This is a genomic window from Bradyrhizobium sp. WSM1253 (genome assembly GCF_000244935.1).
Classification (GTDB): domain Bacteria; phylum Pseudomonadota; class Alphaproteobacteria; order Rhizobiales; family Xanthobacteraceae; genus Bradyrhizobium; species Bradyrhizobium canariense.
The window spans coordinates 5910388-5967668 of sequence record NZ_JH600073.1 but is presented as its reverse complement, the minus strand read 5'-3'; the positions used below and the strand labels follow the sequence as shown (position 1 = coordinate 5967668).

Here is a 57281-nt window from a genome sequence, read left to right as displayed (position 1 = left end):
TCGGCGCCCCGGCAACATTCATTACCCGAGCCGGATCAGTCTTTTAGATTCGGTCCGCAGATACGCCCTTGTGCAATCGCTGCGGTCCGCTATCTACCTCTCCACCTGTTCTGCGGATCACGCAGCTCCGCGCAGGTGCGTCGTCCTCTTGCGTCAGCTGTGCGCGTTCTGTTGCGGATCAGCTACGACTATGCGCCACGCGCCATAGCCTCTGCTAGGGATGCTGAGCGCAACAGCTGCTGTCGTGTCCGATTAGCCAGCTACTCGCCCCTTCCGAAACTCGTTGCGCAGCCTCTCAGAGTCGGCTCCGCAAGCAGGTACAGATCGGAATTCGTCAACTTCTTCTTCTTCGGGAAAGATTGCGCCCGGCGCGATCACACGAACCTCCCCTGCCGGCGTAGACACCGGTATCCGTCGTAGATGTGGATGCTTGGATACATCCTCGATCTGGTTGAGCCGTCCATATGCGACTCCGGCCGCCCCCAGCCCCCTCATGGCCTGCTCACTCGAGATTTGCGAGAAGTGATTGTTGACGATTTCATCCAAGGCGGCCCTGTTGCCGATTCGCTCCATGTTATCGGCTAAACCTGGCTGTCGGATTAGTTCAGGTCGCTTAAGGAATTGGGTGCAGAAGTTGATCCATTCACGGTCGTTTTGAACGGAAAGGATGACATCTTTGCCGTCTGCGCAGCGGTACGCTCCATAGGGGGCTAGAGATGGGTGATTAACACCTGCTCGTGCTGTCTGGTATGCGCTGTAATCGAACTGAAGGACGGGAACGTTCATCCAGTCCGCGATGGCATCGAAGAGCGATATCTGAATACTAGTTCCTTTCCCCGTGCACTGCCGGAGGAGCAGCGCCTGCAGAATGGCGTTGAGAGCTGTCATACCGGCTGCGATGTCGCACACAGAGACGCCGACGCGCGCGGGGCCATGTGAAGTGCCGGTGATGGCGCAAAGCCCGGTCTCAGCTTGCACAATCAGGTCGTACGCCTTCAGATTCGAAAGCGTACCGCCATCGCCAAAACCAGAGATGTCACAGGTTATTAGGTCAGGAAAGCGCTTTCGAAGTTCGGCAGAACCAAAGCCAAGCTTTGTTATGCTACCAGGCTTTAAGTTTTGAATGAAGACATCTGCTTCGGCAATCATCGCGTCGAGAACGGCTCGGTCTTCCTCGATGGTCAGGTCGAGACAAATCGATTCTTTTCCACGATTCAACCAAACAAAATACGCGCTCAGACCATTGACGAGTTTATCGTAACTTCGTGCAAAGTCGCCATCAGGTCGTTCGACTTTGATGACACGGGCACCAGCATCCGCAAGTCGGCAGGAAGCATAAGGCGCCGCTACCGCCTGCTCGACGGCAATGACCGTAATACCCTCGAGTGCGTTTCTCATGCGGACACTGCTTTGGCATTAGGCCATGACCCTTGGCGGCGTCTGTAGTTGAGAATGCAAAGAAGTCTATTCTGCTCATTGCCCACAATCGACAGACCTTCATCCACACCCATGCCCGGTCTGGCGAGGATCATGTCAGCCTGAGTAGCGACTGCAATGTTGACCGCTGCCCGCGCCGACAAGTCCGTTTCGGTGCAGCTCCCACCGACGTACGCACCAACGCCACTTTCCTTGCACGCCAACACGGCTCTCGCAGAATCGGCTATGGAACCGACGTCAGGCATCTTGATCTGAACTAGATGCGCCGCTTTCGCGTTCGCAAAGAGGCGGACGTCATCGAGCGTATTGCATTGCTCGTCGACTACAACTCGCGCTTCTGTGCCGCGCCTGTCAAGAATCGCGACGATCTTGGCGTATCCCTCTAGTTGAGCTGCGGTTGAGCCAAAGTCTGCCGGGCATTCAATATGCAGCCGATAGCCCGGAACGTCATCCGCAACTCGCGCGATGAAATCAGCAATTTTTTCTGCGTCCATTCCAATCTCTTGTCCGATCCAACCGTAGACATCGAAATGCAGAATTGGGTGATAACCCGGCTCGCCGATCTCTTTTGTACGTTTTGCGACCCATTTGACGAACTCACGAAACCTTTCGCCGGAGGGGCCGAATTTTTCACGCGAGTTGATTAGTCCGTGCGGAAGCACACCCACAGACTTGAGGATCATCTTGTCGACGTTGATTTCTCTTGAATCCCCACTCTGAGCGTAGATCGGAACTGGTTCATCCGGCAGTGGCAAGTGGTATTCGGAGCAGATCACCTCGACCATCGTGGTCCGGGCAATGTGCGCAGCGGCGCGTAGCAACGCCTGGCTCACTCCATATTCGACGGCGAGCGGTAGCCGTTTATCCTCATGGTACGCAAGCACGCGCTCGCAAGCACCAAGGAACTGAGAAACGTCAGCCGCAAGAAGTCGCGGGATCACGACGGATTTCGTGAGGGCTTGTATTGCCTCGAGTTGAAAAACTGGGTCACGACCGCCTGCGCCCGAGTATTGTACGTTCATCATGTCGCCCCACACGATCACATCGTCCCACAAGACGAGGCCGATGCTGAGCGAACGCGCCGGCATGCGGATGCTCGTGAAGCCGGGCGTCAGCGGAGTCCCTAAGTAGCGAAAGCCATCCTGAGCCGCGCCTTCCCGTATTGCAGATTGATCGTCGTAGAAGAAGCTTCCGTTACCGGGGGCCAGAATAACATCTCTCACAGTAGGAAGGATTTTCATTGCGCTCTCAATCCAGCTTGTTACATCTCGACTGCCGTTGTCCTGCGGCGGGCATTCAATCCGTTAAGCTCTGCGGTCTGCGAGCGACTTCTACCAGGAGCGGCTGATCAACTAATCCGGAACCTCGACAGTCCTTGATTGGCTGCTGTCCCCTTAGGCGAGAGGCACTGCCTTAGCCCCGTTGACGAGCTTCAGGATTTGGAAGGCCCTCACGCCTTCCACGCCGCCTTCGTAGCCATAACCACTTTGTTTGATCCCGGCGTTTGGTGCATCCGCAGATACTCCCTTAAGATGATTCAAGCTAATTGCCCCCGCCGAGAGGCTGCGGATCATGCGCTTCTGAATTTCAGGGGACTCGGTGAAGAAGTAGGATGCTAGGCCATATTCCGTCGCGTTCGCCTCCTCGATCGCCTCTTCGATTGCACTGAATGGGGCGACAGTGAGAATTGGCCCGAACGGCTCTTCACGTAAGACCTGTGACCCAGGGGGAACGTTGCTTAGAATTGTGGGTGACCAATAGTACCCCGGCCGATCAATGCGTTTACCACCGGTTTCAACTCGCGCTCCGCGATCGACAGCATCCTTGGTCAGGCGCTCCATCGCTTCGACGCGTCTCGAATTCGCCATCGGTCCCATGTCTACGTTAGGATCATCGGGTGCGCCGACTCTGATTTTTTCTGCCGCCTGAACAAGCCTCGCCAGGAATTCCTTATAGATCGATTTTTCGACTAGAATGCGACTAGGAGCATTGCAGCTTTGACCAGCGCACTCGAACTTGTATTCGGATATCGCCGAAATGGCCTTTGTCAGGTCTGCGTCTCCAAAGACAACAACGGGGGAGTGACCGCCGAGCTCAAGAACGCAGCGCTGAAGATTGTTTGCTGCGAATTTGGCGAGTTGTCTGCCGACCGGCGTAGAGCCCGTGAAGGACAAAGCTCGGACTAAAGAGGAACCAAGAAGGTATTCAGAGATCATCGGGGGATTTCCGAAGACCAGGCTCACAACGCCCGGCGGGATTCCCGCTTCCTGCAGGGCCTCGATCATGTGGACTCCCGCACTCGGCGTTTCCTCTGCTGCCTTCAGGATTACAGGGCAGCCCGCGACGATAGATGCGGCAAGTTTTCGAGCGTTGAGAACAGCGGGGTAATTCCATGGCGTGAATGCGGCAACGACTCCGATCGCTTCCGGTATTAGTAGCCTTTCTGGGTCTATCGGCCATGGCGCAGATAATTTCGCTGCCTGAGCACCATTCCATTCGATCATTTCGACCGCACGAGCGTACTCGCCCTTCGCTTCTGTCAGGGTCTTGCCTTGCTCCCTCGAAAGTGCTGCCGCCGCTACGTCCATTTTTCCTTTGAGAATCCGCGCCGCTCGAATAAGAAGCTCGCCACGTTCCTCGGCCGGGGTGTTTGCCCAAAAGTGCAGGCTAGCTTGCGCGGACCTCAGACAATCATCCAGATCCGAAGCCGACGCGACGGCCACTCGGCCGAATTCCATCTCGGTGGCAGGATTGATAACGGGTAGATCCGCGCCCGTTCCGCCCGAGCGCCACGTTCCATTGATAAAAAGCTTGTAGTTTATGCAATCGGACATTCGTGTATCGCCGCTCTGCCGTTCGCTGATGCTAGATTTCGGTTCGCTGGCCAAGCCGGGCCCGGACGGAGCTAAGTGATTGTCCCGATACTGGCTCGCCATCACATTCAGTCAGGGCGCTTGCGATTGAGCAGCGCCATCGCTTCAAATATCTATGTACGCGCAAAGGCGCGCCACCACCCTCCTTGAAGCGCTGGCCGCGGGGCGGCCGGACTATCTCCGGCCGCCGTCTTTTAGATTTTTTCGCCGTCGCGGACGAGTTCGTCCATGACGGAGCGGATCGCAGCCTCGGCAATTGATACGATCTCATCGACTTCGGCCTTGGTGGTCACGAGCGGCGGGGCGAAGCCCAGGATGTCACCATGCGGCATGGGGCGGGCGATCAGACCCCGATCTCGCGCTGCCTTGGAAACGCGAGCGCCAACCCGGAGAGACGGATCGAAGCGCTTCTTGTTGTCGCGGTCGGCGACGAACTCGATTGCACCCATCAGGCCAACACCGCGCACTTCACCAACGATCGGCAATTGCGCGAACTTCTCCTTGAGTTGGGCTTGGAAGTAACCGCCGACTTGGCGGGCATTACCAGGAAGGTCCTCCTGCTCCACAATGTCGAGAACGGCATTCGCCGTGGCGGCGCCGATCGGATGGCCCGAATAGGTGTAGCCGTGCGAAAATGCGCCAACTTTGTCAGCACCGTCTTCGAAGACCTTGTAGACCTTCTCCCCCACGATCGCGGCCGACAACGGGAAGTAACCCGAAGTCAAACCTTTGGCGACCGTGATCAGATCGGGCTCGATTCCGTAGTGCTGCGAACCGAACATGGACCCCGTGCGGCCGAAGCCGGTGATTACCTCGTCGGCAATCAGCAGGACGTCATACTTCTTGAGCACCGCCTGGATCGCCTGCCAGTAGCCCTCCGGAGGCGGCGTGATTCCGCCGGTGCCTAGCACCGGCTCGGCAATAAAGGCACCCACATTATCCGGCCCGATGCGCGATATGAGCTGGTCGAGCTCAGCTGCGCGACGAGCGGAGAATTCGCGTTCAGTTTCCTCTGGATTGGCTCCCCAGTAGTGGTGTGGAGCGCCTGTTCGCGCAATCTGAGGCAGCGGAAGGTCCATATAGTCGTGGTAGAAGCTCATACCGGTCATGGAGCCGGAGAGAACGCTGCAGCCGTGATAGCCGCGTTCACGAGCGATGATCTTCTTCTTGTTCGGCTTGCCTCGAAGATTGTTATAGTACCAGACGAGCTTTGCTTGCGTCTCATTGGCATCAGAGCCCGACATGCCGTAGAAGACCTTGCTCATTTTTCCGGGCGCCATCTTGACTAGACGATCGGAAAGAATCGCAAGCTCGTCCGTGGTGTGCGCGGCGTAGCAGTGGTAGTACGCGAGACGATAGGCTTGACGCGAGATCGCTTCTGCCACCTCGCTTCGCCCATAACCAACATTGACGCAGTACATGCCAGCGAACCCGTCGATAAGCTGGTTGCCGCTCGCGTCCTGAATGCGAATGCCCTTGCCAGTCTCGATGATTACCGGCTCACCAAGCTTGCCCGTCGCAAAATCCTTGAGCTGCGTAAAAGGATGCAGAACGCTGTTTTTGTCCTTTTCACTGATTTCTTTGATATTAATGGCCATTTTTCACCACTTTCTTCGAGGCTGCGAGGTCCGCAACGCGGATCTGTTCGGATTCAGGATTATCGGCGCGGCCGTACTTGAGACCTTCAGAATCAAGCGACGCGAGCAGCATCAACTCGCCTAAGTCTCCAACACGGACGCAGGCCAACCAACGATCGCAATCATCAAAGCTCACAAAGCTTTCCTCCTCATCTCGAAAGCAAAGACGGTCGCTAACTTGCCGAACGTCTCCGGTTTAACGATCGGCACCAGCTGCGGAATACTTTGAAAGATCATCTTGAGGTCCGGCGTCGCCTTTTGTTGAAATGCCTATCTATTCAGGATACTGATGTTAGATACATATTTGCGTCGTATCTCCTGTCGTTCGGAGTATTTCCTGCATCGCACAGGTATTTGACGCCGCGATTCATCCCTAGGCTGGAGCCGTTATGCAGTATGATCGGACAGACGCCCGCATCCTCGAGATCGTGCAAAAGAACAACCGCCTAACTTCCGAAGTGATCGGCGAGATGGCGGGGCTTTCTGCTACGGCGTGTCAACGACGTCTGAAGCGTCTCCGCTCAGATGGCATCATCGAAGCCGACGTCTCTATCGTTTCGCCGAAAGCGGTTGGAAGACCTCTTCAGATGCTCGTGCTCGTGAGCCTCGAGCGGGAGCGCGCAGACATAATTGACCGGTTCAAGAAGGCGATCAAATCATCAGCTGAAGTCGTTAATGGATTTTATGTCACAGGCGACGCTGACTTTGTCCTGTACATTACCGCGCGCACCATGGACGATTATGAGCAATTCACGCGTCGGTTCTTCTACGAGAATCCGAACATCAAGGGCTTTAAGACCATGGTTATAGTGGATCGCGTAAAGGTGGGGTTTGCAATTCCAATCGAGTCTCCCGAGGACTGAGCGCATCCTGCGTGGGCTCGCTCCGCCGATGCGTGCGTTCACGCGTTTTTTCTCGCTCGCGGCACCCATGGCTGGCGATCGCGGACCCCGAACTATGGACGTAAGGCTAACAGTCCCCGGCATGGCTAGACGTGCGACAGCGCAACCGCCCGACAGAGTCGCAGCGCGCGCGGGCAGAGGCTTTCCAGCTTGTTCCCGCCCCCGTGCGCATCCGCGGACCCGTTTGGCTCGATGCGCTGGAAGGAAGGTGCGCCCGAATTTCGCTAGGAGCGAAATTTTACCTAGCGATTCCAAACGCGCTACCAAATAGCTTTGGTCACCCGCTGCAGGCGGTTTTCTAGACGAACTGCGGGTGGGTGCATTCTCGGCAGCGAGAGGACCCGCTGGTTATGGGGGGCCACTCGGATATCGGCCAGCGGCCAATCTTCAGCAGCATGCTCGTATTGCTGAAAGATTCTCAGTACATGATCGCAATTGGCAAACGTAACGTGCGCCGCTCGCGGCATCCTTTTTGACTGGAAATGGTGTGAGAATTTGTCGCCTGTACCAGCTGCGCATAGCCGCATAGGGCCTAAACGTGCATATTTTGCAACCGTGGCGCGCTGGCCCCGTTTTTCGAACAGCGACTTACATCCATTGGGCTGCCGCAAAAATGCGGGCCAGTCCAAAAAGGAGTGGCCCGCCAGTCAGGGAGGAAACGCCCGCTAGGGAGCCTCTTGGGATCAGGCCGCAGCCTGTTCGATCGGTGAGAATGGCAGGCCGAGACTTTCCGCGACGGCCTTATAAGTTAGCCGGCCCCGATACACATTGAGACCTGCGCGCAAATGCGGATTTTCGAGAACGGCTGCAAATCCCTTATTGGCGAGAGCCAAACCAAATGGCAGCGTGGCGTTATTCAGTGCATGGCTTGAGGTGAGCGGGACAGCTCCGGGCATATTGGCGACGCAGTAATGAATGACGCCGTCTATCTCGTAAGTTGGATCAGCGTGCGTCGTCGGACGCGAAGTCTCGAAGCATCCGCCCTGATCAATAGCTACGTCCACGATCACGGAGCCTTTGCGCATCGAGCGCAACATGCCGCGGCTAACAAGTTTCGGCGCGCTCGCGCCGGGAACGAGTACCGCGCCAATGACAACGTCCGCGGCAAATACCTCCTCCTCAACCGCATCTATTGTTGAGAACCTGGTACGAACGCGCCCTTCGAAGAGCTCATCCAGTTCGCGCAGGCGGGGTAGCGAACGGTCGAGGATTGTGACCTCGGCACCCAAGCCCGCCGCCATTCGTGCAGCATGCATACCGACGACCCCGCCTCCGATCACCACGATACGGGCCGGCTGGACACCCGGGACGCCCCCGATCAACAGCCCCCGCCCGCCGGTATACCGCTTCAGAGCGCTACCTGCCGCCTCAATCGCAAGCCTGCCAGCGACCTCGCTCATCGGCGCAAGCAGCGGAAGCCCACCGTGCTCATCAGTGACGGTTTCGTACGCGATTGCCGTGCACCCAGATTTCATGAGGCCCTTGGCCTGCTCCGGATCTGGCGCCAGATGCAGATACGTGAAGAGGACCTGGCTCTCTCGCAGCTGGGTCCACTCGGACGGCTGGGGCTCCTTGACTTTTACGATCATCTCGCTCGATGCAAATATCTCGCGAGCGGAGTCCAAAATCTTTGCGCCGGCTTTGCGATAATTTTCATCTGTCTCGCCGATGCCAGCGCCGGCACTGGTCTCGACCAGCACGCTGTGGCCGGCGGCCACATATTCGCGGACGGCTCCGGGTGTTAGGCCAACGCGGTATTCGTGCGTCTTGATTTCCTTGGGAACACCGACCTTCATTTGCGACTCTCCTAACTGGACGACCTTTTCTAATCGGAAGAGCGGTGCAAACCTGCGACGCACTTGGCCAAATGTCGCATAAATCCTGCGGATATTTGCATCAAAACGCAGGATTCAAAACAGACGGCCAGCAACAGATCGATCTGACAATCCTCATGGAGGCTCAGTATCAGCGCGTGGATCAGTCGGGCCGCACTCTCGATTCGAATGGCCAGCACCGCGGTCACGCGCCGGCAGCGTGCGCTGGATTGACGAAGGACACCACAGAGTAGCCTGCGACGCACTTGGCCAAATGGCGCATAAATCCTGCGGATCTTTGCATCAAAACGCAGGATTCAAAACAGACGGCCGGCAACAGATCGATCTGACAATTCTCATGGAGGCTCAGTATCAACGCGTGGATCAGTCAGGCCGCACTCTCGATGCGAATGGCCAGCACCGCGGTCACGCGCCGGCAGCGCGCGCTGGAAGGACGAAGGACACCGCAGAGTAGCAGGAAGTACGTAACCTGAGCCGTTTTGGCCTCAAACACTCACCGTCCTGACTATCGCCCATCAAGATGGATCTGCGATGGCATAGATCGGACCTTTAGAAGATGTCTTCCTGCTTTTCGCCGCATTCGCGGCGAAGCCTCCCGCAGCAGGTCCAGGAACCGGGCCTGCGTACGCTGATCGAACCCTCGACGGACCGGCATTGATCGCCAACCCTGCATGGCGGCGCAGGACTGTAAGATTCTGTCAGTCAGCTCGGTAGATCCAGGCGTGGCACGTGCCGATTACTACGGAAGACGTTTGTTTATCCACGATGTATCGCGCTTTCCAAAAATTCGTCGATCAGCTGACCGAGGGCACTGACCGAGATGCTGCTCAGCAGAGCATGGCGGACATGGCCGCCGCGCTGAACCTGTCGTGCTTTGCATATCTTGCTCTGCCTCACCAACCCGGCGGTGCCCCCAATCTAATCTCGACATATCCCCGATCCTGGACGGCACACTATCTGCAGCACCAATATGAATCCTTCGATCCCGTAGTTCGCCGGGCGATGCGGCATACTGAACCGTTCCGATGGGGTCTTGGATTCGGACCGAGAGTTCGGTCGGAATCCGAGCATGCACTATTTGAAGAAGCCGCCAAGTTCGGCATTCGGTGTGGATTCACGATTCCCATCCACGACAACAAAGGTGCGATCGCTGCCGTGACCTTTGCGTCCGACGAGCGGCGAATTGCTTTCGAGCGCTCGATAAGCGAGAACGCCCAAGTTCTGCGGCTAATCGCGATGTTCTTCCATGCGCACGCTGGGCGCATGTTAGGGTCCGATCACGTGGTCGATGGCGTGTTGTTGTCTCCCCGTGAGCTTGAATGTCTCGAATGGTCTTCTCGCGGTAAGTCCGCTTGGGAGATTGGGAATATTCTCGGCATCTCGCGACGCACCGCTGCCTTTCATCTGGATAACGCCCGAGCGAAGCTCGGCGTCCGTACGCTTCGTCAAGCCGTCGTGCGGCTCGCTGAATCAAAATTTCGAGGATAAGCGACCGCTCGTAAATAAGCATGCTGTGCATCTGCACAGGATGCATTTGCGTCAGCTTCTGCTTTGATTGCCGATACAAAGCAGGGAGGACAGCAATGATGCTGCTCATCACGCCAGACTACTATGGCGAGTTCGTCAACGAACTCGCTGAGATGCATCGATTGCGCTACCGCGTTTTCAAACAGCGTCTGCAATGGGATGTCCAGGTCGGCGGCGACATGGAGGTGGACGAGTTTGACGTACTTCGGCCAGTCCACTTGCTGCATCGCTCAGCGGATGGACGGATTCAGGGCTGCGTTCGACTTCTCCCATCGACCGGTCCAACTATGCTCAGGGACACATTCTCAATTCTTCTGGACGAGCAGCCAGCGCCACGAATCGACCGCATCTGGGAGAGCAGTCGCTTTGCTCTCGATGTTCCTCCGGGTGCGCCGAAGGCGAGCGGTGGACTTGCTGCCGCCACCTACGAGCTCTTTGCGGGCATGGTTGAGTTCGGCCTTTCGATTCGTTTGACCGAAATCGTCACCGTCACTGACGCGCGCATGGAGCGCATTCTTCGGCGCGCCGGGTGGCCACTCCGTCCGATCGGCAAAGCGCGACCTCTCGGAAACACTCTGGCCATGGCGGGCTATCTGGAGGTGTCGACTGATGCCTTGGAGCGGATCCGCAATGCGGGTCGCATCTCAGGTCCGGTGCTCTGGGCTCCGGTCATGCGAGCAGCCGCCTAGGCCTTTGGAATCAAGCACACGGCGGCCCCAGCGGTCCACATCGGGCGGCAAGCTTCTCGGTTAAGTCTCAAGATGAGCAATTTCCAACCAACAAGTCCATCCTTTCAAGGCATCAAAGCTCTCGAACTGAAGCACCTGCGATCTGCCGTCATCGCGGCCGATTGTGGCAGTATTCGTCAAGCCGCGGAGTTGCTGAGATTGCAACAGTCGAGCCTCAGCCGGTCAATTCGCCAGACTGAGCATTACCTGGGGTTTACGATCTTCGAGCGCTACAGCGGAGGTGTACGCCCGACGCGGGCTGGCCGCAGCGTTCTTCGCCTGGCAAGAACGATTCTGGAAGATTTCGATGCACTGGTAGCAACGGCAAACTCTGTTCGGACCAGCGAAACCGGTCGGCTGGCAGTCGGCTTCTGCACATCTCTTTCGGCAGGCAATCTGCAAGCCTCGTTGCTCGAGTTCAAGCAGAGATTCCCGCAGATTGAACTTGCAACCGTCGAACGATCTCGGACCCGCTTGGCAACGGCACTCCGCAACGGCGTGCTTGACATCCTGATCGTCACAGGGAGCTTGCCTCTATTGGAGAGCGAGACCATGTCGTTGTGGGGCGAGCGTGTTCTGGTTGTCCTACCCGAGGACCATCCGCTCACGGCGCGCGAGACTGTCTACTGGACCGACCTGCGCGGCGAGACGGTGCTGCTCAGCCACTACGATCCCGGGCGGGAGTTTGAAGACCTTTTAGTTTCGAAGCTCGTCTCACCTGAGGATCGTCCTAAAGTCGAGCGTCACGATGTCAGCCGCGGCATCATCAAGAGCCTGATCAGCATGAATTCGGGAATCAGCCTGGTGCTCGAATCCGATCTTGGAGCCAATTTTGCCGGCTTGGTCTACCGGGAGCTGCGCGATGGCACCGGCCCGAGCCGGTTCGACTTTTCGGCCTATTGGCGTGCCGACAATGAAAACCCTGTCCTGGCTGCCTTCCTCAAGTTGCTCTCAGAGCGCTATCCCTCATCTCCGCTCGGACGCTGACGCGCCCGTCGAGCCTTCCGAAAACTTCTGTCCGCTGCCATGAATCGTGCCAACATGGGAGCGATTAGCTTGGCCGGCTCCCCGATCGGCTGTCCGCACTCTTGTGCGAGGATTTCGGCGTATGCCACGAGATCCCTGTGCACACTCGCCGGCAGTTCATGCGTAATCTTGATCGGCTTATCGTCTTCGATTGCACCCAGTTTAAGTTTAACCATTCTCATCCCCTATATGGTTCGAGCACCAGGTCGCGATTGACGATCACCCGCACCGGAAATCCCGGACGAATCGTCAAGGTCGGCTGGATGTTGAGACTGCGGCGGACCACCTGCTGGCCCGTCTGGTTCATCGAGTCCCCCGCCCCGCGGCGGAGCGCAGCGATGAGGTCGCTGTTGGTGCTACCCGTATCCGATCCGGAATTCACCTCGGTGCCGACGGCGAGCAGCGTCGAAAGGGCAGCGGCCCCCAACAGCTCCTTCCAATGGTTGTCGACCTCATCCTCAAGCCCAGAGTAGCCCGCGGCATCTGCGCCCGGCTGCCGCTCCAGCACGATCGACCGCCCATTTGGCATGATGAGGCGCGTCCACACCAGGAGGACGCGCGATTGGCCAAATGCGACTTGGCTATCATACGTCCCGATCAACCGGGCTCCTTGCGGGATAAGGCGAGCTCGCCCGGTAGGGGAATCGTATACCGCTTCTGTGACTTGGGCCGTGATCTGCCCAGGCAGGTCGGACCGAATCCCCGTGATGAGAGCAGCCGGAATGACCGTTCCCGCCTGGACCACATAGGGAGAGACCGGTCTTGCCAGGCGATCGGGACTGGTGGTTCGACGGTCAACGGAAGCACTGACGAACGCAAGTTTTCGATCCTGACCATTCTGGGAAAATGCTTCGTCGGATGATGGCGCTGCATTTGATGGGGCTTCACTTGGCGATGTGACAGGGGCCTGTGCGCGGACGTTCGTGCTGGCAAACACCTTGCTGGTGCGTGCCGCATCGCTCTCCTGATTGACGCGCTGCTGTTCAGCGTCAATACCGAGCGGGCTGGGCGTCGAAGAGCCCTGTGCTGCAACGATCGGCCGGCCAAGATCGCCGGGTAAAGGTGGTCCAAGGCGCGGCACCTCCTTCGGGATCTCAGCATAATCCTTCGGTAAGGTTGCAAGCTGATCGGCGACATTGTGATGGTCGGTCGCGTAAAGCTCCTCGGCGGCCGGCGCGCGTGATCGCTTCTCCTGCAGAGCCCAGAAGACCGCACCAGAGATGAGCACCAGCAAAAGGGCGCTGCCACCCGCAAGCACCTTGCGCGATAAGCGCGTAACTTGCGGCCGATCTGGTCGGAGCCGAAGGGTTTCGGCGAAATCTTCCGGCGGCTTGACCCGCGGAGGGTCCTTGGGTGTGTCATTCGGCTGGCCAGTCTCTGTCACAGCGACCTCCCGTCGGTTCGGACGATCCTGACCTTCTGCTGGTGTTCCTCGCCCAGCCTTAGTTCCGCGGCCGCGAACAGCCGATCGACGATCAGTACATTGCCGTAAGCGCGATAGTTGACGAGCTCGGTCTTGCCATCAGGCCCGATCACGAACAGCGGCGGCATCTCGCCCTGGCCGATGCCGGGCGAAAACTCGATGTAGACCTTGCGCCCATCGTCATAGGCATTGACAGGACGCCAGGGCGGGCTGTCTCCCTCGACGGCGTAGCGGTAACGGCGCTGCGCCTGGTCCGGGATGACGGGCGTGGGCGGCAGAGCTCGACCACGCGCGGTGCGATCCTCCGGATAGAACCACGCGACCTGTGGCATGTAGGGCCTTTCCCGCGAGCGGAGCTCAACCAGGTAAGTACGCCGGTCCGTGTTGACGACGAGATTGGTCTCGATCGCCGGACGTGTCGGCTTCACCATGATGTGGACACGACGCGTGTCGCCGCTGCCGCTTTCGGTGTCACCGACCACCCAGCGCACGGTGTCACCCGCGGCAACTGGTCCCGAGCCGATCAGCTGCTCGCCGGGCTCCAAGGCGATGTCGGTGATCTGCCCCGGCGCGGCATAGATCTGATAGAGAGCGCCCGGACTATACGAAAACACCTGCACCGCATTGAAGTAGCCGGCTTTCCGAGGCTGCACGCGTGCCGCGTCATTCGCAGTCTCAATCCGCTCGACGGGCTCCTTGGCTTCCGCGTTCTTGCCGCCGCGCGCCGCCTTCCAGGCCGGTGGCACATGCAGCGGCCGCGGCCGATCGTCGGCAAGCGCCGGCAGATCTGGAGCAGGCGGGACATCGCTATCGTAACTGATTTGCGGCGGCTTGAACGTGGTGCACCCGCCAAGGGTGGACACACCAATGACGAGAGCCAGAGCCAGGCTCGGGCGGACCCTCTGTGACGCAACAACGAGACCTGACGGCATTGCTAACCCAGCTCCTTCGACCAGTTGATGGCGTTGACGTAGATGCCAAGCGGATTCTTGCGGAGGCGATCGAGATCGCGCGGCATCTCCATGATGATGCTGACAATCGCGCTCCACCGCTCGGTTGCGGCAAGCTGACCGTTGTCGTAACGGCGCTCGACCCAGGCGAGGCGAAAACTCTCAGGGGACGCCCGGATGACGCTCGAGACCTCGATCGCGATTTGTGTCTTGCCGAGCTTGGCGAATGGATCGTTGTTGCGGGCGTAGTCATTCAGCGCGACGGCACCGCGATCGGTTGTAAAGTCGTAGGCGCGGAGCCAATTTTCGCGAAGGACGATGGCGTCCATAGGCAGGCCACGCACATGCTCGATGAAGCGCGCCAGATGAAAGGCTATTTGCGGATCGGTCGGTTGATAGCTGGCATTTGCCGGAGCAACGGCTTTCGCTTCCCCCAATTGATCGACCTCGACCACCCAGGGCGTGATTGTCCCTTGAGCGGATTGCCAGACCAGGGCGCCGGCAAAGCCGGCAGATAAGAAGAGGCAGCCAAAGGCCATCAGGCGCCAGTTCTTGGCCTGCACGCGCGCAGACCCAATGCGATCATCCCAGACCTGGGCTGCGCGTTGATAGGGAGTGACGGCTTCTGGCGTGCGGCCATAGTGAACAGCCGATCGTTTGAACATTGTTTGACCTCAAGTGACGGGTGAGAAAACGGAATTGGCCGATCAGAAGTCTCAGCGATCCTCTTGCGAGAGGTCGACAGATCCGCCGCCGCCGCCGTGATCACCTGAGCGGATCGCGTGGGTTGCCGCTGATGCGCCATGGCTGATCGTCTGCGTTCTCTTCATGCGCCGAACCCAGGCGGGCGCACTGTCGGAAGCTCTCAAGGCTTCCCCTTCGCCCTTACCGGCATCGCTCGCCGCTCCACCAAGACCAGTCGCGACCGAGCGCAAGGGACTTGCGGCGCGGGACGCGCTCGCCTCGGAGCCGGACTGACTCCCCGCCCGAAACACGCTCATGGTGCCGCTTGCAATCGCGCTTCCACCTCGTAGCGAGCCTGCAATCGCGCCGCCGGCGAGACCGGCAGCACCGGCCGCAACGCCAGCGCCAGCCGCAACGACTCCACCGGCGGCAAGTCCCGTCCCGACGGCGCTGCCTGCACCGAGCTGCGGACCTCCGGAGACGATGCCGTTGGCAATACCAGGTCCGAAAATGCCGAGGCCCAACAAGGCGAGCGCGCCGAGCACCAGCGCCATCGCGTTCTCGATGGTCGGCTGATTGCCGCCGAAACCTGCCGTGAACTGCGAGAATAGTGTCGATCCGATGCCGACGATGACGGCGAGGACCAAAACCTTGACCCCGGACGAGATGACGTTGCCCAGCACCCGTTCGGCCGCAAAGGCGGTCTTGCCGAACAGACCGAAGGGGATCAGAACGAAACCTGCAAGCGTTGTCAGCTTGAACTCAATCAGCGTGACGAAGAGCTGGATGGCGAGAATAAAGAAGGCGAGTAGCACCACGATCCAGGCGAACATCAGGACCGCGATCTGGACGAAATTTTCGAAAAAGCTGACATACCCCATCAGGCCCGAGATGGAGTTCAGGATCGGACGGCCGGCATCGAGCCCCACTTGCGCGATCCGGCCTGGCCGCAAGAAATCTGCCGATGACAGGCTCGTGCCCGAGGCCTTGAGGCCAAGACCAGCAAAACTCTCGAAGACGATGCGGGCGAGGCTGTTCCAATTACCAATCAGGTAGGCAAAGATACCGACGAACAAGGTTTTCTTGACGAGCCGGGCAAGAATTTCCTCATCACTTCCGAGGGACCAGAACAGGCCCGCAAGCGTAAGGTCGATTGCAGCTAGCGTCGTGGCGAGATAGCCGACTTCGCCACCGACCAGGCCGAATCCGGAATCGATATAGCGGGTGAAGGTTTCCAGGAACTGGTCGATGACGGAGGTGCCGCCCATTGCTCACTCGCTTTGGCTTGGAATGGAGGGTGAGAGGGACGGCAGGCGGCTTTCGTCCTTGTGCGGCCGTGCGGAGGAAAATGGCGCGGCGCCTACCCCGCTATCACCGTCTACCGATCCGCTTTTCCCCAAGAACTGGCTGCGCCGTTCCGCCCAGATCCTCTGGCATTCGAGCAGAGCCTCTCTCTGCTCGTAGGTGACGGTGCGGCATTGCTCGAGCTTTGCCGCCGCCGGATCAGGCTTCGCAGCGAGCGAGGCGGAAGATTGGGTCGCGCTGTCGTCGCCGCGTAGGCGAATGGCGCAGGCGCCGACGACCAGGACTGTGAGGCTAACTGCCACCGCCATCGGCAGCCGTTCAAATCTGTTCTTCATCATCAGTGGAACATCTGCACGGTTGTCGGTTGATAGCCCTGACCCTGGGTCAGAAAGCGCCGCAGCTGCTCCCTGCCCTGATCCTGAGCGACGGCCCGCTGCGCGGATTCGAGCGATTGCGCACGCCCTTGCGCGGCAACGGTCGCCGTGAGGTCCGCAAGCTGCTGGGCATGCAGTGCAAGGAGCTGGTTGCCGGCCTGACTTGCCTGCAGAGCACCTGACGCGCCCTGGCTCGCCGTGACCAGGGCCGACATCTGGGTCCGGTTGGTATCGAGATTGCCGACGACGGTTGCCTGCACCCGCATGGCGTCCTGCAGGCCGGCAACCGCATTCTGCCAGCGTGTCTGGGCGTTGGCGACGAGGAGCCCATTGGACATGCTCGCGGATGCCGGCGCATAAGTTGTCGAGAACGCGCGATCGATCTGCTGGACATCGTAGGCAATGCGCTGCGCTTGACTGAGCAGCTGCTGCGTGCGCTGGATCGATTGCTCGAGCTGCTGCAACGACGAATACGGCAGGCTCGCCAGGTTCTTCGCCTGATTGATCAACATCTGCGCTTCGTTTTGCAGCGAAGTGATCTGGTTGTTGATCTGCTGCAGCTCGCGCGCGGCCGTCAGCACATTTTGCACGTAGTTGTTGGGATCGAACACGATCCACTGTGCCTTTCCTTCCCAGGGCCCTTGGGTCACGCTAATTGCAATGATACTTGCTGCCAGCAGTGGGCGGAGACGTTTCATGACAAGCCACCTTCCTTGGCAAGCTGCGGAATGAGATTGCAGGCCCAGCCGAGGTCGCGCGCCCGAAGCCAGCCGGTGACGAACTCGTCTCGTCCGTGCTCGGCTAGCACCCGCTCGATGAGGGCCTGATCGGACTTGGACGACGCGGCCGCAAAAGCAAGCGCGATCTCGCCAAGGCCAAGGTCAAACAGTCGGTTGCCCCGGCGCGACTGGCAGTAGTAGTCGCGCTTGGGGGTCGCGCGGGCGAGGATCTCGATCTGCCGATCGTTCAATCCAAAGCGCCGGTAGATCGCCATGATTTGCGGCTCGATCGCGCGATCATTGGGAAGAAGGATCCGGGTCGGACAGCTCTCGATAATGGCGGGCGCAATTGCGGAGCCATCGATATCGGCCAGCGACTGGGTCGCAAACACGACGGAAGCGTTCTTCTTGCGCAGCGTCTTCAGCCATTCGCGGAGCTTGCCGGCAAAATCGGCATCGTCCAGCGCAAGCCAGCCCTCATCGATGATGAGAAGGGTCGGACGACCGTCGAAGCGATCCTCAATCCGGTGGAACAAATAGGAGAGAACCGCCGGCGCGACACCGGTCCCGATCAACCCGTCAGTCTCAAACACCTGGACGGAGGTCTCGCCCAGCCGCTCACCCTCGGCATCCAGCAGCCGCTCAAATGGACCGCCGAGGCAATAGGGTTGCAGCGCGCGCTTCAAGGCATTGGATTGCAGAAGAACGGACAGGCCAGTGAGCGTTCGCTCCCGAACTGGCGCCGAGGCGAGCGAGCTCAAGGCCGACCAGATATGATCCTTGGTCTCGGGCGTGACCTCGATGCGCTCGCGCGCAAGGATCGATGCAATCCAATCGGCTGCCCAACCGCGCTCCCCGACATCGTCGATGCGCGCAAGCGGCTGGAGCGCCACGAATTCTGCCGAATCTCCACCAACCGCGCCGCCAAGATCATGCCAGTCGCCTCCCATGGCGATCGCCGCCGCGCGGATCGACCCACCGAAATCGAAGGCAAAGACCTGAGCGGCCGGATATCGTCGGAACTGCAGTGCCATCAGTGCGAGCAGCACCGATTTGCCGGCGCCGGTCGGTCCAACGATCAGAGTGTGTCCGACATCGCCGACATGGAGCGCAAAGCGGAAAGGGGTTGATCCTTCCGTCTTGCCGAAGAACAGCGGAGGCGCCTTGAAATGATGGTCCCTCACCTCTCCCGCCCAGACCGCAGAGAGCGGGATCATGTGGGCGAGATTTAGCGTGGACACCGGCGGCTGGCGCACGTTTGCATAGACCTGTCCCGGCAGGCTGCCGAGCCAGGCCTCAACGGCATTCACTGTCTCGGTCATAGAGGTAAAGTCCCGGCCCTGGATCACCTTTTCAACGAGGCGTAGCTTTTCGTCCGCCGCGTGCGGATCCCTGTCCCAGACCGTGACGGTTGCCGTCACAAAGGCCTCTCCGATCTGATCCGAGCCGAGCTCCTGGAGCGCGTGATCTGCATCCATCGCCTTGTTGTGGGCGTCGGTATCCAGAAGCGTGGACGCCTCGTTGGTCATCACCTCCTTCAGGATCGCGGCAATCGACTTGCGCTTGGCAAACCATTGCCGCCTAATCCTGATCAGGAGCTTGAGAGCATCGGTCTTGTCCAGCATGATCGCCCGCGTGGACCAGCGGTACGGGAATGCGAGGCGGTTGAGATCATCGAGAATTCCGGGCGTGGTCGCGCTCGGAAATCCCACGACAGTCAGAACGCGCAGATGCGCGTCACCGAGCATCGGCTCAAGCCCGCCTGTCAGCGGCTGATCGGCAAGGAGCGCATCCAGATACATCGGGATTTCCGGGACCCGAACGCGATGCCGCTTGGTCGAGACCGTCGAGTGCAGGTAGGTGAGCGTCGCCTCGTCATCTAGCCAGCCGCATTCCGGCATAAAGCCCTCAACGAGCTGCAGCACGCGGTTGGTCCGGTCGACGAAGCCACTCAGCACCTCGCGCGCATCCTCTCCCGCGCTGCGATGGCTGCCCTCGTACAGGAGACGCTCGGCCACAGCTGCACTCTCTGCAGGCGGCAGATAAAGGAAGGTCAGGTAGTAGCTCGATTCATAATGGCTGCCGGCCTCCTCGAATTGCGCTTTGCGCTCCGCATCCACCAAGGCGGATGCGACATCCGGGAATGTGTCGGGCGGATAGCGCCCTGCCGAATGCCGTTGCGCCTCGACGAAAACCGCCCAGCCCGATCCGAGACGCCGGAGCGCATTGTTCAGGCGGCTTGCGACCGCAACAAGCTCAGCCGGCACGGAACTGTCGAGATCCGGCCCCCTGAACCGCGCCGTCCGCTGAAGCGAGCCGTCCTTGTTCAATACAATTCTCTCGTCGACCAGAGCAGCCCAGGGCAGGAAATCAGCAAGGCGCGTGTTTGAATGGCGGTATTCGGCAAGATTCATCATGGGACTATTCTCAAGCGCTGAGGTGACCGGGAACACGAACGTGCCGGCGCACGACTTCGACGAATTCCGGATCGCGTTTTGCGGCCCAGACCGCGGCCATGTGGCCGATGAACGCCAGCAGAAGGCCGGCCAGCCACAAGCGCAGACCAAGGCCGAGTGCTGCAGCCAATGTGCCGTTGAGAATGGCAACCGATCTTGGTGCCCCGCCCATCAGGATCGGCTCGGTCAGCGCACGGTGGACAGGGGCGACAAAGCCCGGGACTGGCTCATCCATCAGATCACCACCCCGCCGCCGAACGAGAAGAACGACAGGAAGAAGCTCGAGGCGGCAAATGCGATCGACAGACCAAACACGATCTGGATCAGCCGCCGGAAGCCGCCCGAGGTGTCGCCGAATGCGAGCGAAAGACCAGTCACGATGATGATGATGACCGCGATGATCTTGGCGACGGGTCCTTCGACCGATTGCAGGATCTGGTTGAGCGGCTGCTCCCAAGGCATGTTCGAGCCGGCGGCCCAGGCCGGGCTACTCACCAGGTACAGACCAGCGAATGCCGCAACTGACGTGAAACCTCGCCCGAGAGATGATCGTACGTTCATGACTGATCTCCGATTCTCGAAAGGGTGTAGTCGCCTGATGACCCAAGCCCGGTGACAGAAGCGAGTTCGCTCAAGCGCCGTTCGGCACCACGGCCAGAGAGCACGGCGATGACGTTGATGGTCTCGGCGATCAGCGCGCGCGGGACCGTGACGACGGCCTCCTGGATGAGCTGCTCGAGCCTGCGGAGCGCGCCAAGCGCGGTGCCGGCGTGGATCGTGCCGATTCCGCCGGGATGTCCAGTCCCCCAGGCCTTGAGCAGATCGAGCGCCTCGGCTCCGCGCACCTCGCCAATCGGGATACGATCAGGGCGCAGGCGAAGCGACGAGCGCACCAGATCAGACAGCGAGACAACGCCATCCTTGGTCCGCAGCGCCACGAGGTTCGGCGCCGTGCATTGAAGCTCCCGCGTATCTTCAATGAGAACGACGCGATCCGAACCTTTGGCCACCTCCGCCAGAAGCGCATTCGTCAGCGTCGTCTTGCCGGTTGAGGTGCCGCCGGCGACCAGGATGTTCTTGCGTGTAGCGACCGCATCGCGGAGCGCGTTCGCCTGCTCCAAGTTCAGGATGCCGGCAGCGACATAGTCGTCCAGCCCAAACACGGCGACCGCAGGTTTGCGGATCGCGAAGGCCGGCGCGGCGACGACCGGCGGCAGCAGGCCTTCGAAGCGTTCCCCGGTCTCCGGCAGCTCAGCCGAGATCCGGGGCGAGCCGGCGTGAACCTCGGCGCCCACATAGTGCGCGACGAGCCGGACAATTCGCTCGCCGTCGGCAGCCGTCAGATTCTCGCCGGTATCGATAAGGCCGCTCGACAGCCGATCGATCCACAGCCGGCCATCGGGGTTCAGCATCACCTCAACGATCGACGGATCTTCCAGAAAGCCCGCGATGGCAGGCCCCAGCGCTGTGCGGAGCATGCGCGCTCCCCGCAACTCGGCTTCCGAATGAAATGAATGGATCGCCACGACTGCTCCCCAGCTGAGTGAGGCAGCTAGCGTCTAGCCGCCTCACATGAGGACAACTAGAAAAAGCAGAACCTGCGCGACAGCAACAATGAGACCATGTCAATCGTAGTCTGGCGTAGAAGAAGAAAGATTCGGGACAATCGCTCTTGACGCACCGAAAATCATGAGCCGGACATCAGCCCGGCGACACGCTGGCTTCACCACTCCGCATGATCGTCCGCCTCCAGGATGGCGAGCTCGGCTGGTGGAATAACGACTTCAACCGAGTTCCAGCCTCCCGCCGGTTGACGTGTGACCCAAGCGCCAGCCTTCCGTTTCCGGCGCTCGAGCCACGGGACGACGGCGAACCAGACCAGCGCTGCCAGCTGCAGCAAAACGTTCACACCGAACGCGGTCTGATAGGCCGGTAAAGGATAATGCCCCGCCTCCAGAGGCCATTGCTCCAGAATCAGTCCCGTCCCGTACTGCACGACGAAAGCCCAGCCAAACTGCAGGACATTCAGACCGCCATTGGCGCGCGCAACCAGCTCGGCCGGGAAATAATCCGCTATGATGGCGTAGGTCAGAGCAGTGGCCGATCCGGCCATCGACACAACGCACCACGGCAGGAGTGATGGCCAGGGCGGATGCAGGATGAGCACCAGCTCCGCCACAATCAACAACGCCGCGAGCAAGCCAAACAGAGCCTCGCTCTTCTTGGCCCGGCGGCGCACCCAGTTGGCAAGGACGCCCAAGACCAGAGCGCCGAGACTCAGAGCGACCGCCATCACGAACAATTCGTTGACGACTCTCGTTCGATCCAGCCGCTCCACATCGGAAAGCCAGGGCGCCGCCCATAAGAATTGCAGTGCCCAAGCGGACCCGATGCAGGTCGCCGATAAGGGCGCCATTCTCCAGAACCGCGCATCCGAGTAGACGGTTTTCAGAGTGGCGGGCGTCCTGCTACTCTGTGGCCCAGTGGTTCGTTCGGGAACCACGAGATAGATCAAAATGGCAGCAAGCGCGCTTGCGGCGCCCAGCACGCCGAATAGACCCCGCCATCCGATCCAGTCCAGCAGCACCTCGGCAGGAGCCGTTGCAGTAACAGCCCCCAATGAGCCCAGCATGATCATGTAGCCATTGATGAGCGCCATACGTTCTCTTGGAAACCAGAGGACGATGATTTTCAGCCCCGACATCAGGGCTGCTGCACACCCAAGGCCGACCATCGCCCGCGCAAAAAGAAGCGACAGGAACCCCGTCGATAGTGCAAAGAGCGCGGCACCCGCTGCAGCAACAGCCAAGAGCACGCTCTGGACCCGGCGCGGCCCGAAGCGATCGAGTAACATGCCGATCGGAATCTGGGCCGCCATAACGACCAGAAAATAGATTGACGTGAGCAGCCCGATATCGGCAGCGCCAAGCCCGAGATCAGAGGCGAGGCGCCCAGCAATGAGTGTATTGATGGTCCGGAACAGGTACGAAAGGTAGTACCCGGCCGCGAAGGGAAGAAACACGCACACGATGAGCCGCCACACAGGAACTGGCTCAACTCGTGCCACCGGCAATATTTGCGACCCAAGCTCCTTCCGCACGCTTCTCGCGGCCGGCCTAACAAAAGGAGTTCGGCAGGTTTCGAAAGTTCGGATTGCTGCCGCCCTCCACGGCGGCAGCGCTCGGCTCGGAGTTGCCATCCGCCGCGACTGCGGTCAGACCTTCCTTTCTCGGCTGTTCTTCTGCCGCGCGCTGTGACGCGCCGCCAAGAGCTTCACCCGCAGGTCGACCGCGCCTGCCCAGCCGATCGATCGTCTCCCGGATCAATGGCTGACCGAGCCGTACCCGCCGTTCGACCAGCTCCGCCAATATCTTGAAACGCTGCTGCCCGAGCAAGCACGCCTCTCGCTGGCCGGATGGCAGCATGGGCGGCGTCACGGTGAGGTGATAGCGCGCATGCAGGGCTACGATCTCGGCGATGATCGCGATCTCGTGCTCGAGCCTGGCCATCTGGCCACTTATCCGGTCAAGAGCCTCATGAACGCGCCCCTCGGGCGGTGCACGATTCAGGAATCGTTCAAGCGCCGTCTCGACGACCATGCTCTTGCCGAGCCCCGGGCGTTCGGTCGCAACTTCAAGCCGCTGAAACATGCTCTCGGAGAGCTGAACGGTAACCTTCTTGGTTCGCGCTCCTTCGTTCGGGCTCGGCTGCGCGTCGCTGTCGGCTTGATTCACAATCGAGTTGGGCTGGCCTCCAAGCTCTCCATCGACTTGCACTGCTTGTTCACTCCCAATTTGCGGCCGCGACCTGCCCGCGCACCGCGGCACGCGCGGCGTCGATTTTGGAATCGAAACGGCTGAATCGCCTCCAGCGATGATGGACTTGACACAAGGGCCAATCCGAACGTCACTTCAACCGCACCGACATCTGCGTCGTAGTCTGGCGTAGCCAAAGAAAGACCAGGCGGTCTCAAGAAGAGCTGGATTTGTAAGCCTGTGTCATTCGCGCGCAGCTAACGGGCTGTTGCAGCGGGCCCGGGCGCCTTGAGTGACGCGCCCATCGCTTGTTGCTTCGTGGCGTACTGCCGACCTGCAGTCTGCTTATCTGATTCAGCGCCGCACCCATTGCCAGGAACTGCCAGGGCGCATTGGGGCGCGCGTGCTGATCACTCATGCTTGTCAGAGGCGTGCATGTCGATGCTCACCTCTTTCAGGACGGTGGATCCGCTTGCAAGCCGCCGTCCGATCGCCTCAACAAAGCGATCGTACGTTCCGCGCCCTTGGCGCGCTCGGAGGGCGCGCGCATTTGCTGCGATCTCATTGGGTTGCCAAGGCTTGTCAAGCCATAAGGTGCGTTTTCGCGCCTATAGGTGCCTTCCAAGCCAGCGCGAGACCTGAACCAATTCCTGCGTGAGCGAAGAACGGCAGTAGCACCGACCACTCCATCTATTCTTCTATGCGACGATTGTGGGCGAAGCCCCAGCCGCTTATCTGGCCCGCGCCTCAGGCGGCCTGAATAGGCGCCTCACCGTCGGTTCGCCGGCGGCGGTGACAAGCTCGAAGTCGCTGCGGGAAGGACGCGTTCCAACACGCGCCATCGGGCGCGTCACTGCAAGTTCGAACCCAGCCGGGTCGAGCCAAGCCGTTCCGTCATCCCGTCTCACCGGTATAACGGCGTAGCTGCCGCGCGCGCCTGTGGTGCCGGTGAGGGCCGCGCGCATTTGGGACGCGGCGCCGGCAGCGCCCTCGGCACGGGGTATGGATGTCTGCCAACGCAGGAAGAGCTGCGGGTCGATCCGGTCCTCGCTCTTAGGGTCATCTTGCTCATCGTCCAGCCACGCGTCGAACTCCCGACGCGTCGCACCGGCCGCCTCCCGGGTATGAGCCAAGCCTTGTGCAAGGCAGAAGGCCACGAACGGGTCGTGGGTACCCCAGCGCAGCAGCTCGCGCGCCCAGAATCCGATCCAAGGTAGGCCCGTGGTTTCTTTCCAAGCCGCCAGACTGGGCAACGCCAGCGCATCTTCTGCACCGTCGGCCCAGGCTTCCGCGACGACGGCGCCGATGGCCACACCTAGGCGGAACTCCAGGTTGTCAGCGACGAAGCGTTGCCACGACCGAAGGTCCTCGGGGGATGGGCCGGCCACATCGGGCTCGTTCATCCACCACCCGAGGACATCAGACCACCGTTCCAGGATCGCCTCGTCCGTATCCGTGCGGCGGACTCGAAAGCCGAAGCCGCGGTCCCCAGAGACCAGGTCGCCCAGCGCCTCAAATAGATCGATCCTCGTCGTCGGGTCGGCCGAGCCGTAGTTGTCCGCTGCGACCAACAGCTCCCGCATTCGTCGTGCTACGGCCTCGAAGCGCCGCCCCACTGCCGGCGGAAGACCGTAATGATAGAGGCGAAGGCGCTCGTCTGCGTCCGGATAGATGTGTTCGATGATGCCCGCGCCTCGGCGCACAAAGGCTTGTTCAAGCCATACTTCCTGCGCGGTCGCGACGGCGGTGAAGGTGGTTCGCCAAAGCGCCGCGAGCTGCGCTTCGGCGCGAGCGCGTGTCATGGCGGCCTCATCGACGCGGGCAATCTCTTCGAGTGATGTGAGAAGGATTGCATCCAGTTCGTCCATGGCGTCGGCCAACCTCGCCGCTCCGTCGCTTGCGCCCGTGCCAGCGTCCGCGCTGACGACAGTCGGCGCCGTCCTCTCGAGCCAATCAAGGAAAGCGTCTGGAGCCACGCCGAGGAGTCGGTTAGCGCGCTCCCAGATGTGGTTGAGGAGCAGCGCGAGCGGGCTGGGCACGTCGTCGGCATCCCGTTCCTCGATCACCAGTGACGCACGCAGCCGGTCATAGTCCGTCGCCAATTCCGCGCGCTGTCGGCGCTGGGTCGCCCTCCCCGCTGCCGCTGTGGTGGAAATCTGGGTCGGGAGCGCGACAAGCGTCATGCCTTCGATGCCGCGGGCCGCGCCCGGCCGCCCAGCGCGCCCGGCGAGGTTCCGAAACTCGGCCGTGGTAAGCGGCGCAATCACTTGCTGCTCCTCAACCGGGTCCCATGAACGGCGCTTGAGTGACGTCAGGAAGATGAGATCGAACGGTAGATTGACGCCTTCGGTGAGCGTCGCCGTCGCGACCGTGATCGGGCAGATCTTGCGATCGATGAGATCGACCATGAGACGGCGCAGGCGCTGCGGCATCTGCCCATGGCTTGTGGCAATCCCGCGATCGAGCAGGAAGAGCTCGAAGGAGTCGGCGCCGCAATAGTCTAGACAGGCCGCTCGAGCCTCGTCGAACCGCGCCCTGAGCGGACCTTCGGGCGGCTGAAAGCCCACCGCGCCTTGCCAGTCTGTCCGTTCAAGCGCCTCCTTGAACCAGCGCATGGTTTGCTCAGGCTCTTGCGCCACCGAGATGAGGACGCGTTGATCCTCGTCGGCGAGGTGCAAGGCGGTCCAGAGGACGTTAAGGCAGTTGAATCGATTGAGGCTGTTCCGCCATTGCGCAGGCAGCTGAGGCATCACCTCTATCTGCAGCCGGAGATAGACAGGGTCCTCCTCGCCGCGCAGGTAGAGGGGCAATCCATTCATCAGATCGAGCAGGATCACCCCTTGGGTGTTGGGCGCCGTCTCGAGCACTCCGATGACCTGGCGGGTGCTGCGATAGCGTACGCCGACCGGATTGGCATCGGGTCGGCCCTCGACCCAACGCGCGACAGGGCCAGCGGCACCGCCGGCTACGGCGGTGAGCGCAATCCGGACAACGTCCGGACGCTGAGACAAAATTCGGGACACGAGCCCTTCGAGGCGAATGGATCGATTGCTGTGGTCGGAGAAGCTCAGTCGCGTAGGCTCGTTGGCCTCAGGGACGACCTGGTGGGCTTCGTCGATGATGAGAAGGCCCAGACGCGCCATCAACATTTTGCCGAGGTAGCGCATCAACGCATCCGCTTTCTCGACGGTGACAATCAGCACGACGGGCCGTTCGCTGGTCAGCCAGAAGTCGGTAATGCCCCAGTCTGCCCCGCCGTAAAGACCAGTGACGGTGATGTCGTGGCCGAGTTCTGAGGTCAGCTTTGCCTCGACTTCGCCGGCGAGGGCTCGGGACGGCACGATGTAGAGCGCCAACGGCCCCTGCAAGCCCTCATCCTCCCGCAGCAGCAGTTCCTTAATGAGGGCGAGATTCGCAACCAACGTCTTCCCCGAACCCGTGGGGGTGCAGAGCGCGAAGGAGCTTTCTTCGAGCAGGCGTTGGAGGCCGTGCTGTTGTGAGGTCCAGAGGATCCCGCGGCCGCGGCTGAATTGGTCGCGGGCATAAGCCAGCAGCCGCGAGCTCCGCTCCGGCCGCAGGGCGCCGAGCGCCCGTAGCGGCCGGTAGATAGTAGCTGCGACGAAGCTGTCGGCGACGGCCCGCATGATGGTAATAACTAGCGAGGCGTCGTCGCTGAAAGTGCGGGTTGCCATGGCGTCGAGCGCACGGAGCTTGCCCATCGCGACCGCGAGCCGTTCGTCATCACCGCGGCGCAGACAGTCGGCGAGCAGCCCGAGACTTCTGACCAGCTCCACGCTGAACGCCCATCCAACCGTCGGGCCAGCTTCGCCGTCGGGCGTCTCACTGCGCATGGCAATCAGCAGCAACGCGCTGGCGTCGGCTGTCGTGAGGTCAGGGTAGCGGTGCCAGAACAAGGCGGCGCGACGCAACACACCGTCGAAGTCCGCTCTCAGAAAGGCGCTGTAGAGCCGAACGCCTTCGTGATCCGAGCGCACTTGCGACAATAGTCCGAACGCCATCGCGGGCAGCCCTCCGAGCTGATAGGCCCCTGCGGCCAGTAGCTCGATAGGAACCACACTCCGGATGGTGTCGGCGGCGCGTGAGAGCCACTCAAGGATTTCGCCGGTCCGGCGATAGCAGTCGATAGCGCGCTGCGACGCCTCGCCTTCTATTGAGCGAAAGATGTGCGCCGCATGCAGAAGCCGGCGTGCGTCGGCGAGCTGACGCGCGGAATCGCGCTCGGTCCACAGGATCGTCGGCACCTGCCAGGTCGCCTGCAGGCAACGGACATAGGTCCTGGCCTGAGCCCGGCTCAACTGGTTTTCGATGGCGAGTTCGCGCCGTACGCGCTCGGCGGCCTCGAGCCGGTCTTGGTCGCGTTGCGGCATCAGGCGTCCTCCCACAAGGTAGCGTAGAGTTGGTCGATAAGCCCGTCGCCGCACTCGAGAATAATCTCTACAACTTGGAGGTCGTGGGGCGCCGTGTACTCCGCCGGAGCTTCTTCCCAGGGGATCAGGCAGCTCAAAGCCTCGCGTCGTCGCGCCCCGTTCCCAACAAGAAGCACCAAGTTGCTTCGACCGGGCAGCGGGCCCTGACCGAACACCGCACGGTCGATCGACAGGATTGCATTGGCATGCCCGTCTGGATCTCGCTGCTCCAATAGCTTTTGCAACTGCCGAAGGCCGTGCGGGACTGGCGTGTCCCGGTTCACCTCGAACCAGATTCCCCGTCCGTTGTGCACCATTTCACCAGTGTCCTCATCCTCCTCCTTGGGGCCGAGAAGCAAGCTCTTCACGATAGAATCCGTCAGCGACTTGCGCCACTTGGCTTCACCGGCGATTACGCGCGCAACTTCGCCCTGAGCGTTGAGGGCGATGCCGATGAAGTCAGAGCCGTGACGGCCATAGATTTCGCGCGTGCGGCTTGGATCGAACCGGAGCGCCCAGAGATATTTCTCGACGTCGTCGTGCTCACGAAAGAGGAAGATCGGTACTCGCCATTCGTGACCGCCGACGAACTCGTTCTGGTAGGCCTCGGTTACCAGGCCGGCCACCACCTCACCGAACAGGCCGCGATGGGCTTTTGAGGGCAAGCAGTTGGGATAGCTGATCGGAAGCAGCCCGCCCGCCGCGTCGGGATGAAGAGATATTCCGATCTGTTCATGGAAATATTGGCGCGCATCGAGGTGGGCGGACTCAAAGTACGGACGCAACGCGTCGATGAGGTCCTGGTCGATCTTGCCCTTCTGTTCGAGAAGCAGGTGCCCGTAGTTCCGCTCTACCGTCCCATTGGGTTCAAGCCATTGGTCCAGGGCGTTGATCGGTGGTGGGCATGTATGCATTGCTTAAACCTAATCGAAATCGGTCAGATCGCCGTCTCGGCCTTCTCACAAAACACAATGCATTAGCGAAGCCACGTCATCGGCACGAGCTTTATGCCGTCGCGCCAGCGTTGAACCCTTGAAGTTCGGAACCACGCCTGAAGAAGGTCGACGTGGTCCGCAACGATGACCTGCATGTTGGGGGCCATGGTCGTGCAATATTCGAATAGCAGCCTGTACAAGCGGGCAACCGCCGCTTGATCCTCGTCTTCAGCCCCGGAAATCTCACCGAGGTCCTTGTCCTTTGGATAGTGAGCTTGGGAGGGCTGGTCGAGCATTAGAAACGCTGGCACCGGCCGATCGAGTGTGCGAAAGAGCTTGTGGAGAGCCAAGTGCGCGGCCACGTGATATCCAACCCAGTTCTCCCCGCTGCCGATTTGGGGCAGAGACAGCGGTCCGTGCACGGTGTCAGCGACGACGGTGAGGTTCTTTCGGTCCAAGCGGAGGCTGTTCTCGCCGTGCTCCAGCTGAAGCCGGCTAGCGTATTCGGTGATGTCGCGTCCGACCAAGCTGAGGGCCGTCGTTAAGCGCTCCTCCATCGCCTCCTGGTCCAGGGCGGTTTCCAACTCGACCACTTCGGCTCTCACCCTAGCGATCTGCAGGCGAAGCCCCTCCTCGTCCGACAGCGTGCGTGCATTCTCGAGGTAGTAGCCGATGCGGCCCGCCACACGGGCCTGCTCGGTGAACAGGTCTTGCTCGATGCGAAGCCGCTCGTTGTCGGCGATCCGGGTCGTGATGTCTCGCTGGACGATCGTCAACTCCTCTTCCAGAGTCGTTCGTTTCGTTTCGAATTCCGCGATCTGGCCCTGCAGACGCGGATTGTCCCGTCGCACGGCACTAAGCTGACGGTCCAGCCGATCGAGCGAACGCCGAATCTCGTCCACCGAGGGCACGGCCACAGCCAACTGGCTGTCGCAGAGCGGACAAGTCTCATGCCCCTCCGCGCCATGTCCAACCAGGCCGATCGATGCCAGTCGCGCCTGCTGCTCGCCAGCCTCGGCTTCGAAGTCCGATGCCTCTCGCGTCAATCGTTGCAGATCCTTGATCTCGTCCCGCAACTCCTGAAGCTCAGAGCGAATGCGGCGGCGCCGATCCTCCAGATCCGTCAAGTCAGCCGCCGGATCGTCCGTCTTCGCATACTCTAGAGACCGCGGCGCGGCCGCTTGACCTAGGAGGCTACGAACCCCCTCGAGCGAGTCAGCCAAGACGTCGAGCGGCAGCAAGCCGATGCGCTTGGCCTCCTGTAGGAGGTTGCGAGCCGTCCCGGATGCTTCGTCGGCCAGCGCCCGAGCGTCAGCGTAGTCACGCTCCAAGCTCCTCAATCGGCGGCGAGCGTCTTCGTACCGTTTTTGCTTCAGATAGTGATCTTCGCCCATGGCGCCGACGAAGTACGGAAGCGTGTCCTTGATGGCCTGCGGAATCCGCTCTTCACCTTGCCGGTGGAAGAGTAGACGGCGGTTGGCAATTTCGTCCTGGTTTTGAAGGCAGAAAAAAATTGCCTGACCGGCCGATGCCTCAAGCGGACGACGCGTCGCGCCAGGCTCCGGCACGTACAGGTTTTCCGCCACACCAAGGATAGCCGAAAGCCTCTGCCGCAACCCGTCGGCGGTGGAATTTTTCACGAGCGATGCGGTTGTTTCCGGAAAATTATCAGCATTGCGCGCGAAGTAAATTTCGTCGCTGGCCTTGCCTGCTGGGCCAGGATTTCGCCTTGCGATCAAGATGCCTTCGCCGTCGTGGTCGAAGAGCACTGCAAACCAGGAGACGCCTCGCCGAATTTCGCCCTCGGCGATCGTGCATTCTGAACGGCCCCAGCAATAATCGACAATATCCAAAAGGGCCGACTTCCCCGTCTTGGACGCGCCGGTGACGATGTTCAGCGCGCCAAGATTGAAGCGAACGTCCCGGCGCTCACCGTCGTGCGAATAGATCGCGATGGCTCTGATCTGAACGGTCAAACTCGCACTCCCAAGGTTTGCAGGACGGCGGCGGAATCCGACTGGTTGCCGAACCAGCGGCCCAGCAAACCGGCGGCCCGCCGCATCGCATCAACGTCGTCCGTTGTCGCCGAAGGCTTGGTACCCAATTTGATGGGCCGCTTCCCAACCATCACTCCGTCCGGACTGACCTTGATCGCGTCGAGCTGCGCGAGAAACATGAGCGCCTCCCGCGTCACGGGCCTGAGCCGCAGTGTCCGGTCGGGAAGCGTGCTGAGCATGGTAGTGTTTTCGCCAGCCCAGGAAGCGAACGCGGTGTTGGCCGTGCCGGGGAGCGCCTTCCGCGCTCCGGGATGGAGGACCAACGGCAAGGCAACGAATGCGTAGGCGAGTGGCATCGCGCCGCCTGCCCGCTTGTGAAACTCGTTGATCATCCTAGCCAGCAATTCACCGCAGAACGCCGGGTTGAAGTGAGCCGCTTCTTCTTGCGGTCTGTCCCGCCAAGCCAGCTCGAAGCGCGTGAGCCCGGCCATCTCACTTCTCTTCCGTGCAAATTGAGACGTAGTCCCGGTGCCAGCCAACCCGAAGGTCATTGGCTAGGATGTGGTAGGACCCCACGTTCAAGAACCGGGCAGTCAAGGAGCGGAACGGGAACCGAGCGTCATTTTCGACCCATTGGTAGAGTGCCTGCCCATCCTGCTTGAGCGTTGGTTCCCCGGGGGGTGTACCGCCGTGAACGTCGCACATAGCCTCAAATCGCGGCTGCCATTCCTCAACCAACCGTTGCTCGAACTGCCCGACCTCGTCGTCGAGCACGACATGCTCTCGTGTCCATTTTGAGCGCTGCGCAAAGGCCCGATAGAAATCGCGCTTCGCAAAGCGCAGACGGTTCCCCCCGAGTCCGATGACGTGCAACTGCTGTACGAAGCGAAAGCCATCATACTCGGCGTACTCCGCTTCACCAGGCTCGGCATGTTCGAAATCGGCGACTAGGGCATCTCGCTTCAACGCGTCCCGTATGTCGTCGAGCTTCGCCTCCACTAGGCCAATCGGAATGGGCTCAGAAGGGCTCTTCACCAGTGCGGCGCAGACCCTAGGCCACCACCACCCCTCGAGTGCTTCACGCGCGGCGGCCGCTTTGCCGGCGGGGGCGACCAACCTAAGAGCGTGCTCCAGTTCGTCATCCAAGTCGGCAATCAAGGGCTGGTTGTCGAGGACCTCCACCGCACTGAGGAGCGCAGACCGCATTGGCTCGGCCAGCGCGAGGAAAGCCGCGAACGCCGGCGCTAGCGCCTCGTTTGCTGACGTCTGCGCGACTTCCGTCAGGATTTCGCTTGCAGATTTCGGATTTCGCTTTGCCCCAGTTGGATAGGCGCCCGGCGGCCGAAGCAAAGCGGCCGCCGATTCGGCGCTAGCGGCTGCGGTGGTAACAAGAGCCAATTTCGCGCGCGACGGCAGCGACGGATCATCCTTGGCCGCCTCGGCCCAGATCCGAAGGGTTTTCCAGAGATCAGGGCTCGCATTGCTGAGGCTCGCGACGCGATCAATGTGATGTTTGGTTTGAAGAAGCTCGAAGGCGGTGCCGTCCTTCTCGAAGGAAATGTCGTCGAGGCGCTCGATCGAAACCTCAACTTCCGCACCACTGTTCATATGAGGAATACACAACAGCAGCGCCAGTCGAGCTTGATAGAGATACCCGACAGCTGATGCCGCAGCCGTGAAGTGATTTCCCCCGTCGCTCAATTCGCCCCCCATATGGGGTTAGCTTTACCGGCATCACAATCAAAAACAAGGAGCGACACGACCTTGACGAGCAATTGTTTCGGGTTCGTCCGGTGTGACCGCGACACAGCTGCGCTTGTTGGAGTGCTGCACCAAGCGGACGGTCGAGACGCGTCTGGCTGCAGCCAGTCCCCGAACCATCGCATAAGCCGCTGCTTTTGCAACGTTATTTCTCATAGACGCTCAGCACGCTTTCCTCGCTAGTGTCACCGCTCCCGTCGAAGGCTTGAGCATGGTGCGGCGCGCTTAGCGCAGCTTGCCAGCTCAAGCAGGTCGAGTGGTCATGAACGATGATTTGGATGTGTGGTCCTTGTACAGAGGCGATGGTTAATTTGGGGTGACCTTCTCTTCAGCAATCACAGTACGTAGCGACGAACAATCTTGCTTCTTCCATGACTGTGTCGTCTCGAGCTCAGATTGAAGCGTTTCGTACAAAAGCTGCCATCTCTCCTTGAACTTGCGGCTCTGTTGCAAGGGGTCCCAACGAGGATCGACGCTATAAGATCCGCCGCCCTAACATTGGCACCGATTATGGCCACTGATCGCATGTGATTAGTGCAATGAGCGGCATGTTCTCGCTTAAAACCTGCGTTTAATCGCGTTCTTCGACGAACTTCACCGCCAGAGTGGTCGACTGTGATCCGTCTAAGGCCGCAGCACCCATGCTCCGCATGGATTGATGAGTAGTGGCGGCGACAGAAAGGCAGCAGCGCAACGATATCAAGCGACAGGAGACGGCGCTCGTGTTCTGGCGTAGGAATAGAAAGGATGGTCGGTCGATCAATGAGAGCCGGGATCGCCTGTGACTGGCGTCGTACTCCCAGGATCGCTTGATTCCATGCTCACTTCCTTAAGTACCGTCGATCCACTAGAAAGTCGTCGCCCCAAAGCTTCGACAAAGCGGTCGTAGCGCTCACCGCCCTTGGCACGCGCGGCTGGGCTCGACTGCTCGGGCAAGGCGGGGGTAGACGTCAGCCAGAAGCGGACGAACAATGCGATCGTCTCCAGCGTGACACCGTCATTCCGTTCGAGTCGTTCCAGCATGCGTACGATGCGGTCGAGCCGCTTGGCTATGGCAGCCTCCCGCCGGTCGGAGTCGTCCGGCGAGAGGAATGAAGAGATCGCGGCCTCGGCGACCAGAGACTTGGGCTTGCCGTGACGTTTTGCGAGAGCCTCGAGGCTGCCGAAGATGCCGGGATCGAGGTAGATGCTCAGCTGGACCTTTTTCATGACGACCGCTCAAAGCTCCATTTTGTCGTCAGGGTCGAGGCTGACAGAACGTGCAAGACCCTGCATCGAGCGCCTCATGGCCTGCGCCTGGACGACGTCGGCGTCGCCATCGTCGGGGGCGGTGTCGAACTCGTCTTCGGCAAGGGGGGAGCTGATCACCACTTCCTCATGTTGCGGCAGTTCGGGTTCGCGGCGAATACCGCCATTCGTATCCCGGGCTCTGTGCTTCACGGTCGCGAGAAGCTCGACGGAGGGCGAAATCGGCGTTTGGCCCGACCACTCATCCGGCAGAGCGATCGGTGCGGCTGGACCTGTGCCCGACGGTTTCAATATCCGGCTTTGGAATTGCGGATCCTCGTAGTACCGAACCTTGCGGGCGCGCACTGGGTGCACGCCCGAGACCATCACGACCGCCTCATCGGGCGAGAGCTGCATGACTTCCCCGGGCGTGAGCAGCGGCCGGGAGGTCTCCTGGCGGCTTACCATCAGGTGGCCGAGCCATGGCGAGAGGCGATGCCCGGCGTAGTTCTTCATCGCCCGCATCTCGGTCGCGGTTCCGAGGGCGTCCGACACGCGCTTGGCGGTGCGCTCATCGTTGGTCGAGAACGCGATCCGGATATGGCAATTGTCGAGAATAGCGTGGTTCGGCCCATAGGCGCGCTCGAGCTGGTTCAGGCTCTGGGTGATCAGAAAGCTGCGGATGCCGTAACCTGCCATAAAGGCGAGCTGGCTCTCAAAGAAGTCGAGCCGGCCGAGTGCTGCGAACTCATCGAGCATGAGGAGCAGCTGCTGCCGCCGGCGGTTGGTGTCGAGGCTTTCGGTCAAGCGCCGTCCGATCTGGTTGAGCACGAGCCGCATCAAGGGCTTGGTGCGGGCGATATCGGAGGGCGGTACCACCAGATAGAGCGAGATGGGGCGAGCTCCGTCGACGAGCTCGCGAATGCGCCAATCACATCGGCCGGTGACCTTCGCGACAACGGGATCGCGATAGAGCCCCAGGAAGCTCATCGTCGTCGATAGCACGCCGGAACGTTCGTTTTCGCTCTTGTTGAGGAGCTCCCGTGCAGCCGAGGCGACCACGGGATGAACGCGCTTTCCCAGATGCGGGGTCGCCAGCATTGCATTCAGCGTCGCCTCAATCGGGCGCGACGGGTCTGACAGGAAATTGGCAACGCCGGCGAGTGTCTTGTCGGCCTCCGCGTAGAGGACGTGCAGGATCGCGCCGACGAGCAAGGAGTGGCTGGTCTTCTCCCAATGGTTGCGGCGCTCGAGCGCGCCTTCGGGATCGACGAGAATGTCCGCGATATTTTGGGCGTCCCGCACCTCGTAGTCGCCTTTGCGGATCTCGAGCAGCGGATTGTAGGCGGCACTTGCCGGATTGGTCGGATCGAACAGGAGCACGGGGCCAAAGCGGGCGCGCCAGCCCGATGTCAGCTGGAAGTTCTCGCCCTTGATATCGTGGACGATGGTGGAACTCGGCCAGGTCAGAAGTGTCGGAATGACAAGGCCGACGCCCTTGCCCGAGCGCGTCGGAGCAAAGCACAGCACATGTTCCGGACCGTTGTGTCGCAAATAGTTGCGGCCAAAGCGGCCGAGCACGAAGCCGTCGGGGCCAAGAAGCCCAGCACGCCGAATCTCCCGCGCATCCGCCCATTGCGCCGAGCCATAGGTCGTGACGTGCTGCGCTTCCTTGGCGCGCCAGACCGAGAGGAAGATGGCAACACCAACGGCGGCTATTCCGCCTCCAGCCGCGATGCATGCGCCCTGCATGAAGATGACGGGCGCGTAGGCATCGAATTTGAACCACCAGATGAAAAACGCGGCTGGCTGATAGATTGGCCAGTGCCCGATCATGAACCAGGCGGGACCGAGCTGCGGCTGGAAGGCCAGACGCCAGGCCGTCCACTCGGTCGCTGCCCAGAGGAAGGCGAGCACGACCAGCGAGACGACGATCAGTTGGCTCCAGACAATCTTTGTTGCGGACATGGACCGAGGCAATGCGGCAACGCCAGCTGGTAGCGCAACGGCGATCCGCTCGGTGTCGTAGCCGCGCGCAGGTTGGCGCGGAGATCGGCGGGTCAGAGCGAGAGGTCGCGCTTGCGGCCGAAACTCCAATCCACCCCGGCAGGACCGGCGATGCCGCTCACCTGCCTGCCCAGTTCACGCTCCAGCGACGGTAACCAGGGCACGAGCTGGAAACCGAGGCCGTTGTCGATCATGGCGAAGCGGCCGGAGGCGAGCGATAGCCTGCGGCTGTAAACCCCCGAAACCGACTCTCCTGCCTCCGCGGGCAAATGCGCCAGCCCGGTTTCGGAGGCCAAGCGCCGCCCCACGGTCTCGAGCTCGCGATTGCGCAGGGTACCAATCAGGTTACGGCCAACCGTGATCTTGTCGCCGTCACGGCGGGCAAGCCCCTGCTCCGCCAGCACGTCGATCCGCCGGTCGAGCGCGTCGCGGACCTCGGCACCGAAACCAGCGCGCGAGAGTTCGACCGGCTCACGCGCGACGAGTCGGCGATCGAGCCAGGTCGCCCCATCCGCCGTCACCTGCTGGTCAAGGTTGAGGTCTGAGCGGACGGCCAGCGCGATCCGCTGGCGGCCCCTCGTATCCTCGAAACGCCGCAGCTCTACAATGCCGCCAACCGGCCCGTCACCAGCCGCCTCGATCTCGGGAAGCTTCAGGTGATGAACGCGCCCATCGGTCCCGTCGACGACGGCGAAGGCCGAGCCCCTGAGCTCATCGTCAAGCCCGCGGGCGATGAGGCGGCCGATCACGGGTTCGCCATGGCGTTCGCCCTCGAGTGCCCAGGACGATGGTGCGCGTGCGGTGTCATCCTTGGTGAGGCTCTTGTGCAGCCGCTTGATGATATCGCCGCGCTCCCCGAGCTCTCGCAGGCGCTGCTCCGCGTCAGCCGCCAGCACCCAGCGCGCCGGCCCGGCCGACTCGGCCAGGCCCAGCCGCTCGAGGTTGCGCATCCTTCCGATTCGGATCTCACGCAACGGGTCGCGCGCTTCCCGGTCCGGCCGGAGATCAATGACCCCGTCCGCCGCCCCTGCTTCCCGGGCCAGCACCCGATCGAGCCTGGTCCAGCGTTCAGCCGTCACTTCCCTGTCCAGGTTTTGGCGGATTTCCAGCTCTGATCGCGGGCCGAGTTCACGCGTGACGAGATCCCCGGCGCGGGCGCGCAAGCCCCTCGAGATATAGTCCCGGCTGATGACAAGGTCCTTGCCGTCATCGCCACGGCCCCTTACGAGGACGTGGATATGCGGGTGCTCCGTGTTCCAATGATCAACCGCCACCCAATCGAGCTTGGTGCCAAGGTCGCGCGAAGCCTGATCCATCAGTTCGCGGGTGAAGGTTTGTAAGCTTTCCAGCTCAGTGGCATCATCGGGCGAGACGATGAATCGGAAATGATGCCGATCGTCCTCGCAGCGCTCGGCGAAGGCGCGGCCGTCGGCCTCATCGCCGCTAGCCTCAAAGAGCTTGCCGGGCGCTCCGTCGCGGGTGACGCCGTCGCGCTGGAGATAGCCAATATGGGCACGCAGCGCGCCTGGCGAACGCATCCGGCGCACGACGCGCGCCTTGACGATGGCGCTGCGGGCACGGTTGTTGAGGAGCCGGGTCGCGGCAAGGCTCGCCGCGCGGCCGCGCCCAAACGTGCTGCCATGGCTGCGGCCACCATGTGAGAGGCCGCCGGCCTTCTGCGCAGCTTTGAGGGCCTGCGCCAGGAACGGTTTTGTCCGAGCCGGGCGCGTCGAGCGGATGCGCCCGGGACGGATGCGGAAATCATCGTTACCGGCCAACGTCCGCTCCGAAGGGTGTCCAAAGCTGAACCAAAATAGCGCGTTGCCGAAAGTCGCAGAGTTTGCCGGACATTGGCAATGTTTGCAGCGTGATTTGAATTTGCTGGTGTTCCCTGCCCCGACCGACCGGCCGCACCTTGCGGCTTTTACCCTGCCCTCCCCGGTCGCTCACTCCCGGCTCTCTGCCGACCACTCTCAAAATTGCGACTGGCTTCGACATCATGCGACGAAATGCGTTTGCGATCATGGGGACTGCACCTCGCCTGATCGCCGCACAAACAGGCCAGTCGCGCGAGGGACGAGTGCAGTTGCACCCGCCCTAGACGCTGCTTTCGACGAATTCATTGTGCGGACACCGGATGCCGAGTTGGTGTCAGCCGATAAGCTCTTGGACCGCACAACAACGAGTGGCGCTTGCTGCCACGCGGCGAAGCGTCTGGCAGCCGAACCACCGCTGTTGCGCTGCTCAATACCGATTAATGGTGCGAGTGTAGCGATGTAGATCTGTGTTTCATCCGGAAGCGCTCGACCGGTGGCCAGGTGGTCCTCGTACCGTTTTGGTCCAGCATTGTAGGCTGCGAGAAACCCTGCCGATCCGAAAAGATCGAGCATCTCGCGAAGGTACGCTGTCCCAGCCATAATGTTGTCGTGAGGATCAAGCGGATCGATACCGAGATCGTAACGAACGCTCAGCTCGACCCAGGTCGCGGGCATGATTTGCATCAACCCGAGCGCTCCCCGAGGTGACATAGAGTGCGCATCACCACCGCTTTCGGCGTGCATGACAGCACGGATCCAACGCTCCGGGATGTCGAACCTATGTGAGGCTTCGGTCACGAACGCGGCGTATGCACGGCCTGGAAGCAGGTTTGAGGAGCGCGCAGCTTGTGCGCGCGATCCAGCCTCCGCGCTGCCGGCCGATGGCGCTGCGAACGTCAGCAGAATTCCCAAAAAGCATGCAGCGGCTCGAGATAGCAACGTGCGGACAGCCGCCCAGGACAGAGCTCTTCCCGGCCGGCACTGAGCCGGCGCGAGACGGCCGCGACGCCAGCCGATTGCCGACAATTCGGCCGGGATGGAGGAATGACAGTGCGATCGGTCGAATAGAGAAACCGCAACCCAGTCGAGCAATGCCGCCATTTGTCAGTCCTCCCTGGTCCACACCGGTACCGCTTGCCCGATGACGGCCGATATCGGGAGCGGTCCGAAATATCTGCCGTCCAAGGACTCGTCCGACTGCCAGTTCATGAGAAAGACCTCGTCCTCAGCGACGACCCGGCAGCCGTGCCAGGCCGGCAAAGGCCTGCCACGGCGGTCGCGCTCGCGCGCCTGCCCCATTTCGATGCCGTCGACGACGATAGTGAATCCCGTTCTGCAGATGGTTTGTCCGGGCAACGCCAGCACATGCTTGAGCATCGGAAGACCGCTCGGCAAATAGCCGTTGAAGTCGAGGAAGCTCGCGAGCGGCTCTGGTGGCCGAACGGCCACGAGCTCAGTGATGTGTAATCGTGCGGTCCCTTGCAAACGGTAGAGGCCGATCGGCACACTTTCGGAAGCGTTCCAGATGTACGATAGTGAAGTGTCGGGGACCGGCCAAAGCGCGAGCGTTGTGGCCCCACATATCGCAAGGATGATCCTTAGCCGTCCCATCAGAACACCATCCGGCGCCGGTGGAGCCACACCTGGTGGCGCGCACGCGTATAAGGTCGTGGCGTTTCGTTGACGGAAAGACGGTTGTGGATGTGATGCCAGTATTCGGGGGCCGCATCGGCAGGATCGATGCCGAGTGACTCCACGGCGTCGATAAACTGGAGAACGCGCTCGACCTTTCGCCAACCAGCCAGTCGCAGCAGGCTTTCGCCGCCGGGGCTAACCCAAGGCACCGTCGAATACCGATGCCCCGGCGTGATCGCGCGCAGAATGTCGATTCGAGACAGGATGGTCCCGAAGTCATTGGACGTCCAGCGCACGAACGCAAAGATGCTGCCGGGAATGAACGAGAGAATGCGCCGGTGCTGGTCAATGATCTTCTCCGATACAGGCTTGCCGAACCTGATTCGGTTCTCGATCCGCTTCTCGAGCCACAAGAGTTCAACAGTTGTGAGGTCGCTCACCCGGCCACTCCATAGTTTTGAGAGGAATTTTGGACATGCCAACGGGTGCGCTGTCGCCAGCGCATCGACGTCAGAGCCTTGGTTTCGGCAGAACGGTCGTGATGAAGCGCCGATGATCGGCTTGTCCAAGCGTTGCAGCGCTCCTGCTGCTGCCAAGGATCGCGGCCGAGTGCTCCAATTCGTTAGAAGGAGTCCGAAGGATTCCGCGCTTGCCGGAGTACTGACCGGTGCCCCATCGCCGGTCGCATTGCGACGATGGTGCCTCGCGACGATTCGCGAACGGAACGCACGGTGCGTTCCGGCAGTCGGCAACGGAGGCGCATGATCGACTTCTATGCAGAGCTGGACGTGTCGCTGGAGGCGACGAACATTTGTGTGGTCGACGGCGACGGCAATGTCGTCTGAGAGGCGAAGTTGGACACCGATCCGGACGCGATCGAACTGTTGCTGGCGGAATGAGGAATTCATCTCAAGCGCGTCGGCGTGGAAGCGTTCTCGTTCAGCGCCTGGCTGTTCACGGCGGTTGCCGAAAAGGGTCTGCCCGTGATTTGCATCGAGACCCGGCGCGCCAAGGCGGCGATGAACGCGATGGTGAACAGGACCTCGCGCAACGACGCAAAAGGCTTTGCGCAGATGATGCGGACCGGCTGGTTTGCCGCGGTCGTTGTCAAGTCGGAGAGCGCACAGACGTTGCGGGCGCTGCTGGTCGGGCGCAAGGCGATGCTCGGCAAGGTGCTGGACATGGAGAACATGATCCGCGGCCTGTTGCGCCCGTTCGGCTTCAAACTCGGCGAGATCTCGGTCGGCCGTTTTGATGCGCGGGTGCGCGATCTCTTGGCCGGGAAGAAGGAATTGGAAGTGATCGTCGCGCCGCTGTTGGACGCCCGCAGCGCCATGCGGCAGCAGTTGGCAAAACTGCACCGCGTGGCGCTGACGTTTCGTGCCGCCGTCGATGATGCGGCGCGATTCAAGAAGTCGACCAATGTCGGCGCCCGTTTCGGGCTGACGCCGCGGCGCTGTCAATCCGGCCAGACCGACCGGATCGGTAGCATCTCCAAATGCGGCGACGAGCTGACGCGGGTGATGCTGTACGAGGCGGCGATCGCGATCCTCACACGCATTCCGAAGAACTTTGAGTTGCGGCTGTGGGACGTGCAGCTGGCCAGGAAGAACGGTCCGATGCGCGCGGCGACCGCAGTGGCGCGCGCGTTCGCCGTGCTGCTGCACAAGATCTGGACCAGTGGCACCACCTTCCGGTTTGGCGCCGGCGGCAAGCGCGGCCGGGTCGCTGCGGCGGCTTAAGGGCCTCCGCGACCCGGCCGCTTCCACGCGCGCCTTCTCCTTCCGCCACGGCGGAGCGGCGTATCCCGAGGGGACGGGGATGTGGGTGAGATCGCAACTTTTCTTGCCGGCGGCTTCATGACGACGTTTGAAGCCATCAAGCACGGCGCTGGTTAGCCTGACCGCCCTTTCCTCAGATTCCGGCTTGTGGTGGCCATCGTGCCAACCACGGATGTTAGCGAGTTCTCCTCGACGAGCGATTGGCCGCAAAAGGACGTGACGCGCACCAGGCGATGATGTCGACGCCAACGATCGCGAAGATTTGCGCGCGATCGCGTTCGCGCGCGCAGATTGGAGATAACAATCGTATTGCAGCGAAGCTTTGCGCGTGAGAGTGTGGGTGCATGAGGCATCCTCGTTGCACACGCGGCCGACTTGTTCACAACGTACTGATTCACAACAAGAAGTTAGTGTCAGTATGTTAGTAAAGTTACGGGAGCAGGAAGTCTTGACGCCGCAGAACCTTAGCTCTGATTCCGGTCCCCGATAGCACGAGCATCGGGTCCCCGATGGCACGAGGGTTCTGGTCCCTGATAGCACGAGCGAATTCACAGCTTATCCCCAGCAGGAAGGACGACGCCGCGCTTGCGCAGTCGCTTGCTCGACGGGCCGATGAGGACTGGTGCGAAATTTAATCGCTCTGCGCCATTCGGATGATGCGTGATGATGAGCCGATAGCCTGGCAATGTCTGACGACGGACGATCTGACGCAGGTCGTAGGCAAAGTGTTTGAACGGCGACAGGCTCCCGGACTTCGCATGCAAGTGCACAAGATCGAAGCTCCAGCCGCCATTCTGACGGCCGCCGTGCTTGCGGACGAGGCGATAGAGCCAGCGCTCCAATCCACCGGTCAGATCGAAATAGGCGCGGTCAATCGTCAGCACGAGCGCTTCATCGAGAACGCCCGTGTAGAACCAATCGGGCAGGATCAGCTCGATTCCACGGGCATGCCCGTGCAGATCGGCTGTCTCTTTCCATTCGTTGATCCAGGAGAAGCGATGCCGCCGCCGTTCGCTCGACTGGCGGATCGATGTCATCACAGTGGTCGATTGCAGCCGGTCGAGCGCAGCCTTCAGGCGGTCGTAGTCGCGCACGCTGGTGCCGCGGCCGACGAAGGTCAGGATCTCGTACGGCGTCGCTGCCATCAGGCGGGACGTTTTCAGGCCGGCATCACGTGCTTCGACAATCTGCGAGGCGGCCCAGATCAGAACGTCCGCGTCCCAGATCGTCGCCATGCCATGTTCCGGCACGGCTTCAACACGAATGGTGACGGTGCCTGCGCGGAAATCGATGGGAACAATGCGCCTCGACTTTGCCAGCGAAAAGAACGGATAGGCCATTATGTCTTGCGCGTCCCGTGGCGCCAGATCGCCCGGGAGGGCGCGAAACAGATCGAGTTGGTCGCGCTCTGATCTTCGCATCTTGCTTGCAGTGGAGTTGCTGTCCGGCATGGGTCAGCGCCGCTCCTTGCCGGCATACGGAACGGGTGTGTGCCGTTTCGCGGGCAGGACCGTGCCTGTGCCGGGATCGCTGGTGGACGTTTTGGCGCCGCGGTCAACCCACGCCTTCAGGTCCTCGAGCGCATACACAACGCGACCGCCGAGCTTGCGGTAGGTCGGGCCCGTCCCATAGGTGCGGTGCTTTTCCAAGGTTCGGGCGGAGAGTCCGAGAAAGCGCGCCGCTTCGGGCGTGCGCAGGTATCGCGGCGGCAGGCCGGCGTTCGGATCGGGCATTTGCGAGGCTCCGTGGTCGTCTGGAGCGCGGCCGGCTCGGCCCACGCGTCGACGGTCACGATGGCGCAGTCAGCGTGCTTAGGGGGATGCCGAAGATCGAGCGATGATTTTCGGCACCCCTGCTCTACTCCTTGCGAGATGAAGGACGTAGCAATGCGCGATAGCCGCCGCGCATCAGAGCCAAGCCAGCCTGCACCAGGCGGATGGTCCGGCTGCGCAATTCGTGGGTTTTCCAGGCGTGTTCAGGGATGCGTTTTCGGCCGAACAGCACCTCGGCGATGACGCGATATGAAGCACCATCCATGCGTCCATCGAGCGCTCGCAGCACCAAGACGAGTCGTTCGCGCCGCTGCGCCGAAAGCCGATGAAGGGGAGGTCCTGGCGGACGGCCGTTGATTGCGCGCCACAGCCGATGTGAGGCGTGGGCGCGGATCTCAAAGTCCGCATCGAGCGGCAGTTCGGCCGCATAAGAGACACCAAACTGCGGCGCCTCTTTCAGCCAGAGATGATGTTGTGCCCCTTGAAGGCGCAATACGGCATGCCAACCGTCAGATGCCTGTCTGATGGTGCCCGATGAAAGGTCGGCAAGCTGTAGCCCCGCGCCGACCGCTTTTGAGCCGCACGCGCTGCGAACGACCGGCACCACCGTCGGCAACGCCTCAGGTGCCCAGAAGATAGTCTGTTGGTGAAAGGACCCCTGCGGGTCATGGGCGAAAGCAGACGCCCCATCTCCTTCGGAATTCGGAAGTCATCTGCGATCGATTTTCACGATAGGAAGCCCGATAGTTGGAGCTGCGCCGCAGTGACTCCCAGGCGAAATCCGCCATCTCGCCCGACCTGATAGCGTGCTGATACGCCTCTGGTGAGCGCCAGTCGAACTCGGACATTGCTGTGATCCCCTGCTGTAAGACGATTGTGGCGCAATGTCTATGAAGCTTGGGATTGTTGGGGAAGTCGCCAATTATGCATTGCGTGATGCCTGCAGGCGATCACGCGTCAGCGGGGAAATCTGTTCTCAAGTGCGAATTCTTCATGACAGATTTTGCTATTTAGGCGCGCCGCCGCGAAGCAAGTCACGGTAACCGTGGTCTGCCATCCATTTTGCGCGGGCCAGGTGACTATCAAACGCATTGCGGGCGCGAGCAAGTTCGCGATCCGGATCGATGTGCAACACGATCCGGGTCACTTCTTTCCAATCCGCGCCATCGGCTTCGGCATCAAGAAGTCGCCAGTACGTCACGAGATGCTGCTCGTCATAGGTCGTCAACACCGGCTCATGCGGCGCGACATCCGCGACATCGGGATCTAACGGTGGCTTCGTCATGTAGGCTTATGCGCGCACTTCGCTAATCTGCACTGTAAGCGAAACTTACCAAAATAGATCGGTTATAGCCAGTGGTTTGATGGTCTGCCTAATGGCTGTTTGAGCGCATGAAAGCTCGTGCGCTCGTTGCCTGGAATGTGCGCCGGATCCGCGTGGATCGCGGTATTCCGCAAGAGCAGCTGGCCTACGACGCCGGGATCGACCGCTCATATATGAGCGGCCTCGAGCGGCAATCTGAGAATCCGACAATTGATCTTCTCGACCGGCTCGCCGAGACGCTGGGCGTTCATTTATCTGAATTCTTTGTTCAGCCACCCAAGGGAGCGGCGACACCCAAGACGTTGCCTAAAGGTCGCAAGTCACCGCGTCTAGGTTCCAAGAAGCAATAGCATTGGGCGAGTTCAAGCCACGCGGACAAGCGCCATGTAAGTGCCTGTCCTAAACTCGAAAATCAACTCGACCAGGCCGGTCCAGCTGCCGCTTTGCTCAGTCGGCTTTCCCCCAAGAGGGAGCCCCGCCCGAGGTCGTCGGGCGGGGCGATAATGAGCCTCACTCTCCATTCTTGCGGGGCCGCGACCAGAGCAAGGTGTAGCCTTCGCCGCCTTCTTCATCGAACAGGTTCGCGTAAATCGGCGCGTTGAACGAGGGGTCGTCGAGCTTGAGCGAGAGGTAGTCGCGTCCCTCTTCGGAGCGCTTCGACCACGCTGCCCCGATCTCCGCCCGGCCCACATAGATGCGGTGGCTGGGAGCGTTGTCGTTGGAGCGGTTGATCTCGGCGACGATGCGGACGCCCTTGGCCTGCAGGCTCAGGGTGATGATCTCGCCCTGGAAATCGTTGCCGACCTTCTTGAAGGAACCGATGTTAGCCATGTCTCTTCTCCTTTTGTGTTTCGAGCCCGCGACCACCGCGGCCTCGATGGCGATCTAGAGGCCGAAGACGATCGGCGACGCACCCGCTCGCGGGCCGCAGCGCAGCGGAGGACGTCGTTGTGGCGACTTTCTTGTCTCGCGAGGAATGGGCGAAGCCAGGGGAAGAAAGTCGCAGCAACGGCGTTGCGGCTCAGACGATCGAGGCGCAGCCGGTCTTCGGCCAGATCAAGCCATCAAGGAGGCCACGTGGTCCGCGTGCTGAACCGCAATCTCAAGGAGAAGACTGGCGAATCTCGGTTGTGCTGAACAAGGGGTTGGTACGGTTCGGCGCAGAAAGAGAAACAATCCGCCGCAAAGGGCGGTATCGTCCCGGAACGAACGCAGCGCGCCGCTCCACCGCAGCTATGTGGGCCAGACAGAGACCGGTACGGCTTGCTTAAAGCGCCCCGAGGAGGAACGCGGTTACTTCTCGCTCAAGCTCGACGACCCCTCGTTCAACGTGACGCCCTGTGCCGTCTTGCTCGACGGATGATGGCGACGAAGCCTCACCGCTCGTGTGCGGCGGCTGTGAGAACAGGTTCGGGCGCATTCTCCACCAGCCCGCCCGACTCCAACGGGCGGGTCTCCGCGAAAACGATCAAGCGCGTCCATGCCGTGCCGCCGATGCAAACCGCACCTCCGCAAGCGAAGGCCTCGCGCCAAGCCAGCGAAGGCACTCCGATCTGCGACAGGGCAAACACCACATGATATCCAGCGATTGCCGCAGGGAGTGCGAATGCAGTTGCGATCGCGACGCGCAAGGTCAAAGACCGACTAGCGGCGACGGCGACCTGACCAGCGCCAAGCGTCAGCGCGCCAGAAGCAATTCCGATAAGCAGTGCGCCGAAGACGCCCGCGCCATTACGAAATGCCAACATCGCGACACTGAGTCCAACGAAGAATGGCAAGGCATACACAGCGAGCGCAAAGACCGCCCAGCAGAACAATCCGATGCCAAGTGTGTTGAGAACAAGCCCAAGCGCGAGCATGGTGGTGGCTCCATATGCATGGATCTATCAGCCGCGCCTTCCACCACCACCACGGCGCAACTTTCGATATGGAGTCGAAACGAGGCGGAGTTGCGGCGTGCAACTCCGGCTTGGTTGTCTCGATGTCAAGCGCGACGGCGCTCACGCGCCGCCGAACCTCCACACGGGGATGCCGAGCCGCTTCGCCTTGTCTGCGAGGTTGTCCTGGATTCCCGTGCCCGGGAAATGCATGACGCCGATCGGCAGAAGCTCGAGCAACGCATCGTTGCGCTTGAACGGCGCCGCCTTGGCGTGTTTAGTCCAATCGGGCTTGAAGGCGATCTGTGGTACCTTCCGGCTCGTCGCCCATTTCGAGGCGATCAGTTCAGCGCCTTTCGGGGAGCCGCCATGCAGGAGGACCATGTCGGGATGCTTGGCATGTACCTTGTCGAGCCGATCCCAGATCAGGTGGTGGTCGTTGAAGTCGAACCCACCGGTGAGTGCGATTTTCGGCCCTGGTGGCAACATGACCTCAGTCTCGGAACGACGCTTGGCGGCGATGAAGTCGCGGGAGTCGATCATTGCCGCGGTGAGCGTTCGGTGATTGACCAATGATCCCGACCGAGGACGCCAAGCTGAGCCGGTGTTGACCTCAAATCGCTCGATGGCCTGATCCCGGAACAGTTCCAGGCAATTGCGGCGCTCGATCAGCGTGATGCCTTCGGCCGTCAGGCGCTCGAGTTCGACCGATCGCACTTCCGAGCCGTTCTGCTCGCGTTGGCTTTTGTGCTGCGCCTGCTCGTTGTCATCGAGTTGGCGTTCGATGCGATCAACGGCACGGCGGAACAGGTTCACGGTCGACCAGAGCAGATCGTCGAGGTCCGGCTCGAGCCGCGTGTCGTTCAAGGTCGCAACCATGGCATCGAAGATATCGGCCACGGCGCCGGCGATCATTTTGCCCTCCGGAAGGGGTCTTGGATCGGGCTGGTCGTCGAAGGGGCGGTAGCCGAAGAGCTGCAATTCGGTGAGGACGTGGTCGGTTGGGGAAGAGGCATGCGGCGGTTCGATGTCGTCATGGTCGGTCATGGGAAGAGGTCCTTTGCCGGATCGGCTGCGACCATCGCGGCCTTCGTGGCGATCCTCTGACGGCAGGAGGAACGGGCCAGAACCCGAAAGGGCCGCAGCGGCAGCGGAGGATGGCGGAGGCCGGCTATTTTGCTTCGCGATGCAAAGCGCGCTGCCAAACGCATGATGTGTCTTCACATCGCTGGCGCGCGGCGGAAAATAGCCGGACGCAGCCATTGCCGGCCCGGGCCGCTTGCCGTCCGATCGCCCTCTAGAAGGCCGAGGTCGCGTCCTCTTCCGACAATGGCCTCACCGCGACCGACTTGTCGACGGAAATCAAAGCACCCGTTTATTCCGCGGCTAGCGTCGAGAAATGCAGGAAGCGGACGACATCCTCTGGTGCGAGTTGGAGCCGCAACTCTGCTCGGAGGGCCTCGAGCCCAAAGATGTGCAGATCTTCGTTGAAATCGCCCAGCCGCGGCGACAGCGCGATGGCTTCAATGCCGGCGTCTGCTGCGCGCTGGGTGAGAATCGCCTGTACGGCATCTCCGGCAGCATCGTCATCGCGCGCGATATAGAGCCGACGCAGGCTCGAGGGCAGCAACATGGCCGAGAGGTGATTGGCCGATAGGGCAGCCGCCATCGGCATGCTCGGCAGCACGTAACGCAACGAAAGCATAGTTTCGATACCCTCGCCGGCAGCGAGCACATCGTCCACCACGCCGAAGCGAACCGCGTTGCCGAGGAGATCACCCATCGCGCGTCGTGGCGTATCGATCGGAGCTTTGCCAAGCCGAATGCGATCAAAGCCGTCCGGATCAAGCCAGGTGCGGTGCACGCCGGTGATCCTGCCTTTGAGGTCCGTGACGCAGGCGATCATCGCCGGCCAGGTCTCGGTCGGCAGGCGTTCATCGGGCCGATAGTAGCAGCGCGGATGGAAACGCAGAGTGCCACCATGGTGCACGCGGGCTATGCCGCGACGCTGCAAATATGCCTCGGCCACGGTCCCCTCGATCGGGCCGGATATCGCAAAGAGCCGACGGGCTGCCTCTTGCGATCCGGCCGGTACTGCCGGACCAACAGTCCTTCGGACGAGCTCCGGTTCATCGCGGGGCAGTTTCAAAAAGCGTCTTGCCTCCTCGGCGACTTCGCGGAAGTCGCGCAGTCCCAGGCTTTCGCGGATGATGTCGAGGAGATCGCCATGCTCTCCTGTTGCGGCATCGGTCCACTTGCCCGCCGGCCCCTTCGGCGACTCCTTAAGTCGCACAAACAACGAGCGGCCGGCGGTGTTGTGGACGTCGCCGACCACCCAGTACCGGCCCGCCCGCTTGCCATTGGAGAGATAGTGTCGGCACACCGCCTCGGCCTCGCGCGCGAGGCGGCGTGCTAGGTCGGAGGCTTCGCGCGGCATCAGGCGGCCTCCCGCTCACTGATGCGCGCGACCGGATAGTGGTCGAGCACTTTCGACAGGATCTCGACACCGCTCGCATCCGTAGGCACGAACATGCGCAGCTTCCAGGAAATGATCTCGCCGAAGAGGCCGTATACCCGCAAGCGGTCGCGCATCGTGTCGTTGAACCCAGACAGTTCGATGCGGTAAGCGCCCATTACGCGGACGCGGCGAAATTGGAGCCCTTCCGCAAGCTCGAGGACGGTCCGTCCCTCCATGAGCGCGGCAAAGGCAGCGTCCGGCGTCAACGCCGGCGCGTCAGCCGCAAGGACATTCGCGACCCAGGTAGCCGAGACCTTGCGGCCGATGATCCGCTCGCCCGCATCGGTCTGAAACCGATAGACCCGTGTCGACTCGTTCGGCAGCTGCTTCCAGATGGGCAGCAGCAAGCCGGCCACGATGTGGATCGTGCCTTCCGTGAACTCTGGGATCTCGGCAAGCTCCGCCAGCCAGGCCGTAGCAAAACGTTCGCGATCCGCTTCGATCCAGTGGCTCTCCGCCAACATATTCAGGGGGATCGTATGCTGCTCCATCGGCCGGATCAGGCGGACGCGCCGTTCGATCTCGCCGTCGTCAAGCATGAAGCTCGGGGCGGGGACCTGCACGGCGGCTCGTCCCGAGCGCTCATTGAACAGCAGGGCGGCGTTGCGATCGGAGGCACGAGCAAGCGCATCATCCAGATCCACAGGATGGTTGCTCAGGCGCTGGATGATCGTGAGAAGTCGGGTCTCGGCGCCAGTGCCCGGATGGACGTAGATCGTCCGCCGATCGGTGACGACAAAGCTCGCGGCGCGGAGCGTTTCCAGCCCGACGTCATAGGTGCCCGACGCAATCGCGCCTTCGGTCCGCGCCGTCAATAGCTGCTCGAAGACGCCGAACAGGATATTCTGAAGCTCGATCGTGAGCGCCAGTAACCTGTTCAGGAAAGTCGTGATCGGCGGGAGGTCATCCCTGAGCCCATTGGTGTCGGTCAGCTTCAGACCGGTCGCATCTTCGAAGCTCTCGAGCGAGCAGCCGTCGACCTTGCCCCGCGCCAGCAGGTTATAAAGTTGGCGCAACGCGTCACGGCCGTAATGGCTTTCGAGATTGTCCTCCGGCCGGAACAGGCCCTGCCCTCCGGTCTGGCGCTGGCCGCGCGTGATGGCGCCCAACGTGTCGAGCCGGCGGGCGATGGTGCTGAGAAACCGCTTTTCGGCCTTCACGTCGGTCGCGATGGGACGAAACAGCGGCGGCTGCGCCTGGTTGGTCCGGTTGGTCCGGCCGAGCCCCTGGATCACGGCGTCCGCCTTCCAGCCTGGCTCGAGCAGATAGTGAACCCGCAGGCGACGATTCCGCGCCGACAGCTCGGCATGGTAGCTCCTCCCCGTCCCGCCCGCGTCGGAGAACACGAGGATCCGCTTGACGTCATCCATGAACGCCGAGGTCTCGGCGAGGTTGGCCGAACCAGTTCGGTTTTCAACGACCAGCCGCCCGCCCTTGCGAATGATGCGGCGCGAGCGGCCTGTGACCTCCGCGACCATGTCGGTGCCGAAGCGCTGGACGATCTGATCGAGCGCCCCAGGCACCGGCGGCAGCGAGGCGAGTTTCTCGATCAGGCGGTCGCGGCGAGTGACGGCCTCCCGGCTCTCGACCGGTTGGCCGTCACGGTAGACAGGCCGGGAGCAGAGATTGCCTTCCTGGTCGGTGAAGGGCTCGTAGAGCTGGACTGGAAAGGAATGGGCGAGATAGTCAAGGACATTCTCGCGCGGCGTGATGTCGACCTGGACGTCGCCCCATTCTTCGGTCGGGATATCGGCGAGCCGGCGCTCCATCAGCGCCTCGCCGGTCGAAACGATCTGGATGACGGCGGCATGGCCGGCGTCGAGATCGCACTCGATCGAGCTGATCAACGACGGCGTCTTCATCGAGGTCAGGAGATGGCCAAAGAAGCGCTGCTTCGCGCTTTCGAAAGCGGAGCGAGCGGCCGATTTGGCCTGGCCGTTCAACGTGCCGGTCTCGCCGGTGATGTTGGCGGCCCGCATCGCGGCATCGAGGTTGTTATGGATGACGCTGAACGCGCCAGCATAAGCATCATAGATGCGAACCTGCTCGGGCGTGAGCTGGTGCTCAACGAGCTCGTACGCGACGCCCTCGTAAGATAGAGACCTCGCCGCGTAGAGACCGAGCGCCTTTAGGTCACGGGCGAGCACTTCCATGGCCGCGACACCGCCTTCCTCGATCGCCTCGACGAACTCGGCGCGGGTGGCGAACGGGAAATCGGCGCCGCCCCATAAGCCCAGCCGCTGGGCGTAAGCCAGATTGTGCACGGTCGTGGCGCCCGTCGCCGACACATACACAACGCGGGCATTCGGCAACGCGTGCTGGAGCCTGAGCCCTGCGCGCCCCTGCTGAGACGCCGCCTGATCGCCACGCTCGCCCTTCTGGCCTGCCGCGTTCTGCATGGCGTGGCTCTCGTCGAAGACGATCACTCCGTCGAAGTCGGAGCCCAACCATTCGCCGATCTGTTGCACACGCGAAAGCTTCTCGCCGCGCTCATCGGTACGCAGCGTAGCGTAGGTGGTAAAAAGGATGCCTTCCGAAAGCCGGATCGGCGTGCCCTGCCGGAAACGTGACAGCGGCGTCACCAGCAACCGCTCCATGCCGAGCGCGGACCAATCGCGCTGCGCGTCTTCGATCAACTTGTCGGATTTGCTGATCCAGACGGCACGGCGCCGCCCCTTGAACCAGTTATCGAGCAGGATGCCGGCGACCTGCCGCCCCTTGCCCGCGCCGGTGCCGTCGCCCAAAAACCAGCCGCGGCGAAAACTCACGGCATTCTCTGCGTCGTCGCGCGCGGCCGCCACCACGTCAAAGGTCGCATCGACCGTCCAGGAGCCCGCAAGAAATTCGTAATGCGCCTCGCCTGCATAGATGACGCTTTCAAGTTGGGCGTCGGACAGGATGCCATCCGCCACGACATTGGCCGGCAGATGTAGCCGGTGCGACGGCTTCGGCGGCGCGACGGAGGCCATCGCGGCAGACTGCACGAGTTTCGTCGGATGCGCATGCGCGTCCGGAATATGGATCGCCTGCAATGCGTATTCCTCATAAAGCGCGTCGGTCAGTCGGGCGCCTTCCGGAGGCGACCATTCGACTGTCTCGTAGGAAAGTTCTACGCCTTCTGGCGCTCCGCTTCCGGAAGTGGAGGATGGGCGTGGCGCAGAAGCGCCGACCGATCGTGACATCGGCGGGCGCCTAATGACGTCGACCACGATCGGCGTGACAACAGGCAGCCTCGGAGGCACATGCTGGCTTACCCAGTCGAGCAAGGTGGCGACATCGCTCGCCATGCCCGGTGAAGCGGGAAGGACGTTCGGGTCTGCGGCGGGCTGCTTGTCGATCACAAGCAGTCGTGTGTCAGTCTGCGTTCCGTGCTTGGCGTAAACGGCCCCGTCGATGGCGGCAGAAAACACCACCCGCCCGCGTTCCTGAAGACGAACAAAGGCGTCTCGCCAAGCGAGGTTGTCCGGCCTAAGGCTCGCGCCGGTAATGGCGACCAGACGCCCACCGTCGCAAAGACGGGCCAAGGCAGAAGCGATGTGCCGGAGCGCCGCATCCGCCATTCGTCGATCGACATTCACCAATGCGGAGAAAGGCGGGTTCATCAGGACGACGCTCGGTGCGACGCCCGCATCGAGGTGATCATCGATCTGGGCGGCGTCGAACCGCGTGACCTTGACGTTGAGGAACAGATCGAGCAAGGCCGCGCGGGGCTCAGCCAGCTCGTTCAATATCAGGGCCCCGCCGGCGAGCTCGGCAAAGATGGCGAGCAAGCCGGTCCCCGCGGAGGGCTCCAAAACCCGATCAGACGGCGTGATGCCGGCCGCGGTGCATGCGGCAAGCCCCAACGGGATCGGGGTGGAGAATTGTTGAAGGGCCTGGCTGTCCTCGGAGCGCCGCGTGTGGGTGGGAAGAAGACTGGCGAGCCTCGTGGGCATCGGCAGCATCGCGACCGGCGAGCCTGCCTTGGTCCGGATGGCCGGGCCGAACTTGCGAAGGAATAGAACGGTTGCCGCCTCGCAGACATCGTAGGCGGTCTTCAAGTTCCAGATGCCAGTGGCGTCGGAAGCGCCGAAGGCAGCTTCCATCGCGCTACGCAGGACAGCGGCATCGATGCGACGGCCGCGCTCGAGATCGGTCGTGAGCTGTCGGGCGGCCCGGACGGCGGCTGAGGTGAAAGTTGCAGCGGCACGCATCGAGAGCGGCGCGGCGGCAGCGCCGCCGGCGGGAGATTCGGTCATGACAGGGTTTCTTTTCGGAGAGCAGGAATGGGTCGAACCATCAGGCGCTCTCCTCAAGACCCGACAGCTCAAACCCTTCCCGGCCCCGCTCTCCCTCTCAGCCCTCGTCCAAAAGAATGGGGACCGGCGCTGCACGCCGGTCCCCAAGCAATTGTGGAACGACGGGAGCTATCCCGTTCTAGATGTCACTCAGCCGCGTCGAGCTGTTGCGGATCATCGTCGCTCGCGTTGTCCCGATCCTCGTCCTCACCGAGAAATTCGGGCAGCGCGCCCGCTTCACTCTCCTGCTCCCCTGACGCCGCATCGGGATCGACGAGACGCAGCGGCTCCGGCAACCAGCCCGAGCCATCGAGAAGACGCTCGGCCTCCTTGGCCATGTCGGCCTTCTTCAGGTGGTCGATCAATTGCGCGGACGATTCGCCTCTTGCTTCCCGCACCGCCTCCAGAATGCGCGGCTTGGTGACCCGGCCGAGATAGTTGTCGACGGTGGGCTTCCACCCCGCCTGAACCATGTCGAGGCCGATGGCACGTGCCAGCACATCAGCCTGGCCGAGCCGGGAGCCGACGCCGTGGGCGGAGACGCGACCCTGATTGTAGCGGTTAGCCGGCTCATAGACGGCGTTGACCGCAAACGAGGCGCAGTGCGCGAACAGGGATGCCTGCGCACCGCCATCGAGGGCCGTGAGGGCATTCCAAAGATCGTTCTCGCTATCCGGCAGTCTTGCTTTCCAGGACTCATGCCGCGCCTCGACGGCCTTCGCGGACGCGCTTTCCCTCAAGCCAGGTGCTTGAGCCGGAAAGGTCGGCGTGCGAAGTCCGATCTCAAGGCAGCTCCCGGACGATGCGAACCGGTAAAAGGCCGTCAGCACGAAGTTGTGCAGCACCGCCTGGAACGCAATCGCCGGATTTTCCGCCAGCGCATCCCGCAATGCCAGCGTGCGATGCGCCGTCAGTTCGGTGATGAGCCGATCCGGCAGCGGTTTAGTCGCGTCCTCATCATCCTCTTCCGTATCAGTAGCGCCGCCAGCCACCGCGATGACCCTGCGCTGGACGGAAGTACCAGCCGCCGTCCCCTCGATCGACTGGGTGTCGGCGCCCTGCCCGACATCAGGATCGTGTGCCGACAAATCGTCCTCCGGCCGGACGTAACCCCGATCCACCGAGAGGCGGCCTTCGGAATCGATGCAGACGAAGACGCCAGCGCGGACGATCTCGGCCGGATCGTAAATCATCGGCCGGTCTTCGAACGCGGCGAGTGCCGTCTCGATTTCGCCGAGACGCTGCTCGACCTCATCGGGCAACTCGTCGGCATCCTGATAATCGGATTCAAGCCTGGCTTGCTCGGCGTTGAGGGCGTCGATGGTGGCCTGCTCCTCTGGTGAGAGATCGACCGATTTGCCCTCCAGCTCACGAAGGCCATCGGCGTGGCCGTAGGGGAATTCGACGGCGACCGAAATCCACTTCCAGCCTTCGGCTGCAATCGGCTCGGCTTCGGCTTTGAGCTTTTCTGTCACGAGACGGTCGAGCAAAGCAACGTCCTGAAGCCAGCCGCCATCATCGTGCTCGAACAGATCTCGCAAAACGCCGCCACCAGCCTGCTCGTAAGCATCAAGCCCAATGAATTGAACGCGGCGATCGGACGCGCGCACGGCATTTTCCGTGAGCATTCGCCGGATCTGATAGGGCTCGTCATAGCCGGACCGGCTGACGTTGTCCCAGACCTGCTCCTGCCTGGCGTGGTCGGCTGTAACAGAAAAGGCCATGAGTTGCTCGAGAGTCATGCCGTCATCGGCATAGAGGTCGTGGAGCTTTGGCGACACGGATGCCAGCCGGAGCCGTTGCTTCACGACGGCCGGTGTGACGAAGTGCCGGGCAGCGATATCCTCGTCGGATAATCCGGCGCCACTCAAGGTCTGGAAGGCTCGGAACTGATCGAGCGGGTGCAGCCCTATCCGCTCGTCATTCTCTGCAAGCGAATCGTCTTCAGCGATGCCCCCCTCGCGCACGACACAAGGAACGGCCTGCGTCTTCGCCATGCGCTTCTGCTTTACGAGAAGTTCCAGCGCGCGATAACGCCTGCCGCCGGCCGGCACCTCGAACATGCCGGTCTCATTGCCTTCGGCGTCCACAACCGCCCGCACATTGAGACTCTGCAGGAGCGTACGCTGCGCGATGCTTTCGGCGAGTTGTTCGATGGAAATGCCCGCATTCACATGCCGGACGTTGGACTGGCTCAGGACCAACTTGTTGAACGGAATATCACGTGAGGGGGACAGCGTGATCTTTTGGACAGCCTTCGTCATATCGATTCTCCACGACGGGCGGCCGGGAGCCTCTCTCTCGACCTCCAACCCGTCGCGGAAAACGACCCTGCCCTCTCACTCTCGTGCTCGCGGTGACGGAGGAGAATCTCACGCCGCTTCCTGGTCCGCTCTCTCGGTTGTCATGCCGACAGTCACTTCCGGCAGGAAGCCAAGGAGATAATCCGCAACCTTGCTGGCCTGCGAAGCAGCCCGCACGATCGCGCGATTATCCTCTCGCAACACGTCAAGCCAGGAGCCGATGTAGTCGGCGTGCCGCACCGTCGGCACGATGCCGAGCGAAGCGCAACTGAACGCCGACGATATCTCCGCGATGAGCTCCTCGAAGGCATACTTCCTGGTACCGTAGGCGCCTGAAAGGTCACGGTTGAGACGCGCAGGATGGCCGCTGGCATGTGCCAATTCATGCAGGGCCGTTCGATGCCAATTGGTCGGTTCGAAATAGGCTTGCGGAGGCGGCACCTGCACATAATCTTCCGTCGGCGCATAAAAGGCGCGGTTGCCGCCGATGCGGAAGTCGATGCCGGTCGCCCTGATCAGGTATTCGACCTGCGGCTCGATCAGGCCTGGCGGCGGAGGCGGCGCCGTCGTCGCGATCTCTGGAGGCAAGCCGTCGCATTGATCACAGTTAAAGACGGTAAAGCGCTTGAGGAACGGAATGGGCTGCGCTTCCTCACCGTTCTCACTCGCGCGGCGCTTTTCCTTGGCCGGCACAAACCGATCGGCGTAGACCACGGTGGTGCCGCGCTCGCCCTTGCGGACGTGACCACCGAGCGACAGCGCCTGACGGAATGTAAGCCAGCTCTGACCTGTGAATGCGCGCTCAGTGGCTGCTCCCCAGAGAATCAGAACATTGATGCCGCTATATTGACGGCCGCTCGCGGCGCTTTTCGGCATGGCCAAAGGCGCCTTCGCCGCCGCGATACCCCAAGGCTGCACCCACGGCACTCGGCCAGCCTCCAGCTCGGCGATGATCTTGTTGGTGATGTCGTCATAAAGGCTTGTCCGGTCCTCACCGGTGCGCGCCCGAGGATAATGTCTGGACATCGCGGATCTCCGCGACGGGGACCGCGAGCCTCTCTCGCAGCCTGTAACCCGTCACGGTAAAACCCCGCCGGCACTCTGACTCTCGCCCCTACCTCTGAGAATGCGAAATCTGCGACGCAGCCCGCCTTCCATCGGGTGTTCCTGGGAATTGCGTTGAGCTACGTGGGGCCGCAGGCCCGACCAGGCGTGCGCCAGGGGCGCATCGCCCCAACGGAATGGCACCCGGAGAGCGTGAGCATAGCGACCCGAAGGGGCACGCGGGTCCGAGTGCAGCGACGAGATCGGTTTAATAGCGGCACCCGGGAACGGGGCAGTGATAGCGGTCGCCGCAGGCGAGCCCCTTTTCCGAGTGCCCCCGGCGAGGAGCTCCGCATCCGCTTGCGCGAGGGATCGAAGCCGGATGGCCGAGACGCAAAGCGGCTCGGTTCATATGTGGACGGCCCCCGACTTGCAAGGATTGGCTCGGGCAGCATGCTCGGATCGCTTGCGCTCATATGTCCGGCCTATTATCGGGTCTTGCGACCACTGGCCAAGATGGGCTTCGCGGACAGTGAGCTCCAAACACGAGAGCGGCATTTGCTGCCGGTAAACCGAGCGGAGTGTCTCACATGACCGGCTCGCGCCGAACGTACCACCTCTTCCTTTCCTGCAAGTTCCGGCCCCAGCGTCAGATCTGCCCGTCTGACGCCAAGCTCTTTTTGTCGTTCAAGTCTATGTCGGCGTTGGCATCGGTACGGCGCTCGCAGGCCGGTACCGTTCGCCGCTGACCATCAGTTTCCAAGCAATCCGCGCCAGCTTGTTTGCTAACGCTATCGCCACCAGCTTTGGCGGCTTGCGAGCGATCATGTCTTTCAGCCAGGACCAAGGGCGACTCCCGCGTCGTCGCATATCCGCGATCACTGCCGTCGCGCCAGCTACCAAAACGGTTCGCAACATGCCGTCGCCGGCGCGGGTGATGACCCCGAG

General features: G+C 61.5%; 48 protein-coding genes and 2 pseudogenes. 7 read left to right on the top strand and 43 right to left on the bottom strand.

Features of this window, described 5'->3' with window-relative positions; translation table 11 throughout:
- Positions 1–252: 252 nt before the first annotated feature.
- The 5 genes from BRA1253DRAFT_RS29235 to BRA1253DRAFT_RS43865 form a co-directional block, all read right to left on the bottom strand.
- Positions 253–1398, bottom strand: a complete 1146-nt coding sequence (locus BRA1253DRAFT_RS29235; protein WP_007600355.1) for a CaiB/BaiF CoA-transferase family protein — start codon at positions 1396–1398, stop codon at positions 253–255.
- Positions 1395–2678: a methylaspartate ammonia-lyase gene (locus BRA1253DRAFT_RS29230; protein ID WP_007600353.1), complete on the bottom strand. Its 1284-nt coding sequence runs from the start codon at positions 2676–2678 to the stop codon at positions 1395–1397. Before BRA1253DRAFT_RS29230 ends, BRA1253DRAFT_RS29235 begins: the two co-directional genes overlap by 4 nt.
- Positions 2679–2831: 153 nt before the next feature.
- Positions 2832–4271 carry an aldehyde dehydrogenase family protein gene (locus BRA1253DRAFT_RS29225; protein ID WP_007600351.1) on the bottom strand — a complete coding sequence of 480 codons (1440 nt, stop codon included), beginning with the start codon at positions 4269–4271 and terminating at the stop codon, positions 2832–2834.
- A gap of 233 nt (positions 4272–4504) precedes the next feature.
- Positions 4505–5908 carry an aspartate aminotransferase family protein gene (locus BRA1253DRAFT_RS29220; protein WP_007600349.1) on the bottom strand — a complete coding sequence of 468 codons (1404 nt, stop codon included), beginning with the start codon at positions 5906–5908 and terminating at the stop codon, positions 4505–4507.
- Complete coding sequence (locus BRA1253DRAFT_RS43865; protein WP_157158639.1) at positions 5898–6083, bottom strand: hypothetical protein; 186 nt, start codon at positions 6081–6083, stop codon at positions 5898–5900. Before BRA1253DRAFT_RS43865 ends, BRA1253DRAFT_RS29220 begins: the two co-directional genes overlap by 11 nt.
- Before the next feature lie 253 nt (positions 6084–6336).
- On the opposite strand from BRA1253DRAFT_RS43865, the gene BRA1253DRAFT_RS29215 reads away from it, so the two are divergent.
- The gene (locus BRA1253DRAFT_RS29215) at positions 6337–6810 is read left to right on the top strand and encodes an Lrp/AsnC family transcriptional regulator (protein ID WP_007600343.1); all 474 of its coding nucleotides are present in this window, start codon (positions 6337–6339) and stop codon (positions 6808–6810) included.
- Between the two features lie 722 nt (positions 6811–7532).
- On the opposite strand, the gene ald is transcribed toward BRA1253DRAFT_RS29215, so the two are convergent.
- Positions 7533–8645 carry an alanine dehydrogenase gene (gene ald, locus BRA1253DRAFT_RS29210; RefSeq protein WP_007600342.1) on the bottom strand — a complete coding sequence of 371 codons (1113 nt, stop codon included), beginning with the start codon at positions 8643–8645 and terminating at the stop codon, positions 7533–7535.
- An 804-nt stretch (positions 8646–9449) separates the two neighbouring features.
- Between ald and BRA1253DRAFT_RS29205 the strand changes: the two genes are divergently transcribed.
- The 3 genes from BRA1253DRAFT_RS29205 to BRA1253DRAFT_RS29195 all read left to right on the top strand — a co-directional run bounded on the left by BRA1253DRAFT_RS29205 (position 9450) and on the right by BRA1253DRAFT_RS29195 (position 11926).
- Complete coding sequence (locus BRA1253DRAFT_RS29205; RefSeq protein ID WP_035994165.1) at positions 9450–10172, top strand: LuxR family transcriptional regulator; 723 nt, start codon at positions 9450–9452, stop codon at positions 10170–10172.
- A 95-nt stretch (positions 10173–10267) separates the two neighbouring features.
- Entirely contained in the window at positions 10268–10900 is a 633-nt protein-coding gene (locus tag BRA1253DRAFT_RS29200) for an acyl-homoserine-lactone synthase (protein WP_007600339.1), read from the top strand.
- Positions 10901–10972: 72 nt separating this feature from the next.
- Positions 10973–11926: a LysR family transcriptional regulator gene (locus BRA1253DRAFT_RS29195; protein WP_035994161.1), complete on the top strand. Its 954-nt coding sequence runs from the start codon at positions 10973–10975 to the stop codon at positions 11924–11926.
- Here BRA1253DRAFT_RS29195 and BRA1253DRAFT_RS29190 read toward each other — a convergent pair.
- From BRA1253DRAFT_RS29190 to BRA1253DRAFT_RS29070, 24 genes are all read right to left on the bottom strand, one after another.
- Positions 11899–12141, bottom strand: coding sequence for a DUF2274 domain-containing protein (locus tag BRA1253DRAFT_RS29190; protein WP_007600337.1), 243 nt, complete (start codon positions 12139–12141; stop codon positions 11899–11901). The genes BRA1253DRAFT_RS29195 and BRA1253DRAFT_RS29190 overlap by 28 nt on opposite strands.
- A gap of 2 nt (positions 12142–12143) precedes the next feature.
- Entirely contained in the window at positions 12144–13349 is a 1206-nt protein-coding gene (locus tag BRA1253DRAFT_RS29185) for a TrbI/VirB10 family protein (protein WP_007600336.1), read from the bottom strand.
- On the bottom strand, positions 13346–14320 hold the full coding sequence (gene trbG, locus BRA1253DRAFT_RS29180; protein ID WP_007600334.1) for a P-type conjugative transfer protein TrbG: 975 nt from the start codon (positions 14318–14320) through the stop codon (positions 13346–13348). Before trbG ends, BRA1253DRAFT_RS29185 begins: the two co-directional genes overlap by 4 nt.
- Before the next feature lie 2 nt (positions 14321–14322).
- Positions 14323–15003 carry a conjugal transfer protein TrbF gene (gene trbF, locus BRA1253DRAFT_RS29175; RefSeq protein WP_007600332.1) on the bottom strand — a complete coding sequence of 227 codons (681 nt, stop codon included), beginning with the start codon at positions 15001–15003 and terminating at the stop codon, positions 14323–14325.
- A gap of 51 nt (positions 15004–15054) precedes the next feature.
- Positions 15055–16290, bottom strand: coding sequence for a P-type conjugative transfer protein TrbL (gene trbL, locus BRA1253DRAFT_RS29170; protein ID WP_007600330.1), 1236 nt, complete (start codon positions 16288–16290; stop codon positions 15055–15057).
- A 3-nt stretch (positions 16291–16293) separates the two neighbouring features.
- Positions 16294–16665 (bottom strand): putative entry exclusion protein TrbK-alt, encoded by a 372-nt coding sequence (gene trbK-alt, locus BRA1253DRAFT_RS29165; RefSeq protein ID WP_007600328.1) that lies wholly within the window; start codon positions 16663–16665, stop codon positions 16294–16296.
- The gene (gene trbJ / locus BRA1253DRAFT_RS29160; RefSeq protein WP_007600327.1) at positions 16665–17399 is read right to left on the bottom strand and encodes a P-type conjugative transfer protein TrbJ; all 735 of its coding nucleotides are present in this window, start codon (positions 17397–17399) and stop codon (positions 16665–16667) included. Before trbJ ends, trbK-alt begins: the two co-directional genes overlap by 1 nt.
- A complete protein-coding gene (trbE, locus tag BRA1253DRAFT_RS29155) occupies positions 17396–19837 on the bottom strand; it encodes a conjugal transfer protein TrbE (RefSeq protein WP_007600325.1) in 2442 nt (813 codons plus the stop codon). The genes trbJ and trbE overlap by 4 nt, the downstream gene beginning before the upstream one ends.
- A 10-nt stretch (positions 19838–19847) precedes the next feature.
- Positions 19848–20111 carry a VirB3 family type IV secretion system protein gene (locus BRA1253DRAFT_RS29150; RefSeq protein WP_007600323.1) on the bottom strand — a complete coding sequence of 88 codons (264 nt, stop codon included), beginning with the start codon at positions 20109–20111 and terminating at the stop codon, positions 19848–19850.
- Positions 20111–20437 (bottom strand): TrbC/VirB2 family protein, encoded by a 327-nt coding sequence (locus BRA1253DRAFT_RS29145; protein ID WP_007600321.1) that lies wholly within the window; start codon positions 20435–20437, stop codon positions 20111–20113. Before BRA1253DRAFT_RS29145 ends, BRA1253DRAFT_RS29150 begins: the two co-directional genes overlap by 1 nt.
- Positions 20434–21354: a P-type conjugative transfer ATPase TrbB gene (trbB, locus tag BRA1253DRAFT_RS29140; protein WP_198288269.1), complete on the bottom strand. Its 921-nt coding sequence runs from the start codon at positions 21352–21354 to the stop codon at positions 20434–20436. Before trbB ends, BRA1253DRAFT_RS29145 begins: the two co-directional genes overlap by 4 nt.
- A 245-nt stretch (positions 21355–21599) precedes the next feature.
- Entirely contained in the window at positions 21600–22919 is a 1320-nt protein-coding gene (locus BRA1253DRAFT_RS29135) for an MFS transporter (protein WP_007600317.1), read from the bottom strand.
- Between the two features lie 73 nt (positions 22920–22992).
- Positions 22993–23526 carry a hypothetical protein gene (locus BRA1253DRAFT_RS29130; RefSeq protein WP_245285988.1) on the bottom strand — a complete coding sequence of 178 codons (534 nt, stop codon included), beginning with the start codon at positions 23524–23526 and terminating at the stop codon, positions 22993–22995.
- 836 nt (positions 23527–24362) lie between these two features.
- The gene (locus tag BRA1253DRAFT_RS29125; RefSeq protein ID WP_007600313.1) at positions 24363–28019 is read right to left on the bottom strand and encodes a DEAD/DEAH box helicase; all 3657 of its coding nucleotides are present in this window, start codon (positions 28017–28019) and stop codon (positions 24363–24365) included.
- The gene (locus BRA1253DRAFT_RS29120; protein ID WP_007600311.1) at positions 28019–28972 is read right to left on the bottom strand and encodes a hypothetical protein; all 954 of its coding nucleotides are present in this window, start codon (positions 28970–28972) and stop codon (positions 28019–28021) included. Before BRA1253DRAFT_RS29120 ends, BRA1253DRAFT_RS29125 begins: the two co-directional genes overlap by 1 nt.
- Positions 28973–29034: 62 nt before the next feature.
- Complete coding sequence (locus BRA1253DRAFT_RS29115) at positions 29035–30969, bottom strand: DUF3732 domain-containing protein (protein ID WP_007600309.1); 1935 nt, start codon at positions 30967–30969, stop codon at positions 29035–29037.
- Positions 30966–31481 (bottom strand): three component ABC system middle component, encoded by a 516-nt coding sequence (locus tag BRA1253DRAFT_RS29110; RefSeq protein ID WP_007600307.1) that lies wholly within the window; start codon positions 31479–31481, stop codon positions 30966–30968. Before BRA1253DRAFT_RS29110 ends, BRA1253DRAFT_RS29115 begins: the two co-directional genes overlap by 4 nt.
- 1 nt (position 31482) lies before the next feature.
- Positions 31483–32691, bottom strand: coding sequence for an ABC-three component system protein (locus tag BRA1253DRAFT_RS29105; RefSeq protein WP_245285987.1), 1209 nt, complete (start codon positions 32689–32691; stop codon positions 31483–31485).
- An 819-nt stretch (positions 32692–33510) separates the two neighbouring features.
- Positions 33511–33960, bottom strand: coding sequence for a hypothetical protein (locus BRA1253DRAFT_RS29100; RefSeq protein ID WP_007600304.1), 450 nt, complete (start codon positions 33958–33960; stop codon positions 33511–33513).
- Positions 33961–33969: 9 nt separating this feature from the next.
- Entirely contained in the window at positions 33970–35946 is a 1977-nt protein-coding gene (locus BRA1253DRAFT_RS29095) for a conjugal transfer protein TraG (protein ID WP_007600302.1), read from the bottom strand.
- Positions 35947–36038: 92 nt separating this feature from the next.
- Complete coding sequence (locus tag BRA1253DRAFT_RS29090) at positions 36039–37763, bottom strand: VirD2 family relaxase/mobilization nuclease (protein WP_007600300.1); 1725 nt, start codon at positions 37761–37763, stop codon at positions 36039–36041.
- 243 nt (positions 37764–38006) lie between these two features.
- Positions 38007–38903 (bottom strand): lytic transglycosylase domain-containing protein, encoded by an 897-nt coding sequence (locus BRA1253DRAFT_RS45915; RefSeq protein ID WP_007600298.1) that lies wholly within the window; start codon positions 38901–38903, stop codon positions 38007–38009.
- Between the two features lie 3 nt (positions 38904–38906).
- Entirely contained in the window at positions 38907–39413 is a 507-nt protein-coding gene (locus tag BRA1253DRAFT_RS29075; RefSeq protein ID WP_007600297.1) for a S26 family signal peptidase, read from the bottom strand.
- Positions 39413–39877: a DUF2840 domain-containing protein gene (locus BRA1253DRAFT_RS29070; protein WP_007600288.1), complete on the bottom strand. Its 465-nt coding sequence runs from the start codon at positions 39875–39877 to the stop codon at positions 39413–39415. The genes BRA1253DRAFT_RS29075 and BRA1253DRAFT_RS29070 overlap by 1 nt, the downstream gene beginning before the upstream one ends.
- Before the next feature lie 324 nt (positions 39878–40201).
- Between BRA1253DRAFT_RS29070 and BRA1253DRAFT_RS29065 the strand changes: the two are divergent.
- Positions 40202–41179, top strand: a pseudogene (locus tag BRA1253DRAFT_RS29065) (transposase).
- Positions 41180–41766: 587 nt separating this feature from the next.
- Here the strand turns inward: BRA1253DRAFT_RS29065 and BRA1253DRAFT_RS29060 are convergent.
- From BRA1253DRAFT_RS29060 to BRA1253DRAFT_RS42010, 5 genes are all read right to left on the bottom strand, one after another.
- Positions 41767–42639, bottom strand: a complete 873-nt coding sequence (locus BRA1253DRAFT_RS29060) for a replication initiator protein A (protein ID WP_035995488.1) — start codon at positions 42637–42639, stop codon at positions 41767–41769.
- A gap of 33 nt (positions 42640–42672) precedes the next feature.
- Entirely contained in the window at positions 42673–42951 is a 279-nt protein-coding gene (locus BRA1253DRAFT_RS29055) for an AlpA family transcriptional regulator (protein WP_007600286.1), read from the bottom strand.
- A 124-nt stretch (positions 42952–43075) separates the two neighbouring features.
- Positions 43076–43606 (bottom strand): DUF2285 domain-containing protein, encoded by a 531-nt coding sequence (locus tag BRA1253DRAFT_RS29050; protein ID WP_007600285.1) that lies wholly within the window; start codon positions 43604–43606, stop codon positions 43076–43078.
- Positions 43607–43655: 49 nt separating this feature from the next.
- Positions 43656–43778 (bottom strand): transcriptional regulator domain-containing protein, encoded by a 123-nt coding sequence (locus BRA1253DRAFT_RS45520; RefSeq protein ID WP_245286103.1) that lies wholly within the window; start codon positions 43776–43778, stop codon positions 43656–43658.
- A 218-nt stretch (positions 43779–43996) separates the two neighbouring features.
- A complete protein-coding gene (locus BRA1253DRAFT_RS42010) occupies positions 43997–44275 on the bottom strand; it encodes a DNA -binding domain-containing protein (RefSeq protein ID WP_007600283.1) in 279 nt (92 codons plus the stop codon).
- Positions 44276–44382: 107 nt separating this feature from the next.
- Here BRA1253DRAFT_RS42010 and BRA1253DRAFT_RS29040 point away from each other — a divergent pair, with 107 nt between their 5' ends.
- Positions 44383–44664, top strand: a complete 282-nt coding sequence (locus tag BRA1253DRAFT_RS29040) for a helix-turn-helix domain-containing protein (protein WP_007600282.1) — start codon at positions 44383–44385, stop codon at positions 44662–44664.
- A gap of 160 nt (positions 44665–44824) precedes the next feature.
- Here BRA1253DRAFT_RS29040 and BRA1253DRAFT_RS29035 read toward each other — a convergent pair whose 3' ends face one another.
- Positions 44825–45145 (bottom strand): DUF736 domain-containing protein, encoded by a 321-nt coding sequence (locus tag BRA1253DRAFT_RS29035; protein WP_007600281.1) that lies wholly within the window; start codon positions 45143–45145, stop codon positions 44825–44827.
- Positions 45146–45551: 406 nt separating this feature from the next.
- Here BRA1253DRAFT_RS29035 and BRA1253DRAFT_RS45515 point away from each other — a divergent pair, with 406 nt between their 5' ends.
- On the top strand, positions 45552–45677 hold the full coding sequence (locus BRA1253DRAFT_RS45515) for a DUF736 family protein (protein WP_245285986.1): 126 nt from the start codon (positions 45552–45554) through the stop codon (positions 45675–45677).
- Positions 45678–45690: 13 nt separating this feature from the next.
- Here BRA1253DRAFT_RS45515 and BRA1253DRAFT_RS29030 read toward each other — a convergent pair whose 3' ends face one another.
- The 7 genes and pseudogenes from BRA1253DRAFT_RS29030 to BRA1253DRAFT_RS45510 all read right to left on the bottom strand — a co-directional run.
- A complete protein-coding gene (locus tag BRA1253DRAFT_RS29030; protein ID WP_007600280.1) occupies positions 45691–46173 on the bottom strand; it encodes a hypothetical protein in 483 nt (160 codons plus the stop codon).
- 141 nt (positions 46174–46314) lie between these two features.
- Positions 46315–47238 carry a DUF2493 domain-containing protein gene (locus tag BRA1253DRAFT_RS29025; RefSeq protein ID WP_007600275.1) on the bottom strand — a complete coding sequence of 308 codons (924 nt, stop codon included), beginning with the start codon at positions 47236–47238 and terminating at the stop codon, positions 46315–46317.
- 328 nt (positions 47239–47566) lie between these two features.
- Positions 47567–48628 carry a toprim domain-containing protein gene (locus BRA1253DRAFT_RS29020; RefSeq protein WP_007600274.1) on the bottom strand — a complete coding sequence of 354 codons (1062 nt, stop codon included), beginning with the start codon at positions 48626–48628 and terminating at the stop codon, positions 47567–47569.
- A complete protein-coding gene (locus tag BRA1253DRAFT_RS29015) occupies positions 48628–52947 on the bottom strand; it encodes a strawberry notch-like NTP hydrolase domain-containing protein (RefSeq protein ID WP_007600272.1) in 4320 nt (1439 codons plus the stop codon). The genes BRA1253DRAFT_RS29020 and BRA1253DRAFT_RS29015 overlap by 1 nt, the downstream gene beginning before the upstream one ends.
- Positions 52948–53132: 185 nt before the next feature.
- Positions 53133–55250 carry a ParB/RepB/Spo0J family partition protein gene (locus BRA1253DRAFT_RS29010; RefSeq protein ID WP_007600271.1) on the bottom strand — a complete coding sequence of 706 codons (2118 nt, stop codon included), beginning with the start codon at positions 55248–55250 and terminating at the stop codon, positions 53133–53135.
- A gap of 108 nt (positions 55251–55358) precedes the next feature.
- Positions 55359–56315, bottom strand: coding sequence for an ArdC family protein (locus BRA1253DRAFT_RS29005; RefSeq protein WP_007600269.1), 957 nt, complete (start codon positions 56313–56315; stop codon positions 55359–55361).
- 711 nt (positions 56316–57026) lie between these two features.
- Positions 57027–57281: pseudogene (locus tag BRA1253DRAFT_RS45510) on the bottom strand (IS110 family transposase); the annotation flags it as partial.

Coding starts and splice junctions, on each gene's coding strand:
- BRA1253DRAFT_RS29075 (WP_007600297.1), bottom strand. CDS start 39,413: ATGGGACGGCTAAGGATCATCCTTGCGATATGTGGGGCCACAACGCTC.
- trbG (WP_007600334.1), bottom strand. CDS start 14,320: ATGCCGTCAGGTCTCGTTGTTGCGTCACAGAGGGTCCGCCCGAGCCTG.
- BRA1253DRAFT_RS29025 (WP_007600275.1), bottom strand. CDS start 47,238: ATGACCGACCATGACGACATCGAACCGCCGCATGCCTCTTCCCCAACC.
- BRA1253DRAFT_RS29200 (WP_007600339.1), top strand. CDS start 10,268: ATGATGCTGCTCATCACGCCAGACTACTATGGCGAGTTCGTCAACGAA.
- trbJ (WP_007600327.1), bottom strand. CDS start 17,399: ATGAAACGTCTCCGCCCACTGCTGGCAGCAAGTATCATTGCAATTAGC.
- trbL (WP_007600330.1), bottom strand. CDS start 16,290: ATGGGCGGCACCTCCGTCATCGACCAGTTCCTGGAAACCTTCACCCGC.
- BRA1253DRAFT_RS29110 (WP_007600307.1), bottom strand. CDS start 31,481: ATGGCCGGGCTCACGCGCTTCGAGCTGGCTTGGCGGGACAGACCGCAA.
- BRA1253DRAFT_RS29225 (WP_007600351.1), bottom strand. CDS start 4,271: ATGTCCGATTGCATAAACTACAAGCTTTTTATCAATGGAACGTGGCGC.
- trbE (WP_007600325.1), bottom strand. CDS start 19,837: ATGATGAATCTTGCCGAATACCGCCATTCAAACACGCGCCTTGCTGAT.
- BRA1253DRAFT_RS29195 (WP_035994161.1), top strand. CDS start 10,973: ATGAGCAATTTCCAACCAACAAGTCCATCCTTTCAAGGCATCAAAGCT.
- trbK-alt (WP_007600328.1), bottom strand. CDS start 16,665: ATGATGAAGAACAGATTTGAACGGCTGCCGATGGCGGTGGCAGTTAGC.
- BRA1253DRAFT_RS29120 (WP_007600311.1), bottom strand. CDS start 28,972: ATGCATACATGCCCACCACCGATCAACGCCCTGGACCAATGGCTTGAA.
- BRA1253DRAFT_RS29005 (WP_007600269.1), bottom strand. CDS start 56,315: ATGTCCAGACATTATCCTCGGGCGCGCACCGGTGAGGACCGGACAAGC.
- BRA1253DRAFT_RS29220 (WP_007600349.1), bottom strand. CDS start 5,908: ATGGCCATTAATATCAAAGAAATCAGTGAAAAGGACAAAAACAGCGTT.
- ald (WP_007600342.1), bottom strand. CDS start 8,645: ATGAAGGTCGGTGTTCCCAAGGAAATCAAGACGCACGAATACCGCGTT.
- BRA1253DRAFT_RS29190 (WP_007600337.1), bottom strand. CDS start 12,141: ATGGTTAAACTTAAACTGGGTGCAATCGAAGACGATAAGCCGATCAAG.
- BRA1253DRAFT_RS29145 (WP_007600321.1), bottom strand. CDS start 20,437: ATGAACGTACGATCATCTCTCGGGCGAGGTTTCACGTCAGTTGCGGCA.
- BRA1253DRAFT_RS29205 (WP_035994165.1), top strand. CDS start 9,450: ATGTATCGCGCTTTCCAAAAATTCGTCGATCAGCTGACCGAGGGCACT.
- BRA1253DRAFT_RS29030 (WP_007600280.1), bottom strand. CDS start 46,173: ATGCTCGCGCTTGGGCTTGTTCTCAACACACTTGGCATCGGATTGTTC.
- BRA1253DRAFT_RS29020 (WP_007600274.1), bottom strand. CDS start 48,628: ATGCCGCGCGAAGCCTCCGACCTAGCACGCCGCCTCGCGCGCGAGGCC.
- BRA1253DRAFT_RS29230 (WP_007600353.1), bottom strand. CDS start 2,678: ATGAAAATCCTTCCTACTGTGAGAGATGTTATTCTGGCCCCCGGTAAC.
- BRA1253DRAFT_RS29015 (WP_007600272.1), bottom strand. CDS start 52,947: ATGACCGAATCTCCCGCCGGCGGCGCTGCCGCCGCGCCGCTCTCGATG.
- BRA1253DRAFT_RS42010 (WP_007600283.1), bottom strand. CDS start 44,275: ATGACGAAGCCACCGTTAGATCCCGATGTCGCGGATGTCGCGCCGCAT.
- trbF (WP_007600332.1), bottom strand. CDS start 15,003: ATGTTCAAACGATCGGCTGTTCACTATGGCCGCACGCCAGAAGCCGTC.
- BRA1253DRAFT_RS29060 (WP_035995488.1), bottom strand. CDS start 42,639: ATGCGAAGATCAGAGCGCGACCAACTCGATCTGTTTCGCGCCCTCCCG.
- BRA1253DRAFT_RS29010 (WP_007600271.1), bottom strand. CDS start 55,250: ATGACGAAGGCTGTCCAAAAGATCACGCTGTCCCCCTCACGTGATATT.
- BRA1253DRAFT_RS29125 (WP_007600313.1), bottom strand. CDS start 28,019: ATGCCGCAACGCGACCAAGACCGGCTCGAGGCCGCCGAGCGCGTACGG.
- BRA1253DRAFT_RS29130 (WP_245285988.1), bottom strand. CDS start 23,526: ATGTTTCAGCGGCTTGAAGTTGCGACCGAACGCCCGGGGCTCGGCAAG.
- BRA1253DRAFT_RS45915 (WP_007600298.1), bottom strand. CDS start 38,903: ATGGCGGCATTGCTCGACTGGGTTGCGGTTTCTCTATTCGACCGATCG.
- BRA1253DRAFT_RS29055 (WP_007600286.1), bottom strand. CDS start 42,951: ATGCCCGATCCGAACGCCGGCCTGCCGCCGCGATACCTGCGCACGCCC.
- BRA1253DRAFT_RS45520 (WP_245286103.1), bottom strand. CDS start 43,778: ATGGCGGATTTCGCCTGGGAGTCACTGCGGCGCAGCTCCAACTATCGG.
- BRA1253DRAFT_RS29235 (WP_007600355.1), bottom strand. CDS start 1,398: ATGAGAAACGCACTCGAGGGTATTACGGTCATTGCCGTCGAGCAGGCG.
- BRA1253DRAFT_RS29095 (WP_007600302.1), bottom strand. CDS start 35,946: ATGTCCGCAACAAAGATTGTCTGGAGCCAACTGATCGTCGTCTCGCTG.
- BRA1253DRAFT_RS29215 (WP_007600343.1), top strand. CDS start 6,337: ATGCAGTATGATCGGACAGACGCCCGCATCCTCGAGATCGTGCAAAAG.
- BRA1253DRAFT_RS29150 (WP_007600323.1), bottom strand. CDS start 20,111: ATGGATGAGCCAGTCCCGGGCTTTGTCGCCCCTGTCCACCGTGCGCTG.
- BRA1253DRAFT_RS29035 (WP_007600281.1), bottom strand. CDS start 45,145: ATGGCTAACATCGGTTCCTTCAAGAAGGTCGGCAACGATTTCCAGGGC.
- BRA1253DRAFT_RS29100 (WP_007600304.1), bottom strand. CDS start 33,960: ATGAAAAAGGTCCAGCTGAGCATCTACCTCGATCCCGGCATCTTCGGC.
- trbB (WP_198288269.1), bottom strand. CDS start 21,354: ATGCTCCGCACAGCGCTGGGGCCTGCCATCGCGGGCTTTCTGGAAGAT.
- BRA1253DRAFT_RS29040 (WP_007600282.1), top strand. CDS start 44,383: ATGAAAGCTCGTGCGCTCGTTGCCTGGAATGTGCGCCGGATCCGCGTG.